The following is a 57207-nucleotide window of genomic DNA, read 5'->3' on the forward strand; positions in this document are numbered from 1 at the left end:
GCGGGACGTCGCCGTCGACGGGCCCAAGAAGGCGGTCGCCGTGGGCGGCGTCTACCACGACGGCGGGAAGATCACCCCGCTCGTCCTCACCTGGAACGGCAAGCGGTGGAGCCGCGCGTCGGTCCCCACCCGGTACGCCGAGCTGTACGGGGTCACCGGCGACGGCAAGGGGCACTTCTGGGCCTCCGGGTACGACCCCGAGCACGCCGGGCAGGCGTACCTGCTGCGCGGCGGCCCTACCGGCGGCTGGCGCGTCGTGCGAGGCAAGCCCGCGTCCGCGCCGCGCACCATGCGCCTGCAGGCCGTCACCCACGTCGCAGACCTCACGCTCGCCGTCGGGCACGTCGTGGACGCCGACGAGCGGTACACCGACGTGGTCGAGCGCTTCCAGCCGGGCACGCCGAAGACCGTGACCGTGACCGCGACGCCCGGGCCCGAGAGCAGCCCGCCCGCCCAGCGCTGACCCACCCGACCCGGGCCGGCCGGCGAGGTCAGACGACCGCGCCGTCGTCCCAGCCCGAGTCCGGGGGCGGGCCGTCGCCCATGCGCACGATCAGCGCGACGAAGCCGCCGATGAACGCGGCGATGGCGGCGAAGATGATCCAGCCGTCCATCGGCCACGACAGCAGCGCCGCCAGCAGCAGGTAGGCGGGGCCGCCGAACAGCGCCAGCCAGGCGATCTTCGTGCCGGAGTCCATCTTGGGGAGCGGTGGCGGGGGAGGCGGGACGTAGTGGTCGCCGTCGTCCTCCTCGGGCGCGGCGGGGCGGGCGTCCTCCTCGGCGGTCTCGGCGGGTATCTCCGCCTTCACCTGCTGGGGGGCGTCCTCGGTGGGGACGTTCTCGCGGTCCGGCCATGGCTGGCCGGCCGAAGTCGCTTCGGCGGTCTCGTTGAAGGAGGCGACGATCTGACGCCAGACCTCGTCCTCATCGCTCTGCGGCGTCACCGGTCACTTCGATTCGTCCAATGCTCGTGATCACGACTGCTGGATGGTGCTGATCGTGGTTCCCGGGCCGGCTCCCGCTGGCCGGGCGGCCGGCCGTACGGATTCCACCGCCGTGCCGCCTCGCCGCGGAGGCCGGTCAGTCTCTTTGCAAGGGTACCGAGGCGTGGGTCCTGATGAATTCGAGGCTGCCCTCGAAAATCGCGGGGGCATCGTTGTCGAGTGTCGCGACGTGGTAACTGTTGACGCATTCCCGCACCGTCAGGTTGTCACCGAGCGCCTGCCTCAGGAAGCGGACGCTGTCGGGCTTCACCACGTGGTCCTCCGGGCTGTGGTAGACGAGCACGGGCTGGGTGACCCGGCCGAGCTCCGACTGCACCAGCGACCACAGCCGCGGCAGCGTCGCCGCCGCCCTCACCGGCGTGCGCGTGTACCCCAGCTCGGCCACCCCCTCGCGCTTGATGTCCCCCGCGACGCCCGCCACCGAGGGGAGCACGAACTTCAGCACGGGCGCGAGCCTCAGCAGCGGGGTGTCGTTCACGATCGACGGGTTCACGGCCACGACCCCCCGCACCAGCGGGCCCTGGACCTCCGCCAGCCGCAGCGCCATGCACGCCCCGAGGGACAGGCCCATGACGAACACCTCCGCGCAGCGGGCCCTGAGCGCCTCGAAGGCCCGTTCCAGCTCGGCGAACCAGTCCTCCCATCGGGTGCGGTTCATCTCCTGCCAGGTCGTGCCGTGACCCGGAAGGCGGGGCAGCGAGACGGTCAGGCCGGCCGCCGCGAGATACTCCCCCCATGGGCGCAGCGACTGCGGCGTCCCGGTGAAACCATGACAGAGCAGGACGCCGACCTGTCCACCTTCGTGCTGGTACGGCTCGGAGCCGGGCATGAGCGGCATGGTTCCCCTCCTGATGCGGCTCGCCTGATCGTCGCACGTTCCAGGCTTACTCGCGAGATCCGTCGGCCCGGTGTCGTGGGTCCGCAGGCTCGGAAGTGTAGGTCCGGTGCGCCGGGCATGCGAAGATGACGCCACGCCGCGGCGCAGAGCCGTGAACGCCGACAAAGACCGCCGAAGCCGGATAAGCCAGAGAAGAGGTGCCCCGAGTGTTCTACTGGGTGGTGAAGGCCATTCTCGGCCCATTCCTCCATCTGGTGTTCCGCCCCTGGTCCGAGGGGAAGGAGAACGTCCCGAGGCAGGGCCCGGCCATCATGGCGGGCAACCACCTCTCGTTCGCCGACCACTTCTTCGGGCCACTGCCGCTGCCGCGCAAGGTCATCTCGCTCGGCAAGGCCGAATACTTCACCGGGCGGGGCGTCAAGGGATTCTTCACCCGGCTGTTCTTCACCGGGGTCGGCACCGTGCCGATCGACCGGTCCGGCGGCAAGGCCAGCGAGGCGTCCCTGCGCACCGGCCTGCGCGTGCTGCGCGAGGGCGAACTGCTCGGCATCTACCCCGAGGGCACCCGCTCGCCCGACGGGCGGCTCTACAAGGGCAAGACCGGCGTGGCCCGGCTGGCGCTGGAGTCACGGGTGCCGGTCATCCCCTGGGCGATGGTCAACACCTTCGAGATGATGCCCCCCGGCCGGCTGTTCCCCAAGCTCGGCATCCGCCCCGGCGTCCGGTACGGCAAGCCGCTGGACTTCTCCCGCTACTACGGCATGGAGGAGGACCGCCTGGTGCTGCGCGCCGTCACCGACGAGATCATGTACGCGCTGATGGAGTTGTCCGGCCAGGAGTACGTCGACAAGTACGCCGCGAGCGCCAAGGTCGAGATGGCCAGGGCCGCCCGGCAGGCCGGCAGGCCCTCCTCGTCCTGAACCGCCCCGCTCCCGTGGCGTACGCCGCCTCTTGTGTGGTTCGAGGCGGTATTGCTCCGGGCGGGCGGTGCGGGCGTCCGTCCGTCCCCACGCTGCGCCGCCGAGGACCGGCCGCCCGGCTCCGCGGACGGTGTGGCTTACTTGTAGGGGAGAGGGGGCCTGCGAGGTGAGCGACTCATGACCGAGCGGTACGCGATCTCGCCGGAGCGGTCGAAGATCGGCTTCGAGGCGAGCAGCAGCGTCCATCCCATCCACGGCGAGGCCGGCGGCGTGACCGGCTTCGTCGAGGCGGACGTCCTGGATGGGCGGTTCGACCTCACCTCCGCCGAGCCGCGCATGCGCCTCGACCTGCCCGCCGAGCGTCTGCGCTCGGGCAACCCGCTGTACGACGGCGAACTGCGGCGGCGGATCGACGTCCGCGCGCATCCCCGCGTCACCGGCGAGGCCACCGAGATCGAGGAACTGGCCGAGACCGGCCGCTACCGCGTCCGGGGCGACCTGACGTTCCACGGCGTCACCCGTCCCGTCCAGGGGGAGATCACGGTCTCCGTGCCGGACGACCGCACCCTGGTCATCGAGGGCGAGCAGGTGTTCGACGTCCGCGACTTCGGGCTCCAGCCGCCGAAGATGCTGATGCTCCGCGTCCATCCCCAGGTGCGGGTCCGCGTCCGGATCGTCGCCGAACGCGAACCCTGACCGCCGGGGCGCGATCTGCGGAAGATCGTTCGCCCCCGGGGCGTCGTGGACGTGCGAACGGCCTCCACCGCGCGGAAGGCGCCACGCGGAGGGTCTTCACCGTGTGGGGGTCCTTCACCGGGCGAGAGGGCCGGGGGCCGGACGGTCCTCGTGGAACCGGTCCCGGGCGGCGGCGACCGCCACCTGCCCCAGGCTGATGCCGCCGTCGTTGGGCGGGACGCGGGTGTGGGTCAGCACCGTGAACCCGCGCTCCTCCAGCCACGCGGCCGCCCTCTCCAGCAGGAGGGCGTTCTGGAACACCCCGCCGGACAGGGCCACGACCGAAAGGCCGGTGTGCTCCCGGACGCGGGCGCATCCCTCCACGATGATCCGGGCGACCCCGTTGTGGAAGCGCGCGGAGACCAGCGGCGCCTCTACGCCCGCCGCCAGATCGTCCAGGACCGCGCGAACGAGGTCGTGACCGGGGACGACGAACGCGGCGCCGCCCGCGTCCGCAGCGGCCATGGCGGTGATGGCAGCGGTGGTGGTGGCAGAGGTGGTGGCACTGCGCGCGCGTGGGAACTCGGGGGCGGAGTCGTTCGTCGCATCCGATATTTCGCGATTTATCCGGGTCGATGCGTGTGCGGTGCCGAGGATGGTGCTGTCGGCCAGGGGTGGCTCCGGCCCATCGAGGATGCGGCACGGGTACGCCCGGCGCTCGTCTGGGTCGGCGATCCGTTCCAGCTCGACGGCCGCCTGGCCCTCGTACGTCACCGTGTCGCGTCCCGTGGTCAGGGCCGCGACGGCGTCGAACAGGCGTCCGGCACTGGAGGTGAGCGGCGCGTTCACGCCCTTCGCCGCCATCGCCACGACGGCGTCCCACCGGGCGGCGTTCCGGTCCCGGACCCCGAGACCCCGCGCGGCCCCCGTACCGGCCAGGTAGGCGGCGGCCATGCGCCACGGCTGCCGGATCGCCGCCGCGCCGCCCGGCATGGGCACCGCCGCCAGGTGCCCGGCGCGCCGGAAACCGGTCAGGCCGGCGACCAGGAACTCGCCTCCCCACAGCGTGCCGTCCAGGCCGTACCCGAGCCCGTCGAACGCCACGCCGATCACCGGGCCCGCGGCGCCGTTGTCCGCCAGGCAGGAGGCGATGTGCGCGTGATGGTGCTGCACGCCCACCGGCTCGGCGTCCTCCCGTTCCCGCGCGTACTTCGTCGAGAGGTACTCGGGGTGCAGGTCGTGCGCCACGAGCTCAGGACGGATACCGAAAAGCCTCTCGAAGTGCCGCACGCCGCCCGTGAACGACCGAAGGGTCTCGTAGTTCTCCAGGTCGCCGATGTGGTGGGACACGAACGCGTGACGGCCCTCGGCCAGACAGAACGTGTGCTTCAGCTCGGCCCCGCAGCCGAGCACCGGCCGTCGTGCCTCCCGCGCGAGCCGGGACGGCCGGGGGACGTGCCCCCGGGAGCGGCGGACCGGCAGCTCGCGACCGCGCACCACGCGGACCACCGAGTCGTCGGCGCGGACGTGGATCGGCCGGTCGTGCAGCAGGAAGGCGTCGGCGATCCCGCTCAGACGCTCCAGCGCGGTCGCGTCCACGTACGCGATCGGCTCGTCGGAGACGTTCCCGCTGGTCAGCACAATGGGCTGCGGAAACCGTGCCAGCAGCAGGTGGTGCGCGGGCGAGTAGGGCAGCATGACCCCGAGATACCGATCACCGGGCGCGACCGCGTCCGCGATCCCAGGCCCCTCCGCGATCCCGGTCTCCGCGATCCGAGGCGTCTCCGCGATGTCCAGGCGCGAGCCGGCGTCGTGCGCGGGGATGCCGCCCGGGCGGCGGCGCAGGAGGACGATGGGGCGTCTCGCGTCGGTGAGCAGCCGCTCCTCGCGCGCGTCGATGTGGCAGAGCGCCCGCGCGGTCTCCAGATCCGGGACCATCACGGCGAACGGCCGCTCCTCGCGGCGCTTCCTCGCCCGCAGCGTTTGCACCGCGTCCTCGCTGTCGGCCCGCACGGCCAGGTGGTACCCGCCGATCCCTTTGACCGCCAGCACGGCCCCCCGCCGCAGAAGGTGTGCCGCCTGCTCGACGGGGTCACCGCCCGGTCCGCCGGAGCCGTCACGGCCCGCTCCGTCGGCTGCGTCACCGTCCGCGCCGCCGGGGGCGTGAGGCCCCGTTCCGGAGAAGGCGTCCGGGTGGGCTCCGCTGGGGGCCTCACGGTCCGCGTACACGAGGCGCAAGCGGGGGCCGCAGGCGGCGCAGCACACGGGCTGGGCGTGGAAGCGGCGGCTCGCCGGGTCGTGGTACTCGGACGCGCACGCCGCGCACATCGCGAAGGACGCCATCGTGGTGCGCGCCCGGTCGTACGGGGACTCCCGCACGATCGTGAACCGCGGCCCGCACGCCGTGCAGTTGATGAACGGGTACCCGTACCTGCGGTCGGCCGGGTCGAAGAGCTCCCGCAGGCAGTCGTCACAGGTCGCCACGTCGGGGGAGATGAGCGCGCGGCCGTGGCCCGTGCCGGTGCTGGGCGCGATGCGGAACCCGTGCTCGCCCGTGACCGGGATCCGCCGCGAGGTGACCCGGTCCACGGTCGCGAGCGGAGGCGGCCGGTGGCGCACGGTCTCGACGAACTCCGCGACGGCCGCGGACGCCCCCTCGACCTCGATCACCACGCCGCGCTCGTCGTTCCCGACGAGCCCGCGCAACCCGAGCCGCGTCGCCTCCCGATGCACGAACGGCCGGAACCCCACCCCTTGGACGATCCCGTCGACCCGCACTTCGGCCCGGATGAATCCACCCACCCACCCAGTCTCAACCACCCTCTGACCAGGAACAACGACTCTCGAGGCGTGTCCCTGGGGGTTACGGGGTTCGGGTGGATTCGCGGGGGATTAGTTCTGGTTGGAAGAGGATTTGGCGGTGGGCGTGGGTTTGGGGATTTTCGCATTCGTCGATCAGCAGTTCGGTGGCGAGGCGTCCGAGCTTGTGGGTGGGCTGACGGATCGAGCTGAGGGAGACGGCGGAGGCCGCGGAGAAGTCGATGTCGTCGTAACCGATGAGCGCGACGTCGCCCGGGACCCGGACGCCCGACTGGAGCAGGCCGCGCAGCAGGCCGAGGGCGAGCAGATCGTTGGCGCAGAAGATCGCGTCGGGCAGGCGGTGTCCGGAGACGAGCCTCTCGGCCGCCTGCTGGCCCGCCCGGGCGTTCATCGTGGGCACCTCGACGACCTCGATGGCCGATCCCGGGTCCAGCCCCGCCTCGCTCGCCGCGTGCGCGGCGCCGCTGCCCCGGTCGCGGCACTGCCGGATGGTGGACGGCCCGGTGACGTACGCCACGCGGGTGGCCCCGGTGGCGAGGAGGTGCTCGGCGGCCATGTGCCCGCCGGCGAAGTCGTTGACGGCGACCGAGCACTGGTCGGGACGGTGGGGCCGGTGGTCGACCAGCACCACCCGGATGCCGCGCTCGCGCACGACGTCCAGCCGCCGGGGGTCGTCGCCGGAGGGGGTGATGAGCAGGCCGCGCACGCGCTGCTCGGCGAAGACGCGCAGGTTGCGGTCCTCCTTGGCGTGGTCTCCCGCGGAGTTGCCGAGGAGCACGGCGTACCCCAGCTCGCCGGCCATGTCCTCGACGCCGGCGGCGACGTCGGTGAAGAACGGGTTGGCGATGTCGATCAGCGACAGCCCGATCGTGCGGCTGTGGCCCGCGCGGAGCGTGGAGGCCGAGCCGTGCCGGACGAAGCCGAGCTCTCTGATCACCTGCTCGACGCGGGAGCGGGTCTCGTCCGCGACCTTGTGCGGACGGTTGAGCACGTTCGACACCGTGCCGGGGGAGACTCCGGCCCGCGCGGCGACCTCCTTGATGCTCACCGGCCCGGCGGTACTCCCCGTGGTCATCCGGACTCCTTCCGTGGCGGGCGTTCATTAAAACGTGGCAGCGCGGGCCCGCGCCAGACCTCCCGGGAAAATGCCCACCCGCCGCCCGGCGCCGCCCCCGCGCCCGCCCTCGGACGGAACGAAGCTCTGGAAAAGACCCTTCCGATCGCCCGCGTCCACTTCGGCGGCGACCGCCCCATCGTCCGCCGATTCGTTAAAACGTTCGTGAACCGACCTGTCCTGAATCGGCCAGGTACGCGGTGTCCGTCCGTAGGACCCGGGCTTCTCGGGTTATGAATGCGTCTGTATCGTCATGCGAGTCCGTGATCGTGATTCGGAGGGCCCTACGTGAGCGCATCACCCACGGCCGCGGGGCCCGCCGCGCCCGCCGGGAAATCCGGCCCGGTGGTGGCCGTGCTGGCGCTGTGCGGCATCGTCGTCTCGCTGATGCAGACGCTCGTGGTGCCGCTCATCCCGGACCTGCCACGCCTGCTCCACACCTCGGCCGCGGACGCCTCCTGGGTGATCACCTCCACGCTGCTGGCCGCCGCCGTCTGCAACCCGGTCAGCGGCCGGCTCGGCGACCTGTACGGCAAGCGGCGCGTGATGCTCGCCAGCCTCGGTCTGATGGCGCTCGGGTCGGTCATCTGCGCCCTGTCGGACGGCCTCGTCCCGGTCGTCGCCGGACGCGTGCTGCAGGGGTGCGCGATCGGCGTGATCCCCCTCGGCATCAGCATCATGCGCGACGAGCTGCCGCCCGAGCGGCTGGGTTCGGCGATGGCGCTGATGAGCGCGACGCTCGGCGTCGGCGGCGCGATCGGCCTGCCGCTGGCCGCGTTCGTCGCCGAGCGCGCGAGCTGGCACGCCCTGTTCTGGATGTCGGCCGCGATCAGCGTGCTGGACCTGCTGCTGGTGGCGTTCGTGGTCCCCGAGTCGCCGCTGCGCGCACGCGGCCGCTTCGACGTGCCCGGCGCGATCGGGCTCACCGCGGGCCTGCTGTGCCTGCTGCTGGCGATCAGCAAAGGCGGCGACTGGGGCTGGGGCAGCGGCCTGACGCTGGGACTGTTCGCCGCCGCCGTGGTGATCCTGCTCGCCTGGGGCTTCATGGAACTGCGCGTCCGCGACCCGCTGGTGGACCTGCGGATGACCGCCCGGCGCCAGGTGCTGCTGACCAACCTCGCCTCGATCGTCGTCGGCTTCGCGATGTTCGGCATGTCGCTGGTGCTGCCGACGCTGCTGCAGAGCCCCCGCGCGTCCGGCTACGGGCTCGAACTGTCGCTGTTCCAGGCGGGACTGTGCCTGGCGCCGGGCGGGCTGGTCATGATGCTGCTGTCCCCGCTGTCGGCGCGCGTGTCGCGCCTGTGGGGCCCGAAGATCGCGCTGATGCTCGGCGCCATGGTCATCGCCGCCGGGTACGCCGCCGCGCTCGGCCTGATGGGCTCGGCCTGGAAGGTCGTGCTGGCCTCCTCGATCATCGCGGCCGGGGTCGGCCTGGCGTACTCGGCCATGCCCGCCCTGATCATGACGGCCGTCCCGCCGTCGGAGACCGCCGCCGCCAACGGGCTCAACGCGCTGATGCGGTCCATCGGCACCTCGACCGCCAGCGCGGTGACCAGCGTGGTGCTGGCCCACATGACCGTCTCGCTGGGCGCATTCACGCTGCCGTCGCTGCGCGGCCTGCAGGTCGCCATCATCATCGCCGCGTGCGTGGCCGCGCTCGGCGTGCTGATCGTGAACTTCATCCCCGGGCGGGAACGGACGGCGGGTACGGCGGGCGGCACGCTCGCGGGCGACCTCGCCGCGCCGACCGGCACGCGCGGCGCGTAACACCCCCCGTCCGGGTGTCCGGATCCGATCAGCGCCGTCAGCCCAGTTGGGCGCGGATCTGACGGATGTGCTCGGGGGTCGTGCGGCAGCAGCCGCCGATGTACGCCGCTCCCGCGTCCCGCCACTCCCGGGCGGCGGCACCGAACTCCACCGGGTCGGCCAGCCCCTCCCAGCGGTGCCGCGCGGCGTTCCAGGTCTCGCCGGAGTTGGGGTAGACGATGATCGGCGAGTCGCCGAGGCAGCCGATGAGGCTCTTGACGTGGCTCGGCGCCGTGCAGTTGACGCCGACCGCGACGACCCGCGGGTTGCCCGCGAACAGGGCGGCGCACCGTTCCAGGGGCGTGCCGTCGCTGATGTGCTCGCCGTCACGGCAGGAGAAGCTCACCCAAGCGTTGACGTTGGGCGTCTCCTCCAGGAGCCGGGCGATGGCCCGCGCCTCGGCGTAGGACGGGATCGTCTCGCAGGCGAGCAGGTCCGCGTGGGTGCCGGCCAGCACCTCCCAGCGGGGCCGGTGCCAGGCGACCAGGCCGTCCTCGTCGAGGTCGTAGTCCCCGGTGTACTCCGCGCCGTTGGCCAGGTACGCGCCGTACGGCCCCACGCTGGCCGCCACCATGCCGCCGCCCGACTCGTCCCTGGCCTGCGCCGCCAGCTCCACCGAGAGCTGGATCAGCGCCTCGGCCTCGTACCGGACGTGCCCGCGCCGCATCAGCCCTTGGATGCCGGCCTGGTAGCTCGCCGTGATCGCCACGTCGGCGCCCGCGGCGAAGTAGTCGCGGTGGGCGCGCAGGATCATCTCCGGGTCCTCCAGGAGGAGCCTCGCCGACCACAGATCGTCCCGGAGGTCGCACCCCAGCGCCTCCAGATGTGTGGCGAGGCCACCGTCAAGGATCAGGACGCCGGTCTCATCGGGCTCGGAACTCACGCATATACCCTATTTGGGTGACAAGTCGGGGTTAGCCGGAGGGCACCCCTGTGACGCCCGCACCGCCCGGACGGACGGGCCGATGTTCGCCTCTACCAGGGCAAACGTCCTTTACCTTCCTAATCCCGGTCCGGCGGGAATACCGGCGGGGCGCGCGGGCGCTGGTCAAGTGCGCCGCTCCGGCGGCCGTCCCCGGCGGGACCCGGACGGCGGTACGGTGCGGTGGCCGGAATGGACGCGTAACGCGGGGGCGCCGGCGGCCGATCCCGGAACTGCCGGGGCGGACCCGGCGGGTGGGGGTGGTCGAGTGCTGGTCGTCCACGGGGCGTGGATCGGCGGCGTGCCCGCGCTGTGGGCCGAGGACACCTCCGCGCACGCGGCCACGACGGGCCGATCCCGCGCCCGGCACCACCCGCACCCCTTCGCCGCGCCCGCCGAAGTCCTCGCCGCCGCGCTCGGCGAGCTCGCCGCCCGCGCCACGCCCCTCCAGGCCACGCTCCTGCTGCCCGGCTCGGCCAGGGCCCCGCTGCCCTCGCCGGAATCCGGGCTGGACGGCGCCGCCCGCGCGCCCCGCATCGCCCCGTGGCGCGTCCCGGCCCTGGCCCTGCCCCCCGGCGACGCGCTCGTCCTGCTCGAGAACCTCTCGTCACCGGCACCCGGCGAACCGGGCGCGCCCGAATGGGGGCCGGGAGCCTCACTGCGCTACCTCGCCGTCGTCGCCGAGCACGCGACCGCGCTCGTCCGGCGCGGACGCGTCCTGCCCCAGCTCGCCGCCGAGGACGGCGTCCACGCCGCCCGCTGGGTCCCGGTCATCACCGGCGCCGACGCCACCGCCTTCCGCGAACTGGCCGCCGCCATGCCCCCGGTCTGCCGCTCCGCCGCCGAGCCTCCCCCGGCCGACGAGAAGCGCTCCGCCGCCGAGGAACGTCCCACGGCCGCCGGCGGCGCCGTCCAGGAGCGCCCCGCCTCGCACGTGCTCCGTGAGGCGCTGACCGCCCTGGCCGACGCCGCCACCCGCCGTTCGCTGCCCGACCGCCTGCTGCGCGGAAACCGTCCCGGCCCGAGAAGCCCCCTCGCCGAACGGTGGCTGTTCGCCCTCACCGGCGAGGACACCGCGCTGCCCGGCGCCCCCGCGGACGAGGCCGAGACGCTCGGCGGGGCGCTGCGCGACTGGCTGCACGCCGCCCACCAGCTCGAAGGCCCCATCCGCGTCTGCTTCCGCCTCGGCGAGCCCGAGGGCGACGCCGACACCTGGGAGCTGGAGTTCGCCCTCCAGTCGGTGGACGACCCGAGCCTGTACGTCCCCGCGTCGCTGCTGTGGGACGGCGAGCGCGTCCCCGGCCTGCCCCGCCGCCCCGACGAGACGCTGCTGGCCGGGCTCGGCCGCGCCGTGCGGCTCTGCCCCGAACTGCACACGGCCCTGCGCTCCCCGCGCCCGTCCGGCATGGTGGTGGACACGGCCTGGGCGTTCGGCTTCCTGCGCCGCTCCGCGCCCCTGCTCCAGGCCGCCGGGTACGGCGTGCGCCTGCCCGCCTGGGCCGGGCGCAAGGCCCTCGGCCTCAAGCTCACCACCCGCTCCCGCACGTCCACGCGGACGCGCGCGGTGGCCGGCCAGGGGTTCGGCCTGGACGAGCTGGTGGACTTCCGGGTCGACCTGGCCGTCGGCGACCACACGATCGGCGAGGAGGAGCTGGAAGAGCTCGCCCGGCTGAAGGTGCCCCTCGTGCGCGTGCGCGGCCAGTGGGTCGAGCTGGACGACCGCCAGCTCAAGGCCGCGCTGTCGGTGATGGAGCGGCGCCGCGCGGGCGAGATGACCGTCGCCGAGGTGATCCAGGAGGTCGTCACCGGTGGCGACGAGGAACTGCCGCTGGTCGGCGTGGACGCGGACGGCCCCCTGGGCGATCTGCTCAGCGGCGAGGCCGACCGCCGCCTCACCACGGTCGAGACCCCCGCGACGTTCAACGGAGCCCTGCGCCCGTACCAGCAACGCGGCCTGTCCTGGCTGAGCTTCCTCTCCCGAATAGGCATCGGCGGCATCCTCGCCGACGACATGGGCTTGGGCAAAACCGCCCAAACCCTGTCACTTCTGCTGGATGAGCGGGACGGTGGGGCGGTGGCGCCCACGTTGTTGGTCTGCCCGATGTCGTTGCTGGGCAACTGGCAGAAGGAGGCGGCGCGGTTCGCACCCTCGCTGCGGGTGTACGTGCACCACGGCGGGACGCGCAAGCGGGAGGACGAGCTGGAGGCGGCCGTGCGGGAGGCCGACCTGGTGGTCACGACGTACGGGACCGCCCTGCGGGACGCCGAGGTGCTCAGGGGGTTCGCGTGGGGACGGGTCGTGTGCGACGAGGCGCAGGCGATCAAGAACAGCGGGGCGCGGCAGGCGCAGGCCGTCCGGTCGATTCCGGCACGCACGCGGCTGGCGCTGACCGGCACCCCGGTCGAGAACCACCTCGCCGAGCTGTGGTCGATCATGGAGTTCTGCAACCCCGGGCTGCTCGGGCCGGCCAAGCGCTTCCGCGACCGCTACCAGGAGCCGATCGAGGCGCGCGGCGACGAGCAGGCCGCGCGGGCGCTGAAGCGGGCCACGCAGCCGTTCGTCCTGCGCCGCCTGAAGACGGACAAGACGATCATCTCCGACCTTCCCGACAAGCTTGAGATGAAGGTGTGGTGCACGCTCACGCCGGAGCAGGCCAGCCTCTACCAGGCCGTCGTGAACGACATGATGACCAAGATCGACCAGAGCGATGGCATCGAGCGGCGCGGCAACGTCCTCGCGACCATGACCAGGCTGAAGCAGGTCTGCAACCACCCCGTCCACCTGCTCAAGGACGGCTCGCGGCTGGCCGGCCGCTCGGGGAAGCTCGCCCGGCTGGAGGAACTGGCCGAGGAGATCGTCGAGGAGGGGGACAAGGCGCTGGTCTTCACCCAGTACGCCGAGTTCGGCTCCCTGCTCCAGCCCTACCTCGCCGCGCACCTCGACCGTCCCGTGCTGTGGCTGCACGGCGGGCTGCCCAAGAAGAAGCGGGACGAGCTCGTCGAGCGCTTCCAGGACGACGACGAGCCGATGATCTTCCTGCTGTCGCTCAAGGCGGCGGGCACCGGCCTCAACCTCACCGCCGCCAACCACGTCGTCCACGTGGACCGCTGGTGGAACCCGGCCGTGGAGGACCAGGCCACCGACCGGGCGTTCCGCATCGGCCAGACCAGGAACGTCCAGGTCAGGAAGTTCATCTGCGCCGGGACGCTGGAGGAGCGCATCGACGAGATGATCGAGCGCAAGAAGGCGCTGGCCGAGAGCGTCGTCGGGGCCGGTGAGGACTGGATCGCCGACCTGACGACCGAGCAGTTGCGCGAGCTGTTCCGCCTCGGCCCCGAGGCGGTGAGCTGACATGCGCTCCCGATGCGAGGAGGTGGGCTGAGATGCCGGTCGGCAAGGGCGGATGGTTCGAGGCGTCGGCGCCGATCCGCGTCGAGGGCGGCATCCAGGCGCGGGCCAAGCGGGGGTCCATCGGCGAGCAGTGGTGGTCGCGCAGGTTCGTGGACATCCTGGAGCGCGTCTGCGACTCCGGCCGTCTCGCCCGGGGACGTTCGTACGCCAGGAAGGGGCAGGTCCTGGAGATCGGCCTCGCGCCGGGTGTGGTGACGGCCACCGTGCAGGGGTCGCGGGCCGCACCGTACCACCTGTCCGTCAGGATCGCCGCGTACGGCGAGGGGGACTGGGCGGGAATCCAGGACGCGCTCGCCGGGGAGGCGATCTACCGCGCCAAGCTGCTCGCCGGGGAGATGCCGCCCGAGATCGTCGAGGTCTTCGACGGCCTCGGCCTGCCGCTGTTCCCGTCCGAGCTGGACATGGAGTGCTCCTGCCCCGACTGGGGCCTGCCGTGCAAGCACGTCTCGGCCGTGCTGTACCTGCTGGCCGAGTCCTTCGACCAGGACCCGTTCCTGGTGCTGGCCTGGCGCGGGCGTGCCAAGGAGGACCTGCTGGACGCCCTGCGCGGCACCGCCGCCGATGATGACGAGCCCGCCGACCCGCTGCACGTGGACGACGTGCCCTTCGCCGACCGGCTGGCCGACTTCTACGAGCCCTCCGCCCCGCCCGCCCGCCTGCGTCCCCGGCCCGCGCCGTCGTCCGCGCCCCCGGAGTTGCTGCTGCGCGCGCTGGAGCCGCCGCCGATCAAAGTGCGCCACATCCCCTTGGCGGACATCCTGCGCCCCGCCTACCGCGAACTGAGCGCCTCCCCTGAGGACCGCCCGTAGAAGGGCCGCTCCTCAGGGGAGGCGTGGGCCTAGGAGCGCTTCCAGAAGGAGGGGCGTGAGGCGCGTCCGTGTCCGCCCGGCTCACCAGGTGCGGCGGCGTCGCCGGTCAGTTCGGTGAGGACGGTGATGGCGCGCCGCCACAGCTCGTCCACGTCCGCGCCGGGCGTCGTCTCGGCGGCCGTGAGGTCGGCGGCCAGGGACGCGAGGCGCTCCTCGCCGCCCAGGTAGGTCACCAGCGCCGACAGGCGGCTGCCGAGGTCGGCCAGGTAGCGCAGGCGCTCGGGCGCGGGCAGCGGCGACGCCGCGCGCAGCCGGGCGAGCTCCTCGGCGAGTTGCGGCCGCACGGTGTCCGGCGAGAGCCGGATCGGCGGAGGCGGGGCCATCTTGGGGCTCGGCGCCCGGAAGAACGAGCGCCCGCGCCCGGCGGCCGGCCGCGGGGCCGCCTTCGGCGCCGGGGGAGCTCCGGCGACCACGTCCGGCGCCGCGCCGCCGAATGCCGGGGCGGCGCCCGGCGGCGTCAGGGTCTCGGACTCGGCGTTGAAGATCGCCGGGGCAGCGGCGGTGAACGCCACCGGCATCGACGCCGACATCGGCATGGCCGGGGCCGGCATGTCCCAGCCGCTCGGCATCTCCACCGGCTGGACGACGCGGTGCCGTGGCCCGCCGTCCGCGACCACCCGCGTGTCGACGGCGACGAACGCCGTGAACCTGCACAGAACGCCGTGACGCAGCGAGGTGGCGACGATCTCGCGCTCCAGTTCGTGCTCGCCGGTCGCGTACCGGTCCTCCAGGCGGCGCAGGTGCGCGCGGGCCCAGATCGCCCGCGGGGCCGCGCCCTCGGCGGGCGTCCCGGTCAGGCGCCGCTCCCAGGGGCTGCCGTCGACGGCCGTCCCGTGGACGGTGATCGCGCCGCTGGCGGGGCCGCGGAAACGCCCGGAGACGGTGAGCGGCACCCCGGAGTAGAGCGAACCGAGGTGGGTCACCGTGCCGGGGAGCACGTCGAGGCCGTCCGGCTTGAGCGAAAGGCCGGTGACCAGCGGGGAGCCGATCCTGCGGTGGATGTGCTCCATCGCCTCGTCCAGCCGGTCCTCCGACTCCACGAGCTCGCAGCGGCCCGCGCCGAGCCCGGCCAGCCTGCCGAGGAACCCGGCGTTGACGGCCCGGTCGACGCCGACGGTGTGGACCCGTACGGCTGAGAGCCGCGCGCCGAGGCGTTCGAGGATCTGGTCCTCGTTGCCGACCTGCCCGTCGGTGACCAGCACGAGGACGCGCTCGCGCGAGGAGTCCCCCAGCAGGCCGAGCCCCTGCTCCAGCGGCTCCAGGATCTCGGTGCCGCCGCGGGCCTCCAGCCGCGCGAGGTGCTCGACGGCGCGGTAGCGGTTGCGGTCGGACGCCGGGACGAGCCCCGCGTCCAGCCGGTCGGGGCGCTCCACGACCGAGTCGAACGACAGGACGGCGAACCGGTCGGCGGAGGTCAGCGTGTCGACGATGCGCGCGGCCGCGCGCCGGGCGGCGACCATCTTCCACCCGGCCATGCTGCCCGAGCGGTCCAGCAGCAGCACCACGTCCCTCGGCCGGCGCGCGTCCCGGCCGTCGTCGTCCGGGGGCAGGACGGTGAGGGTGAAGGTGCCGTCGCCGTCGGTCGTGTCCCGCTCGCCGTCGCCGGTGGCCCGGTCGGGGACGAGGGCCAGCGCGCTGGAGGCGTCGAACTCCAGTCGCAGCACGAAGTCCCGGTCCAGGCGCTCTCCGGGCTGGAGGCTCACGGTGTCGTCGTCGCGGGTCACCACATGAAGGCTGGAACGCATCTCGCGCAGGTCCAGCCCGGCGGGGTCCACGCGTGCCGTCAGCGACAGGTGCACGGGGTTCGGGAAGCCGGGCAGCAGCACCGGGGGGCTGATCCGCGAGGCGTCCGGGACGGCGTCGGTGTCGGGCGCCACGCCGTCGCCCGCCGCGCGCTCGTCCAGCGGCGTGCCCGGGATGTACCGGGGGGCGACCACGAGGGGGAAGCGGAACGTCGCGGCGCCGTCCTCGTACGGCAGCGGCTGGCTGAGCGCCAGGCGCACGGTCACGTGCTCGCCCGGCAGGATGTTGCCCACCCGGATGGTGAAGACGTCGGGACGGTCCTCCTCGGCGATGGCGGCCCTGCGGCCCTCGGCCAGGGCGCGGTCGTAGTCCTGACGGGCCTCGCCGCGCTCCTTGAGCACGCCCTCGACCACGCGGCCGTCGGCCTCCATGCGGAAGGACGTCACCGCGGCGCGGTCGGGCAGCGGGAAGACGTACGTCGCCTCCAGCGGCACGTCGAAGGGGTTGCGGAACACCTGGGCCACGCCGACGCCGGAGGTCAGGCCGGTGATCAGCGCCTCCACCTCGACGCTCTCCAGCGGCAGGTTGCCCCGTTCGGTGCGCAGCGCGCCCAGCCCCGCGTCGGGCGTCGGCGCGTACTCACCGGGCTTCAACGAGGTGATCTGAACAGTCATGGGTGCATCCCTTCGGACGGGCCGGACAGGTGGCGCTCATTGAGGACGGACAGCAGGGGGGCGGCGGCCTCGCGCAGCGCGGCGATGTCGCCGGGGGAGGGCGCGCGGCCGTCGAGCAGCAGCGTGATCCCGGGGGCCAGTCGCACGCCGTGCACGAGCCCGTCGGCGTGCGGGAGGACCCCGTCTGCGGGGGCCGCGGCGGCGGACGGGACCGGGAACGGCGGCGCGGACGGCGCGGACGGCGCGGAGGGGGCCGTGAACGGATCGGCCTCGGACGGTGTGACGACGGACGGTGTGACGACGGACGGTGTGACGACGGGCGGGGCCGTGACGGGTGGGGCGGTGACGGGGGCGGGGGCGGGGGAGGGTGCGGCGGGCGGGGCCGGATGCTGAGCCCAGAAGCGCGGCCGGGGCGGTGCGGGTGGCGCTGTGGGATCGGTCACAGCGGCGCCGTCCGTGTGATCGGGGTGGTCGGGCGCATCGGGGGCGGGGAGCCGGGCGATCGCCTCCAGGGCGCCGTCGGTCGCGCCGGTCAGCTCGGCCTGGATGTCGGCGATGGACAGCCCATCGGCCTGGCGGCGCTTGACGGCGACGAGTTGGAGCAGGTGACGCCTGCCGTACAGGGCGACCCTGCCCCTGCGGGTCAGCGGCGGGTCGAGCAGGCCGATGGTCGTGTACCAGCGGATGAGCCGTTCGTTGGGCACGTCGCGGACCCGGCCGTTGGGGCGCGGCGCGGCGGGGCCCAGCGTGTCCGCCGCCCGCTCCGCCAGCTCTCCGATGGTCCAGGTGTCACTCATACCTTCATAGTGACACTGCAATCATTACAGTGTCAACGTTTAGCCCGGGCCGGATCGGTTATGGCGGAAAGAGACACGAGGCCCCGAAACCGGTTATCTCTGAGGAGGAGAACCTCCATGGCCCACATCACCAGCCCGCTTCCCGCCGACAAGCAGAAGATCGTGGGTGAGGCCCTCCACGGCGCGCTCATCGATCTCCTCGACCTCTCGCTCGTGGGCAAGCAGGCCCACTGGAACCTGATAGGCCGCAACTTCCGGTCGCTGCACCTCCAGCTCGACGAGATCGTCGCCCTGGCCCGCAAGGGCGCCGACGACGCGGCGGAGCGCGCGGTGGCCGTCGGCGTGAACCCGGACGGGCGCGCTACGACGATCGCCCGCGACACGCACGTCCAGCAGCTCGACTTCGGCTACATAGAGGACGCCAAGGTCGTCACGGTCTTCACCGAGATACTCGCGGGGATCATCGCCCGCATGCGCGAGCGCATCGAGGTGACCGGGGACGCCGACCTCGTCACCCAGGACCTGCTCATCGAGGTCACCGAGGACCTGGAGAAGCAGCACTGGATGATCCAGGCGCAGCGCTGACCCCGCGGGCGGCGTTCACAGCAGGTCGCGCGCGAGGCAGGCGACCGAGGGCGGGGCGGACAGCAGGACGCGCAGCGCGTCCCAGCGGGCCGCCCCGCCCTTGCCGTTCCTGAGCAGCCCCGCCTCGGCCAGCGCGCGGGCCCATTCACGCCGCCCGGGGACGGCCGCGGCCCGTTCGAGCCGTTCCAGGACGGTACGCCCCTCGCCGGGGGGCTCGGAGTCCTCGCGTTCGTTCGGCTCCCCGTCCGGGGCCTCCGCGTCGCGGGCGAACAGCGACAGCAGGTGCGGCCACCGCACCGTGAGCACCGCCAGCTTGGCCACCTCGTCGTCGCTCGCGCGCGGCGCCCCGGCCAGCGCCCGCCGGTAGGTGACGAACGAGTAGAACCGGAACACGTTCACGTACCGCTTCAGCTCGCGCGGATTGCTCAGCGTCAGCGCCGGGAGCACCCGCTCGATCGCCGCGTACGCGTTCTCGTCGCTGTAGATGTCGTCGTAGACGCGGTCGGCCGCCAGCCGCGCCGCCGCGCCGAGCCCGCCGATCGCGTCGTGCGGCGCTCGCGGGGACGTGCGGGCCGCCCGGCCGCGCGGTGCCCCCATGCCCACGGCTCCCGTCCTGGTCGGGCCCGTCCTGGTCAGGAAGGTGATCGACGTTCGCCGCGAGAACAGGCCGGGCCCGGGCGTTCCCGGGACGGTGGTGGCCCCGACGGCGTCCTGGACGCGGCGGGCGACCGCGTCGAGGTCCTCGGCCGTCGGGCGCAGGGCCCTGATCGCGGACTCCATGCGGTCGACCAGTTCCGGATCCGGCTGCGCGGCCCGCCCGCCCGCGCCGGCCGTGTCCCGTGCCTCCGCGACGGGCCCTTCGCGCGCGGGCGGCACGTCCAGCAGGGTGCGCAGGTACGCGGGGATCCGCTCGCCGTCGTCCAGCAGCGGCACGCTCAGCGGAAGCTGGATGATCTTCTCCAGGAACCGCCACCCCAGCCCCGAACGCTCCTCGGCGCTCGACGGCAGCGTGCGCGCGAGGTCCTGGTAGGCGACCTCGACGTGCGCCGCCACGACCTCCGGCTCCATCGCCAGCACGAACACGCAGTTGGGGAACTCCCCGGCCAGGAACAGGTTCACGGCCTCGATGACCTGCGCGACCGTGCCCGGCGAGCACCGGTCGAGGTCGTCCACGAACACCACCAGCGGCCGCTCCTCGGTCGCCACCATGCCGAGCACGCGCCGCATGTCCGTCTGCACCAGGTGCAGGAAGCCCGTCCGGGACCGGTATCCGGGATCGGGCGCCAGCTCCTGGGCCTGCGCCGGCGACCCGAGCAGGTCAGGCTGGCGCACCAGCTTGCGGAAGGCCGTGTCCGCCGACTCGCCGAGGAAGCGCGTCAGCCGTACGGCCGCGGCGGCCATGAGCAGCAGCGACCCGCCGGACCCGACGGCGGCGGCCGTGCCGCGCAGCAGCGACCCCACCGCGGGGAACAACGCGCCCGCGGCGAGCGACGCGCCCGTGAACAGCAGCGTCCCGCACAGCGCCAGGGCGACCGGCAGCAGGCGCGTGGCCGCCAGCCCGTAGCCGCGCCGGCGCACGGCCTCCCGGTCGACCCGGGACAGGTTCAGCGTCAGCCAGAAGCGCTCGCGATCGCCGCGCGGCAGGCGGCCGGTGACCTGGCTGATGATCTCGTGGGCCAGGCCCGCCCACACCTGCTCGCCGTTCTGGTACATCCACGGGTTGAACCAGACGGTCGGCCGCCAGTGGCCGGGCCGCAGGGGCAGCTCGCCGGGCGTCGCCCGGTCGGTGTCCTCCTCCTCGGGCCGTTTGGCGCGGGCCAGCACCTCGGCGTTGGTCACCCGGCCCCGCCGCCTCCGGGCGCGGCGCGCGGCGTCGGGCCCGCCGAGGTGGATCTCGGCGGCGCGATCCTCGGCCGCGCCGGGGTCGAGCAGGTCCTGGATCATCCGCATCAGCGAGGTCTTCCCCGCCCCCCACGGGCCCTTGACGCCGATCGTGAGCGGCGGGCGGGTGTCGGGGTGGCGGATGAACGCGGCGACGGCCTCGGCGTGGACGCGGTGGCCGAGCCGGTCCTGGAGCGTCCACCGGTCGCCGGTGAGCCGCGCGCGGGGCCGTACGGGACGGGCGGCGGCGCGGCGGCGGCGCAGCAGGGCCGACACGTGCGCCGGCTCGCCCGCCTCCAGCCTGCCCGCGACGCCGTGCCGGATCGCCGGGGCGGCAAGCGGGGCGTCGTGCCCGAGCAGCCCCCAGGCGCGCAGCTCGCGCAGGGCCTCCTCCGGCGGCCCGCCCTCGGCGAGCAGCCGGGCCACCTCCGGGGTGAGCGGCTCGTCCTCCTCCAGCAGCGCGGCCCGGCGCAGCAACTGCCGGGCGTCCGGGCCGAGGTGCACCTCGTAGATCCGGTTCACCAGCTCGGCGGCCGACATCGGCGGCACGGCGTCGCCGAGGACGGCCAGGCGGGCGAGCGCGGCCCCGAACTCCTCGCCGAGATCGTGGACGGCGCGGCGCGGCGACGCGACGCCGATCAGCTCCCCCTCGCCGTAGGTCAGCAGGAACGGCGCGCGGTCCGCGCCGAGGCCGGCGCAGCGCTCCTGCGCGTAGCGGAACAGGTCGCCGACGGAGACGGTACCGTCGCGGTCGAGGTCGGCCTCACCCGACAGGATGCCGTCGGCGAGGATCCCGGTGAGCGACACCGGGCGGCCGTGCCGCGCGGGCACGAGCGCGCTGGTGGTGAGGGCGGCGGCCGCCACCACGGGCTCGCCGCGGACCGGCAGGCGGCCGGTGGCCTCGTGCGGCGGTCCCGGGCTCGCGCTCACCAGCCAGCCGAAGTCCACGATCAGCAGCAGCGCCGCGCCGTCGGAGCGCTCGACGCGGCCGGCGAACTCGTCCATCAGCGCGCCGAACTCCCGCCGCCCCCATCCCGACTCGGTGGACCAGCGCACGAGCAGCAGGTCGCCGGGCTCGACCGTGTCCAGGAAGGCGCCGACCCGCCCGTGGTCGGCCGCGTCGCCCTCGGCCGTCTCGACGGCGTACCCCTCGGCGGTGAGCGCGTGCACCAGCCTGCGGTCGGCCCCGGCGGCCCTGGGAACGCCCTCGCGGTCGAGGAAGACCAGCGCCTTGCGCGTCCTGATCGCCGGAGCGGGCGGGGCTGAGATGATCAACGAGGTCAACGGCGGCTCCCCTGGCCGGGCGGCGGGCTCGGACGTCCCCGGATCCGGCGACGCGGCGCCCGCACGATGATCGCAGCCCGCCGGCCCCGGTCCGGGTGCGGCGCGGGAGGCGAGACAGAGGCCTTGCCCGGCGTTTGCCGAGGCTTGCCGATCTTCGCCGACCCCTTTCCCGAGTCCCTTCCCGAGCCTTTCCTTTCGAGCCGCCGAGAGCCGCCGAGAGCCGCCGAGGGCCGTTCAGAGCCGCTGCGCGCGGGGCCCGGATCAGAGGTCCCGCGACCAGCTCTGGACGGTGACGTCCGCGCCGTAGGAGCGCTCGTCGTGCTGCTCGTCGAGCGTGAAGCCCGCCCGCTCGTAGATGCGCCGCGCGGCGGCAAGCGCGTCGACGGTCATCAGGACGATGCGCGCGTACCCGGCGCGCCGGGCGAAGGCCAGGCACTCCTCGACCAGGCGCCCGCCGAGGCCCATGCCCCGGGCGGAGGGCTCGACCAGCAGGACCCGCAGCCGCGCCGTCCGGTCGTCCTCCCTGACGCACATGATCGAGCCCGCGGGCTCGCCGTCCACCTCGGCGATCCAGCACGCCTCCCGCTTGGGGTCGTGGTGCTGGACGTAGTCGGCGACGATGCGCGCGGTCATCGCCTCGAACGTCTCGTCCCAGCCGTACTCCTCGGCGTACACCACGCCGTGCCGGTGGACGATCCAGCCGAGGTCGCCGGGGCGGGGCGGGCGGATGACGCACGGCCCGCCGCCGTCGCCGTCGCCGAGGACGCGCCGGATGGCGGCCATGCTGGAGGTCAGCCGCCGCCGGTCCTCCCCGGCGAGGGGCGTCAGCAGGTTCCGCACGTCCGACGCCGACGCCGCGTCCAGCGTCCGCCACACCTCGTGGCCGCAGGGGCTGAGCCGCAGGACCTGCCGCCGGGCGTCGGCGGCCGAGCGCGCCCGCGTGACCAGCCCGCCGGACTCGAACCGCGCCAGCATACGGCTGAGGTAGCCGGCGTCCAGGTCGAGCAGCCGCCGCAGCTCGCCGGTCTCCATCTCCTCGTGCGCGCGCAGCTCGAACAGGACCCTCGCCTCGGTCAGGGAGTACGGCGTGTCGTGCATTCTGGCGCCGAGGACGCCGATCACGCGCGTGTAGAAGCGGTTGAAGGCGCGGACTTCGGTGACGAGCTCATCCATCGCTTGCTCCAATCAGCGGATTCGTTGACCGAGTCAAGCATGTTGGGGTGCCGAAGATCCAGACCCCGGCGCTGCGGAAACGCCGGGTTCCGTGCGGGAAAAGCGGAATCCGATGCGGGACGGGGACGCACCGGACGATCCATGTGGCCACAACGAGGATCAAGGAGAGGGCGGAGCGCTATCGTCGGTGGCATGACTTCGGGGACTTCGGAGACTTCAGGCAACGGCACGCGCGCCGCGGGCCACGAGGTGGTCTACATCGGCGGATACACCCCGGAGACCGGCGGCACCGGCCTCGGGCTCACGGTCGCCCGGCGGGAGGGCGGCGCGCTCACCGCGATCGCCGAGACCTCCGCGCCCGGCCCGTCCTTCCTGGCCATGCACCCGCGCCTGCCCGTCCTGTACGCCGTCCTGGAGCGCGAGGAGGGCGGCGTCGCCGCCTACTCGGCCGACCCCGAGGGCCCCAAGCTGCTCGCCGACGGCAACAGCGGCGGGTCCTACCCCTGCCACCTGGCCGTCGACCCGACCGGCACGTGGCTCGCCGTCGCCAACTACGGCGACGGCACCGTCGCGATGTACCGGCTCGGCAGCTCCGGCCTGTTCGACGGCCGCCCGAGGCTCTTCCCCAACGAGGGCCACGGCCCCGACCCCGTGCGCCAGGCCGAGCCGCACGCCCACCAGGCCGTGTTCGGCCCGGGCCGCACACTGCACGTCACCGACCTCGGCACCGACGAGGTCCGCCGCTGGCTGATCGGCGCCGGGCCCGAGCCCCACCCGGAGGGGCCCGTGCGCCTGCCGTCCGGCTCCGGCCCGCGGCACATGGCGCGCCACGGCGACCGCTGGTACGTCGCGGGCGAGCTCGACGGCATGATCACCGTCCTGGACTCCGCGTGGCGCGAGATCGGGCGCACGCCCGCCAGCCGGTCCTCCGTCCGCAACCACGTCTCGCACATCGAGATCGCCCCCGACGGCCGCCACCTCTACGTCGCCAACCGCGGACCCGACACCATCTCGGTCTTCGCCCTCGCCGGCGGCGACGGCCCGGGGCTCACGCCGGTCGCCGAGGTCGGGTCCGGCGGGCTGTGGCCCCGGCACTTCGCCCTGGACGGCGACCGCATGTACGTCGCCAACCAGCGTTCCGACGAGGTCGCCACGCTCGCGCTGAGGGACGGCGTCCCCCAGGTCACGGGCGAGGGCTTCAAGGTCGGCAGCCCGTCGTGTGTCCTCGTGGTGCCCGCCTGAGCGGCCCGTTTCACGCCGCCGCGCCGCGTACGGTACGGTCTAACCGCTTGGTCTAGACCAATGTTGGCGCCTGCGGCACAATGCCATGCGGCGGCGGCCACATCGGCGACCTCGACGACATCGGGCGCTCCGGCGGCGGAAGGCGAGTCGATGGCCGCGGAGCTCAACATAGTCTGACTGTGAACCCCATCGGGAGGAACCAGCCATGCGCATCGGAGTACTGACCGGGGGCGGCGACTGCCCCGGGCTCAACGCGGTCATCCGCGCCGTCGTCCGCAAGGGCATCGGCGTCTACGGCCACGAGTTCGTCGGCTTCCGCGACGGCTGGCGCGGCCCGCTCGAAGGCGACACCATGCCGCTGGAGATCCAGTCCGTCCGCGGCATCCTCCCGCGCGGCGGCACCATCCTCGGCTCCTCGCGCACCAACCCCATCAAGATCGAGGGCGGTGTCGACCGCATCAAGGCCAACCTGGCCGAGGGCGGCATCGACGCGCTCATCGCGATCGGCGGCGAGGACACCCTGGGCGTCGCCAAGCAGCTCTACGACCGCGGCGTCAACGTCATCGGCGTGCCGAAGACGATCGACAACGACCTCAACGCCACCGACTACACCTTCGGCTTCGACACGGCCGTCAACATCGCCACCGAGGCGATCGACCGCCTGCACACCACGGCCGAGTCCCACCACCGCGCGCTGATCTGCGAGGTCATGGGCCGCCACGCGGGCTGGATCGCCCTGCACGCGGGCATGGCGGCCGGCGCCAACGTCATCCTCATCCCCGAGAAGCCGTTCGACATCGACAAGGTCTGCGCCTACGTCGAGAGCCGCTTCAAGATCCGCTACTCGCCCATCATCGTCGTCGCCGAGGGCGCCCACCCGATCGAGGGCCAGATGACCCTGCAGGGCGGCGAGCTCGACTCGTTCGGCCACGTCCGCCTCGGCGGCATCGGCGAGATGCTCGCCCACGAGATCGAGAAGCGCACCGGCAAGGAGGCCCGCACCACCGTGCTCGGCCACGTCCAGCGCGGCGGCACCCCGAGCGCCTACGACCGCGTACTGGCCACCCGCTTCGGCCTGCAGGCGATCGACGCCGCCCACGAGGGCGACTTCGGCAAGATGGTCGCGCTGCGCGGCACCGACATCGTCCGCGTCGGCCTGGACGCGGCGACCTCCGAGCTGAAGACCGTCCCGGTGTCCCGGTACGAGGAGGCCGAGGTCTTCTTCGGCTGATCGCCGGCGCCCGCCCGGCGGGCGCGCCGCGACCGTACGCCTCCGGCCGCCCGTCAGGGGCCGGAGGCGTTCTCGTTCTCGTTCCCGGGTGTGGCCGAGGCCGGGTCTGTCACCTCCAGGTGAGGGGGCCGGCGGGAGGTCCGGGGGACCGGCAGGTCGTCATCCGGGATAAATTGAGTGGTGCCGCACGCCGGAACGGTCGTCACCCGGCGCGCGCCCGATCCCGACCCTCATGCCCGGAGGCCTCCGTATGTCCGTCGTGCCCCCCTCAGCTCTGGGCGAGCCCTGCGTCCTGCTGAAGCTGGGCGAGGTCGTCCTGAAGGGCAAGAACCGCGAGCTGTTCGAGCGGAGGCTTCAGGCGAACATCAAGTCGGCGCTGAAGAGCTCCGGCGTGCGCGCCGACGTCCGCCAGCGGCACGGCGTCATCGCGATCCTGCTGCCCGAGGGCACGAGCGTGGACGTCGCCGACGCCGTCGCCGAGCGCCTCGCCGACGTCATGGGCCTGGTGTGGATCCACCGCGCCTGGCGCGTCGCCAAGGACCCCGACGCCGTCACGGCCGCGGCCCTGGAGCTGGTCGCCGGGCGCACCGAGCTGATCGAGCGGCGGGCGACGTTCGCGGTCCGCTCGCGCCGCCGCGACAAGCGGTTCCCGCTGCGCTCCAACGAGCTCGACCGCGTGGTCGGCGGCGAGATCAACGACAAGTACGGCCTGCCGGTGCGGCTGAAGAACCCCGAGCTCACCGTCCACATCGAGGTCGACAGGGACGAGGTGTTCGTCTTCACCGACGGCCTGCCGGGCCAGGGCGGCCTGCCCGTCGGCATCAGCGGGCGCGGCCTGGTGCTCATGTCCGGCGGCATCGACTCGCCGGTGGCGGCCTACCGCATGCTCCGCCGCGGTCTCAGCGTCGACTTCCTGCACTTCTCCGGCATCCCGTTCACCACGTCGGAGTCGATCTACAAGGCGTACGCGCTGGTGCGGGCGCTGGCCAAGTTCCAGGACCGCGCGCGGCTGTTCGTGGTGCCGTTCGGCAAGGCACAGCAGTCCCTGCGCTCCTCCGGCGCCGACCGGCTGCAGGTCGTCGCCCAGCGCCGCCTGATGCTCAAGACCGCCGAAGAGGTCGCCCACCGCCTGCGGCGCGACGTGCTGATCACCGGAGACTCCCTCGGCCAGGTCTCCTCCCAGACCCTGCAGAACCTCACCGCGCTGGACGACGCGGTCGCGATGCCGATCCTGCGCCCGCTCATCGGCATGGACAAGACCGAGATCATGGCCGAGGCCCGCCGCATCGGCACCCTGGCGATCAGCGAACTCCCCGACGAGGACTGCTGCACGCTGCTGGCCCCCCGCCGCGCCGAGACCCGCGCCAAGATCGCCGACCTCCGCCAGATAGAGAAGCGCCTGGACGCCGAAGAACTCGCCGTCCAACTCGCCGCCTCGATCCAGGAGTACAAACTCGACACCCCGCCTGACCCCGGCGTCCCGCGCGAGCGCTCATCGATCTGACGCACCCTCTTCCAGCCAGGTCGCGAACGCCCAGGCGTCGACCCGCGAACGCACCGGGACCTCTGGCCACAGCCACAACACGAAAATCCCCCTGAAAACGGAATCAGACCGGTGAACAGCCCGATACCCAGCACCGCGCGGGCTTCTCCGGTACGGCCCTCCTGGATCGCGAGCCTGTGGCGACGTCCGGGGTCACCCGGATGTCCGGCCCTTCTCATCGGAGGGCGTGGGTGACCCAGACATTCGGCTCGACGTACACCGCGTGGTCGTGGGCGGTGTCGCAGTGGACGGGGACGAGGGCCCCGGGCACCTCGACGTCGCCGGTCGCGTCGAACGGGAGCCCGGTCCAGGCGCGCCACTCCCGCAGCGTGCCCGCGATGGTCATCGACCGGGACGCGACCTCCCCGACGACCCCACCGGCCCGTGCGTGGACGCGCAGCCACGGATCGGCGGGCAGGCCGTCCTGCCGGCGCTCGGCCGCGTACTCGACCATGGGTGTGCGCAGGCGCAGGTGCTTGCCGCTGGGCCGCACCGGCGCGACGAGACGGGCGAACCCGAGGCGGGCGGCCTGGTCGCGCAGGGCCGCCGGCATCACCGCCGACAGCCCCTTGCCCTGCACGTCCGGCCGGACCGTGATCTCCAGCGCCGAGACGGTGTCCGGGACGTCGCCCCGCCGCCGCGTCCTGGCGGCCCGCCACAACACGCCGTCCCACCCGTTCCCGGGCAGCTCGTCTCCACCGAGCAGGAACGGCACCGACAGCGCCCGCGCCACCAACCGGCCGTCGCCGTCCACCGCGGCCAGCGTGAACTCGGCCCACTCGGTGGCCGCGACCGGGTAGACCAGGTCGGCCGCCGGGTCCTCCTTCATGAAGGCGGGCCAGGTGTCGGCCATCTCCCACAGCAGGGATGCCAACTCAGGCCGCTCGGCCAGCGTGACGACGCACAGATCCATGCCCCCGAGGGTCGCCATCGGCCACCGGCACGGTCAACTCGATTTCGGACCGCCCTGCGCCAGGGGAGGGTCGTACCCATCCGCCGGCCGCGGCGTGGTCCGGCTCCCCGAGGGCGCGAGGACGATCCTGCCGAACACCTCGCCGGCTTCCATCTTCCGGTGAGCCAGCACGGCCTGCTCCAGGGACAGCCGCTCGCACACCACCGAGTGCAGCTCGCCGCGACCCGCGGCGGCGAACAGCTCGGCGGTCACGGCGCGCCGGTCGGGCTCGGCCACGGTGGCCGCGCTGAAGGTCGCGAACGACATCGATTTCTGGAACGCCGCGAACATCTCCATGCCGAAGTCCGCCGGCGGGTGGCCCGCGACCGCGCCGACGGCCACCATTCGGCCGTTCGGGTTGAGCCTGGCGAAGAACGAGGGCATGCGCGCGCCGGCGACGATGTCGATGATGACGTCGTAGCCCGCCGGAGCGTCCTCGCCTCCCCCGCCGGAGCGGTCCAGCACGTGGGTCGCGCCGAGCTTGCGCAGCCGATCGCCGCGCTCGGCCGACGACGTCGTGACCGCCACCGTGCCGGCACCACCGCGAGCCGCGAGCTGGACCGTCATGATCCCGATGCCACCGGCCGCGCCACGCACCAGCACCGACTCGCCGGAAGCGAAGCGGGCATGGCGAAGGCCGAAGTGGGCCACCACTCCGGAGCTCCCGAGCGTCACCGCGTCGGCGGCCGAAATGCCCGCCGGGAGGGGGAGGAGTCTCTCGGCCGGGACGATCGCCAGCTCGGCGTAGCCGCCCATGCCGGTGAACGCCCAGACGCGCCGGCCGGCCCATGATGTGTCGACGCCATCGCCGACCGCGGTCACGGTGCCCGCTATCTCGCTGCCGAGGACGTGACCTTCCCTGAAGCCGTAGGCGGCGAGCGCACCGCTTCGGATCATGGTGTCGACGCCGCCGACGCCGATCGCCTCGGTGGCGATCAGTACCTGCCCGGCAGCGGGACTCGGGTCAGGGAGGTCGACGACCGCGAGGCCCTCGGGACTTCCGAACGCCTGGATCGCAACTGCCTTCAATGTCGTCTCCGTGTTCTGGAATCGATGTTCTGGAATCGATCGGGACAGGTCCGGGCACCGCCCGGACGCCGCGGACGCCAGAGGTCCGTGGAGAGTCGCGAAGCTCTCATGCACGCGGACGCTACCGGACGCCATCGTCCGTTTAGCTAAAGTGAGAGCGGTGACCAGCCGTTTGCCTCACACCCTGCGCTCCGACGCCCGGGACAACCGCGAACTCATCCTCGACGCGGCCCGCGCGGTGTTCGCCGCCGAAGGCCTGAACGTGCCGATGCGGGAGATCGCCCGGCGCGCAGGTGTCGGCCCCGCCACCCTGTACCGCCGCTTCCCGACCAAGGAGACGCTGGTCACCGAGGCCCTCGCGGGTCAGATGCGCGCGTGCCGCGCCATCGTGGACGAGGGGCTCGCCGACCCCGATGCGTGGCACGGCTTCTGCCGTGTGATCGAGAGAATCTGTGAGCTGCACGCCCACGACCGGGGCTTCACCGCGGCCTTCATGTCGGCCTTCCCCAAAGCGATGGATTTCGCCGCGGATCGCGAATACGCGCTGCGCTCGATGGCCCGACTGGCCCGCCGCGCCATGGACGCCGGCCGCCTGCGCCCCGACTTCGTCCTGGACGACCTGGTCCTCATGATCATGGCCAACGGCGGTATCCGCGCCGCCTCACCGGCCGCCGCGGTCGCCGCCTCCCGGCGTTTCGCCGCTCTCGCGATACAGGCCTTTCAGGCCTCTCCGAAGGCCTCCCCGCTACCGCCGGCGGCACGGCTGGCGCCGGTGACTTTAATCCCCTGACACACCCCCGTCACGTGAACCGGACCGATGATCGAGGACTACCTGTTCCCGATCTCGGAGGGCGCGTTGGCGCCGGCCATTGTGCTCGGCAGGGCGAAGGACCGGCGGTTGACGCGTTGAGCGCTCCGGCCCGTGCTCAGCTTCAACAGCGTCGCGGGCGTACCTGGCAGATCATGGACTTCTTCGGCGGATGGATCGCATCCGGCGTCACTCCTGGTCGGCTCGTGCAAAGCAACTTGGTATCCGCAACGTTCTGGGTGCCGACACCCTGGCTGAACGCGCGGCGCGGCTGGATGAGCAGGCGCAGGCTGAGGCACGGCGTAAGGGTCGGCTTGTACCGGGCACGACTTCGACGGAGGGTAAGGGCGGACCGCTGCGTCGTCGTAGTGCCCGGCATGCGTTTGTCGCCTCGGCGAGGCCACGACCTGCGGCGGGCCACGCTGGGCCGCTCGTAAGGCCCCTGAGGTCGGGTGAAGTCATCGATGGACGCAACCTGGTGGATCGGGCATGCTGGTACCACCTACGCGGAGGATCAAATGGCGGGGATCGGGCTCACCGAGATCGTGTTGGTGTTGGTGTTGTGGGGCGTTCCAGCCGTGTTGTTGTTCTTCTTTATCTACTGGGCGATCCGCCTGGCGATCCGCCATGAGAAGCGGCGGGTGCCAACTCTACGAGAGATCGCGGATCAGGAACGGCGGGAACGCGTGGCGGCGGAGCATGACGCTCAGCGTCGTACCAGTCAACGCCGGTCCGAATGACCAGCGAAAGGGCACACGCCGGAGTCATTTGGTCGGACGGCATCCATGCTCTTTCCGGCCGATGCCCCGGCCACGCCTCCGAGGGACTTAACGGGCTGTGAACCCGCCGTCCACCGTGAAGATGGCGCCAGTCACCCAGTTGGCCTGCTCCGAGGCGAGGAATGCGACTGAGTTCGCGATGTCGCCGGCGACACCCAGGTTCGGCCAGGGGGACTGCGCGTGAAGGAGCTCGCTCGTGGCCGGGTCATCGAGATAGGGGCGGCCCATCGCGGTGGCGACGAAGCCGGGGCATATCGCGGAGACGTTGATCCGCTTCGGGGCGAAGTCGACCGCGAGCTGACGGGTCAGGTTGACCACGCCGCCCTTGGATGCGCAGTAAGCCGGCTCCTGTTCGAGCCCGATCAGGCCGCCGATCGAGGCGATGTTGATGATCTTGCCGCGGCAGCCGCGAACGACCTCTTGCTTGAGGAACTGAGCGATCGCGAACTTCGAGCCAAGCCAGACCCCCTTGAGGTTGACCGCGATCGTGCGGTCGAAGTCAGCCTCGGTCTCCTCGACGATCGTGCCGATGCTTGCGGTGATGCCCGCGTTGTTGACCATCACGTCGAGCCGCCCATAGTTCAAAACGGTGCGGGCGACCAGATCCGCGACCTGCTCGGCCTGGGTCACGTCCGACTGAACGAAGGTCGCTCGACCGCCTTGCCGGTGGATGACCTCGTGCGTCGGCACTTCCGGCTCGTCTTCATAGCCACCGGGAAGTGGCTCTGGACGGAGGTCGGTGCAAACAACCGAGTACCCATCGCCGGCGAACCGCAGTGCGATCGCGCGGCCGTTTCCAGAACTCGCTCCGGTGACGATCACGGTTCTTCCGGAAATGAACACTGTCGCCTCTCTCGTGGTTGGACCTGTCCGGCGGTCGCTGGACTCGGCAAGTCAGCCACGGTACGGGCCGTGGGAAGGCGCGGGCATCGGCACTATGTACTGCCTCGCGCCCTACTTTGTGAGGAGTTCAGGGCAACGACCCGGCAAATCGACGTCAGCGCCCTGCGTAAACTCCGGCACCGATATTGGGGCTCGACACTACGCACCTGGCGCTTCAAGCACTAAAATCGCACGGCATGGCGCGTGCTCACGACACATCCATTGTGGATGTCTCCAACCAACTGAGTGAGGAGTGCACCGAGCTTGGGGATGCCGCCGCCGACTCAATCTTCGCCGACCTGCCCAGCTACGCCGGCGTCGATCGAGGGTCGGTGCGTCTGTCGGTGGCCCGGAACATTCGCCGCGCGATCGAGACGCTCCAGGCAGGATCTGCGCCGTCCCCGGAAACCGCCGGAGAAGCCGCGACGACCACCGTCGAACGCGCCGGACAAGGCGTACCCATTGAAGACATCATCCGCGGGTACCGGATCTCGCTACGGGTCATCCACGACCGATTTCTCGAGATCGCCGACGAGCACGGGCTGGACGCTCAACAGATCCTCCGCAGCTCGAACTTGCTGTGGAACCTTGGAGACTGGTTCGTCGCAAGTGCGGCGGTCGCCTACAGAGGTTTCGCAGTTGACGAGGCCGTCCGAGAATCCGTGCGACGTGCGGACTGGATGAACGCGCTCCTCGCCGGCGACCTTACCGCGAGCCAGGCCGCGTCAACGGTCCGAGCGCTGGGCCTGGACCCGGATCTGCGGCTTCGTGTCTTCTACGTCGTACCCGCTGGGAACGTGACGCCGGACCAGGTTCGTCGATCCGTTGAGGCGATGGCCGACACGACCACCACAGTTGTCGAAGGAAACCGGCACTGGCGCGGCCTGACGACCGCCCCGGGGCCTTTGGTGATCACTGACGCGGTCGCTGCCCTCGGCCCCGAGGTCGCCTTTCTTGAACTCCCAGAATCGGATCGGCTTGCAGCCCGAGTCCTCAAGGTCATGCCACGTACCGAGCCTGGATGCTTCCGGTTCGAGGACCTCAGTTGGCGCCTGGCCATCGATGCGGAACCCGCCCTCACCGCGCATCTTCGACGCAAATACATCGAGTCGGTCGAACCACTCGGGCAGTTTGGAGCCCAATTGCTGGAGAGCGTGCATGCCTACCTCGTCAACCACCTCAACGTGACCCGAGCCGCCCGCGCGCTCTTCGTCCACCCGAACACGCAGCGCTACCGCATGGACAAGTACGAGCGCCATGTCGGAGTCTCCCTTGCCTCGGTGTCCACGATCGCCGAACTCGCCTGGGTGCTCGATCTCCCTATCGAGCACACGACCACACCGACCGACTGATTGTTCATTTCCACTATCTGCGCGCTCGTCCGTTGGCCTCGCAGCCGTGGTATGCGTCACCTTCGGCTTGCCAGAATGGGCTTTCGCCCAATGCCGCGTACCCGCGATGGTCCAGCGGGAGAGTAGATGGAGGATCCATGCCGACGCCGCACGGCACCCCGGACGCCGACCTCACGCGAGGTCCCGCTGAGATTGCCGCCACCTTCGGGGAGCTCTGGACCCGCCGGGTGGCCGCCAGCCCGGCCGCCACGTTCTTGGTGTTCCAGGAGCTGGACCACAGCACGCGGACCTGGACCTATGAAGAGTTCGACAAGGCCGTTGCCGCCATGGCCGGCTACCTGACGGCCTGCGGCGTGCTCCGAGGCGACGCCGTCCATGTCGCGCTTCGCAACTGCCCTGGCTTCCTCGCGGCATGGCTCGCGTGCGCGCGCCTCGGAGCCTGGATCGTGCCCGTCGACCCCGCGTCCGGTGAACGCGAGTTGGCGACCCAGATGGAGCGGGTCAAGCCCCGTCTCGGGCTCTACGGGGCGACCCGAAGCGGGGCGTACAGGGCGGCCGCGAGCCAGCGAGGCCTCGAAGCGCTCGAACTGCCCGAGTCAGCCGAGGACATCCTCCATGTCCTCGCCGCAGGAGGCGGTGACAGCACCGCCGTGTCCGCGGACACCACGACACTGGCGCCGACCGACCGTCTCGCCGTGATGTTCACCTCGGGGACCACCTCGAGACCCAAGGGCGTCGTACTGACTCAAGCCAACTACCTCAACGTCGCGGTGACCATGTCTGCTGCGGTCGATCTCGGCCCCGACGACCGATGGCTGGTGACCTTGCCGCTCTTCCATGCGAACGCCCAGTACTACTGTTTCGCGCCGGCGATCGCGGCGGGGGCCAGCGTCGCGCTCACGGCTAGGTTCAGCGCCAGCCGCTGGACCCAGAGCGCACGTGAACTGCGGGCGACGCACGCCAGCCTGTTCGCAGCCCCGATCCGGATGATCCTCGCGAAGAATCCGGCGGGCTCCCGCGCCAACCTCAAGCACGTGTGGTTCGCGCAAAGCCTCGGCGCCGACCACTACGACGAGTTCGCCGACCTGGCCGGAGTCCGCGCCCGCCAGCTGTATGGGATGACCGAGACGGTCGCCATCGTCTCCGCCGACGATCCACTCAACCTGTCACACGATGTGATCGGCAAGCCGCTGAACGGACGCAGGGTCCGGCTCATCGACCCCACGACCTGCGCCGAAGCGGCACCTGGAGAGAACGGTGTCATCCAGGTCGCCGGCGAACGCGGTGTCGACCTCTTCGTCGAATATCTCGACGACCCCGACACGACGAACAACTCGTTCACGCAGAGCAACGGGGTCACCTGGTTCTCCACCGGCGACCTCGCCGCCGCCGGCGCCGACGGGACCATGCGTTTCGTCGGACGCGTCGACGACGTCATCAAGGTATCGGGCGAGAACGTCAGCCTGACCGAGGTCGAATCGACCATCGCTCAAGCGCCTGGTGTGCTCGAGGCAGCAGTGGTCGCCAAGCCGGACCCCATCCGCGACCAGGTGCCCGTTGCATATGTTGTGCCACGAGACCCCGCCACGCCGCCAGATGTCGACGCCCTCGCACGATGGGCCGAGCGTGAGCTCGCACCCGCAGCACGTCCCCGGGAATGGCACGTGATCGCCGAGCTTCCCAGGACCAGCGTCGGCAAGGTCCGGCGCTTCGCCATGGCGCAGTTCGGGCCGGCGCCGGCGCGATGACAGGGGATGAACGAGCAGGCCCGGGCAGTCGCGTTGCTGCCGTGGCCTGCTCGGGACCTGTTCAGGCTCGAACCATCCCACCGTCGACGTGCATGCAGGTTCCAGTCACGTAGGACGAATCGTCACCCGCTAGGTAGGAGACGGCCCCGGCGACTTCGAAGGGCTGTCCCAGGCGTGGGATCGGCATCTCGGAGATGGGATAGCTCGCGTCGGCTGCCATCGGAGATTCGATGGGACCAGGGGCAACGGTGTTCGCGGTGATGCCCCAGGCACCGACCTGCCTGGCGATCCAGCGTGTCAAGTTGATCGTCCCGGCCTTGGCTGAAGCGTAGGCCGCTCCGGAGCGTCCGCCGGAGCCATCGACGTCGACGGGGCCGACTCCGCCGACTTTGCCCGAGACTGACGCGATATTGATGAGTCGGCCGAATGCCTGTGCCTTCATGTGCGGAAACACCGCGGCTTGGCAGGCAAAGGCTGTCGCCTTCAGGTTGGTATCGATGTCTCTGCGCCAGGTCTCTTCGGTCAGATCCTCGAACGACTCGCGGCCGCAGGTTCCGGCGCAGTTCACCAGGGTGTCCAGCCGACCGGCGGCATCTGCGGCACCGACGATGGCTTCGCGGAGTGCGGAGGTGTCGGTGACGTCGACCTGGGCATAGCCAACGGCGTTCAGGGTCCTGGCCGCTTCTGCCACGCTGTCCTGGACATCAAGCAGGTAGACCTGATGGCCGTCGGCTACCAAACGCTGGGCGATGGCGAATCCGATCCCGCGAGCTGAGCCGGTGACGATCGACAGCGGTATCCCTGCAGGCCGAGCGCTGAGTTGAGTCGGGTCATTCTTGGGCATCGCGTTCACCTTCTGCTTGACCGCGCCGCCCCCAGCTTCGAGGCCAGACCGGCGCGCTGTTGGACTAGTGCTCGTCGACCGCGTCCGAAGGTGGCCCGGCGTCGTCCGGCCCGGGCCGTGCGTGCCTCGCCAAGAGCTCACGGAGGAGGCCGACCGTCGCGTCGGTCTCCTCGGTTCGCTGGTAGACGAGTTGCTGGATGACGATGCCGTCCAGAGCGGCCATGACGAGGCGGGCGACTTCTGGTCGGTCGGAGATTCCCGAGCGTGCCAGGTCGTCGTAGATCAGACTGATGTAGGAGTCGTACATCTCCTGCGCCGAGGGTGACAGAGTCGAATCGCGTCGTGCCTCGAGGATCAACTCGAACTGGAAGGCCTGGAGACCTTCGGTCTTGGAGATCAGTCCGCTCAGATCGTTGGCGAAGTCCGCGAACTCGCGCCCGGCGAAGTGAATCGTGTCCGCGCCGAGAGTGACAGCGTAATCAAGCGTCGCTCGTATCAGCTCCTGGCGTGTTCCAAAATGGTGCGCGACCAAGCCATGGGTCACGCCGGCCACCCGGGCCACCTCACGGTAGGTCAGCCCGCGGAGACCCTTTTCGCCGACGACCTCGATCGCGGCAGCCAGGAGCGCGACCCGTCCCTCGCCATAGCCGGGACGCGTGCGGCTTCGCTTGTCGCTCATAGCACCTGCGACGCCATCAGGGCGGCCTCCAGGCGGGACTCGGCACCCAACTTGGCGAGGATGCTGCTCACGTGGCCCTTCACCGTTGTCTCAGAGATGGCGAGTCTTGTAGATATCGCCCGGTTTGAACAACCCTCGGACAGCAGGGACAAGACCTCGTACTCGCGGCGGGTGAGGTGGTACGCGACCTGCTGCGACCTCTGGATCGCAGGCTCGGTCGCGTTCCTCAAGGCAACGCGCGGGTCGAGGAAGCGTTGACCGCGATGCACCATCTCCAGTGCGGTGACGATGGCGAGGTCGTCGGAGTCTGGACACACCCACGCCAGGACGCCGGAGTTGAAGCACGAACGAAACACGTCTGTGTCCGCGGGTGCGGCGATCACGATGACCTTACTTTGAGGGGCGGCGCGGAGCAGATCCCTGCAGGTGCGCGAGAGACTCTGGGACGCACTTGCGCCACCGTCGAGGGCGATCATCAACGGCCCTGTACCGGCCGCAACGGCGAGGGCCTCGGCCGCGGACGCGACCGCTTGCACGTTGACAAAGAGTCCTCTTTCGGAAAGCAGAGCCTGAAGGCCACGCCTGACCAGCACATTCGAACTCACCACCAAGAGGACATCGGCCAGGGAACCCTCTGTTTCGTGCCGAGCTCGAGCCGGAGTGACGTGGCTGGTGGTCCGCGCGATAGCGGCATCGGGTCGAGGGGTCGCGCGGATCGGCGTCACCGTCATTGCTGTACCTCCACCTACCGAATCCGCATGAAGTACGGCTCAAGTGCGGATCGCTCAAAGGTAGATATCGAACAAAAACTTGTCAAGTGGATAGTTTGATGTCACAAGCCCGCAAGAGGGTGGTTGTTCGATCGGCCAATCCCACCGTGGCTGCCCTCAAAAGGTAGGTGTCGAAGGGCTACCAACGGCCGGTGTCGGGGCCCGCACAGCGCACCTACGTTGATGAGCCACGTCACATCCGGCCGTGACAGTTCCCGGCCGTGAGCAACTCGACAGGGAGACGAAATGTCGACCCACCCACTGGATCCGCTGACCCCGGAGGAGATCCAGAAGGCAGTCAAGATCCTGGCCGACGCGTACGGGCTTGGCGACGACCACTGGTTCGCCGAGGTTCGGCTCGTTGAGCCGGAGAAGGTGGTGATCGCGGGCTTTCAGCCGGGGGACACCATTCGCCGCGACGTGTTCTTCGTCATCATCCACCGCTCTGAGAACCGGACCTACGAGGCGACGGTCTCGCTGGACGAGGGGACGGTGACGTCGTGGCAGGAGATCGTCGGTGTGCAGCCGGCCATCATCCTTGAGGAGTTCTACCAGGCCGAAGAGCTGGTGAAAACCTCGGCCGAGTTCGTCGAGGCGATGAAGAACCGGGGCATCACCGACCTCGACATGATCTCGATCGACCCGTGGTCGGCCGGCAGCTACGGGTCGGACGAGCGCGGCAAGCGCCGCATCAACGCCCTCATGTGGCTGCGCGTCGGGGACCGGTCGGACAACCAGTACGCGCATCCGATCGACGGCGTTGTCGCGCACGTCAACCTGACCGACGGAACCGTGGACGTCGTCGACATGAAGAAGGTGACGATTCCCGACCAACCTGGCAACTACGCGCCCGAGCTCATCGACATCCCGGCCCGGACCGACGTTCGACCGCTTGAGATCACCCAGCCTGCGGGCCCGAGCTTCACGATGGACGACCGCGAACTCACCTGGCAGAACTGGTCAATGCGCATCGGCTTCACCCAGCGTGAGGGCCTGGTCCTTCACGATGTGAAGTTCAACGATCGCGGAGTCGACCGGTCGGTCCTCTACCGCGGCTCGCTGTCGTCGATGATCGTCCCCTACGGCGACCCGAGCCCGACGCAGTACCGCAAGAACGCGTTCGACACCGGTGAGTACCACATCGGCTACCTGACGAACTCTCTCAAGCTCGGCTGCGACTGTCTCGGTGAGATCCATTACCTGGACGCGACCCTTGCCAACGGTCGCGGTGAGCCGTACGTCATCGAGAACGCGATCTGCATCCATGAAGAGGACAACGGCATCCTCTGGAAGCACTACGACATGGGCACCGGCAAGGCCGAAGTGCGCCGCCGCCGGCGGCTCGTCCTCTCGTTCATCGCAACCTTCGCGAACTACGAGTACGGGTTCTATTGGCACCTGTACCAGGACGGCACCATTGAGCACGAGGTCAAGCTCCTCGGGATCGTCACCACCGCCGCGGTCGAGCCCGGCGAGATGACCAAGTTCGGGCAGCTCCTGAACGACAGGGGTCTCTACGCACCGATCCACCAGCACTTCTTCAGCTTCCGGCTTGACATGGACGTCGACGGGGTGGCGAACGAGGTCTATGAGGTGAACACACGGCCGGCAGACCCGGAGGAGAACACCTACGGCAACGCGTTCTTCGGTGAGTTCACCCGTTTCGACAGTGAGTTGGCGACAGGTCGTCTGGCGGAGCTTTCCACGCACCGCTTCTGGATGGTCACCAACCCCGAGATGAAGAACGCCGTCGGTGAGCCCGTGGCCTATCGAGTCATGACCGCCTCCACGGCAGTGCCGCAGTGGAGCCCACAGGCGCATATCGCTCCTCGCGGCGAGTTCGCCGCCAAGGTGTTCTGGGCAACCCGGTTCGACAGGCGCGAACTCTACGGCGCGGGGGACTACCCCTACGGAAATCCCGAGAACGGTGGCCTGCCCCAGTACATCCAGGCTGACCGGTCGCTGGTCGGGGAGGATGTCGTGATCTGGCTGACGCTGGGCGTGACACACCTGGTCCGGCTCGAGGACTGGCCGATCATGCCGGTCCAGCACGTCACCTTCAAGTTGGAGCCCCACGGGTTCTTCGACCACAACCCCACTCTCGATCAGCCGCGTCCTGGCGGCGTGGGTCACTGCGAAACGCATTGTTCGTGAGCACATTCGGCGGAGCCAACTCACCTATAGGAGAGCAAGACCAATGACAACCACCGACCCGACGGATCTTGTCGCTTCTCAGGACTTCAAGCTGCTGATCAACGGTGAACTGGTCGCCGGAGCATCTACGGTCGACGTGGTGGACCCGTCCCGTGGCGTTGCCATCACGCAGAGCCCTGTCGCGGACAGGAACCAGGTCGAGCAGGCGATCGAGGCCGCTCGCGCCGCCTTCCCTGGCTGGCGGGACACCCCCATTGAGGAGAGGGCGTCCGTCGTCCGCAAGATGGCTGACGCCATCGAGAAGGCTGCCGACGGCATCGCCCGAGTCGTCGTCCTCGAGCAGGGCAAGCCGCTGTCCGGTGCTCGTGACGACGTCGACTGGGCCGTGCTCTGGGCGCGGTACTTCGCCGGCCTTCGGCTCGACCCCGAGACCGTACGTGACGACGACGAGACACTCGTGCAGATTCACCGCCGCCCGCTGGGTGTCGTTGCGGCGATCACGCCGTGGAACTTCCCCTTCTTCCAGGCCGTGTACAAGATCGCCCCAGCCATCCTGGCGGGCAACACCGTGGTGCTCAAGCCGTCGCCGTCGACTCCGCTCAACGCTCTCATGCTCGCGCGGATCCTCGCCGACATCGTCCCGGCGGGCGTGGTCAACGTCGTGGCCGACGACGGCTCGGTCGGCCCGATCCTGACCGCGCACCCCGGCGTCGACAAGGTCTCCTTCACCGGTTCGACCCTGGTCGGCAAGTCAGTCATGCGCAACGCCGCCGACACGCTCAAGCACATCACCCTCGAGCTCGGCGGGAACGACGCCGCCGTCATCCTGGACGACGCCGACCTCGGCAAGACCCTCCCCGAGGTCTTCAAGTGGGCCTTCAGCAACAACGGCCAGGTCTGCATCTCGGTCAAGCGAATCTTCGCGCACTCCTCGATCTACGACCACGTCTGTGACGAGTTCGCCCGCATGGCGGGCGATGTCAAGCTCGGCAACGGCCTGGACGCCGACACCGACCTCGGTCCGATACAGAACGCCAAGCAGTACGAGACCGCCAAGCGCCTGCTCGAGGTCGCGGGAAAGGACGGGAAGATCATCGCCGGTGGCGTCGTCGACGACACGCCCGGATACTACGTCCGTCCGACCGTCGTCCGTGACGTTGCCGAGAACAGCGTCCTGATCACCGAGGAGACCTTCGCTCCGATCCGGTCGATCATGTCCTTCGACGACGACGACGAGGTGGTCGCCCGCGTGAACGACACGCCCTACGGCCTCGGCAACTCTGTGTGGGGCAGCGACCTGGAGCGCGCAACAAAGATCGCGAACCGGCTCGAGAGCGGCACGACCTGGGTCAACACACACTTCGCGCTCGCCCCCGACGTCCCCTTCGGCGGTCGCAAGCAGTCCGGCTCAGGCTTCGAGTTCAGCCGCGAGGGCCTGCTGCAGTTCACCGACGTTCAGGTCGTGCACGTCAACAAGGCCTGACAGGACGAGCGAGCAGGATCTGATGATGCGGCGGCAGCATACCTCGCTTGCGCCGTCCCCGGAGGTTCGGCGGCCGGCGCCGAACCTCCGGGGGCTCGGGCGATTCTCGGCAGGGCTTGGCGTCCTGTCGGCACTCGCACACGTGGCAGAACACCTGACGGGCGGGCACAGCGATCCCTCGACCGCCCTGTCGCTGGTCATGATGGTGATGTCACTCGCGTGCCTGGTGTGCGCGTACCACCTCTGGACCGCACCCACGCGGTCCACCTGGGTCACCTCCGGCCTGATGTACGGTGCCATGATCGTGACGCACCTCGCCCTCGCACTGGTTGGCGGCGGGCACCACACGATGCACATGCACGGCATGGCCATGGAGCACGAGCAAGCGGGCCCGCACTGGATGGCGATCCCGCTCACCGCGATCGCGGCCGCCCAGATCTTCCTGGCGGTGTGGGCACTGCGGCGCCGGACAGGATACGAGGACGATTCCCCAGGTAACGCGAGGGCGACCGCATGAGCGGCGACTCCGGGCGCGACCGACCGGTCGTCATCGTCACGGGAGGGACCAAGGGGATCGGCCTCGCGACTGTCGAGGCGTTCGTCCGTGGCGGGTATGACGCTCTGCTCTGCTCGCGGAACGCGGCTGAAGCGGCGGCGGTCGCCGACTCGCTAGGCCGCGAGGGCGCTCGCGTCATCGGCGTGGCCGCCGACATGGCTGACCCGGACGTCGGCGAACAGCTCGTTGGCGCCTGCATGGGGGAGTTCGGCCGGGTCGACTGCGTGGTCAACAACGCCGGAGTCTTCGCCCGAACGCCGCTCACCGAGATGACGGCCGAAGCCTGGGACCGGACCCTCCACGCGAACCTGCGCGGACCCGTTCTCCTCGCCAGTGCCGCGGCACGGGCTATGCGCCAAGGTGCCGGGACGAGCATCGTCAACGTCGCTTCGATCAATGCGCTGGCCGCCGAGGCCGATTTTGCCGCCTACAACGCCTCCAAGGCCGGGATGGTCTCGCTGACCCAGACGATGGCCGTGGAGTGGGCAGCCCGGGGAATCCGCGTGAACTGCGTGGCGCCCGGCTGGGTGCGCACCCCCCTGAGCGAGCCATGGATCGGCGGCCTGAGTGACTCGGACATCGCGCGCATGGTGCCGGTCGAGCGGCTCGGCGAACCGGGCGAGATCGCGGACGTCATCTCCTTCCTCGCGTCGCCGGCGGCGGCGTACATCACCGGACAGACCATCACCGTCGACGGCGGAATGCTGGCTCGGCAGCCGACTCTATAGATTCGCTACTGCACCAACGAAGGAGTGCCGATGGCCACTCGAATGATGGATGAAGGACAGCGTCGCGGTGGTCTGCGCGCCGGCGCACTCGGAGCGCCGGCGCTGCTGTTCCTGGTCATGGCCTTCCAGGCACCGCTGACCTCGGCCGCCGGGAACGTGCCTCTCCTGGTGGGCCTGGGGAACGGGGTCGGCGCTCCGGCTGCCTTTGTTCTCTGCGGCATCGTACTCACCTTCTTCGCTGTCCCGTTCGCTGCCATGAGCCGTCGCATCACGAACGCTGGAGCGTTCTACTCCTACGTATCCGCCGGCATCGGCAAGCCCGCAGGAGCCGCGGCCGGCTGGGTGGCGCTGTTCACGTACAACGTTCTCCTCCTCGTCCCCGTCGCCTACACCGGCATCTTCGGCGCCTCGATCTTCAAGGCCGAGATCGGCATCGACCTGCCCTGGCAGGTCTACAGCCTCGGGATCCTCGTCGTCGTTTGGCTCATCGGCATGCGCGGGATCGAGCTCAATACCGTACTGCTCTCGATCTTCCTCGTGCTCGAGGTCGCCATCCTCATCTCCACCGTCGTCGCGATCCTGTTCAAGGACGGCCTGACCGGCGCGGCGTTCGCCCCGAACAACGTCTTCTCCGGCAACTTCGGCCTCGGGTTCATGTTCGCGATTCTCTCCTTCATCGGGTTTGAAGCAACCGCTGTCTTCGGCGAAGAAACACGCGACCCAAAGAAAACGGTCGCCCGTGCCACGTTCGCCGCTGTATGGGCGATCGTGGGGATCTACGGTCTAAGCACTTGGGCCTCGGTCTCGATCCACCCCGCAGACAAGGTCAGTGAGTACGCCCTCGAACACGCGGACACCTACATGGGTGACGCTGTCATCCATGGCCTTGGCGGCTGGTCGAGTCATGCCTTCAACTGGCTGTTGCTGGTCAGTCTCTTGGCCTGCTGTATGGCTGTGCACAACATGGCCTCGCGTTACCTGTACGCGTTCGGCAGGGACGGCATGCTCCCGGCATCTCTGAGCCGTACGCACCCCAAGTTCGCCACCCCCTACGTGGCGAGCAGTGTCCAGGCCCTCCTGATGATCATCATCGTTGTGATCTGCTCGTTGAGTGGCGCCGACCCCTACACCACGCTGGCAGCGCTTGCAGGTGGGTTCGCAACGGTAGGCGTCCTAGTCTTGATGCTCACCACTTTGGTAGCCGCCGTCTTCTTCCTCCGGTCCACCGAGGAGGCTCTCTGGGTCCGGATCGTGGCACCCGTCCTCGCCTTCGCCGGCCTCGGGACCGTCCTCGTCATCATCCTGCGAAACTTTGACACCCTTGCCGGAGCTTCGACCTTCAGTTCGCTCCTGCCTTGGGCATTCCCCGCGATCGGCGTACTCGGCTACATACACGGTCGAGTGGTCGGCCGCGAAGTCAACCTCGCCACCTGACCAAGGACGGTCCTGCTGGATTTCGTCCCGGGAGGCGTGGGTCCAACGAGAATCCCCGCCCCGGGGCGGACCTCCTTCGATCGGTCGGGGGGCCCAGCATTGGGAGTCGGTATCTCCGCGCGTGCACATCGAACCGGTGACCCCTCGCTTGTAAGGCGAGGGGTCACCGGCTCATGGGGACGATGGACGTCGGCGTCTGCGAACGACGGGCGGGTCTCCTAGGCGACCAGGCTCGGTTCCGCGGGGGTGGCCGGGGTGCGGTTCATCAGGGGGGCGAAGGCGCGGATCACTCGGGACAGTTCCTCCAGGTCGTCGCGGATCAGGGCCTGGGGGCCGTCGCACAGGGCCTGCTCGGGGTGGGGGTGGACGTCGATGATCACGCCGTCGGCGCCGACGGCGACCGCCGCGCGGGTGAGCGGCAGCACCAGGTCGCGCCGCCCGCCCGAGTGGGACGGGTCGACGATGACCGGCAGGTGGGACAGCCGCTGCGCCACCGGCACCGCCGAGACGTCCAGGGTGTTGCGGGTTGCGGTCTCGAACGTGCGGATGCCCCGCTCGCACAGCACGATGTCGAGGTTGCCGCGCTGCGCGATGTACTCGGCCGCCATGAGCCACTCTTCGATGGTGGCGTTCATGCCGCGCTTGAGCATGACCGGCTTCCCGGCCGCGCCCACGGCCTGCAGCAGCGCGAAGTTCTGCGCGTTGCGCGTGCCGACCTGCAGCATGTCGGCGTAGGAGGCGACCAGTTCGACGTCGTGGGCGTCGACGACCTCGGTGACGATCGGCAGCCCGGTCTCGGCGCGCACGTCGGCGAGGATGCGCAGGCCCGCCTCGCCGAGGCCCTGGAAGGCGTACGGCGAGGTGCGCGGCTTGTACGCGCCACCGCGCAGCAGCGTCGCCCCCGCCGCCTGTGCCATGAGCGCGGCCTCGAGGGTCTGCTCGGGTGTCTCCACCGCGCAGGGCCCGGCGATCAGGGTGACGGTGTCGGGCCCGATCGGCACCCCGGCCACCCGCACGGTAGATCGTTCGGGGTGGTTCTCCCGGCTGACGAGCTTGTACGGCGTCGAGATGCGCACGACGTCCGCCACGCCGGGCATGCTCTTGAGGTTCAGCGTCTCGAAGTGGGTGACGTCCCCGACGAGCCCGATGATCGTGCGGCTGACGCCGCGGCTGACGAACGCCTCGCCGCCCGCCGCGGCGATCAGCGCGACGATGGCGTCCGCGTCGTCGCGGGTGGCGTCCGGATTCATGACGATGACCATGGTGGGTGCCCCTTCTGGCGTTGTACCCGCTTGTCGTGCTGGTCCGTTGTGATCTCGGCGGCCGGTGCCCGCGCGGGCCCGGGAACGGCGAAGGCCCCGGATCCCTGCGGACCCGGGGCCTTCGACCGACGTCTACCTGTCAGCGCGGCGTCTGACGGCGAACGGTCACCTCCACGGGTCCGTCGCCATACCAAAACCACTGCGCTGCGTGCATGCCGAGGAGTCTAGCGCATGCCCAAGACCGCCCCGGCCCCTCCCCGCCCCTCCGGCATTCCCGGGGCGTGGACACCCGGTTCCGGGTTCACCTCTATCAGAAGCCGGCTATCAGAAGCCGGCTGAAGGGGGCGGTTGCCGCGAGATGGTGTCCACCTGACGCGAAGGCACGCGTGACGTCCTCGTTCATGGCTGAAGGGGTGCCGATGACGCGCGGTTACCGGCGCGATGGCAGGATTGCTGCGTGCCGGATCCTAGCGAGGAGTCCCGACTGCCCCCGGGGCAGTACGTCCCACGTGGCCGCCCGGTGATCCACTACGGCCGGGTCCCGCAGTTCCGGCCCGAGCGGTGGAGCTTCATGGTCTTCGGGGCGACCGCCTCCGGCGACGAGACCCGCTTCAGCTGGCCCGAGTTCTCGGCCCTGCCGCGGATGACGGTTCTGGCCGACTTCCACTGCGTCACGAAGTTCTCGCTCATGGGGAACGAGTGGCGCGGCGTCTCGGCCGGCACCCTGATGAGCGCGGTCCCGCCCGACGCGGGCGTCAGGCACGTCATGGTCTGGGGCGAGTACGGCTACAGCGCGAACCTCCGCATGTCGGACTTCGCCTGCGATTCCACGCTCTTCGCCATGGAACTGGACGACAAGCCGCTCACTCCCGAGCGCGGCCACCCGGTCCGCATCGTCGTGCCACACCTGTACGCATGGAAGAGCGTGAAATGGGTGCGCGCGGTGGAATATCTTGTCGAGGACCGGCGCGGGTTCTGGGAGGAACGCGGGTACCACAATGTGGGCGATCCCTGGCGCGAGCAGCGGTACTCCTACCAGGAGGATGCCGGGGACGGTCCTTCGTAGTTCGGGCACGATCACGTTACGTGACCGATTACGGTTGCCCGCATGCTCGATACCGGCTGGGTACTGTTATGCGTCCTGAGCGGGCTCGTGGCCTACGGCCTGGGCCGCCGCGGCGCCGCCGCCCGCGGAGGCGCCCCCCGGGAGGACGCGACCTTCGCCACCCTGCACCTCGCCGCCATGACGGCCCCCTACCTGCGCGCCGGGCTGGCGCGTGACTCCGCCCGCAGGGCCGTACGCCACCTGCGCTCCCTGGTCGGGTCCTCCGCGCTGGCGGTGACGTCCCTGGACCAGGTGCTGGCCTGGGACGGCGCCCGCGAGCCCCCCACCGAGGCGCACACCCGCGACCTGCTCGGCCACGTCCACGGTGTCCTGGCGGGCGGGCGGCCCTACCTGGTGGCGGGCGACGAGCTGTTCTGCGAGGCCGAGGACTGCGCGGTCCGCAGCGCCGTCGTCGTCCCGCTGACCGTGGACGGGCGGGTCATCGGCGCACTCGCCGTCTACGACCCCGACGTGGACGCCGCGCTCGTCCGGGCCGCGACCGAGGTCGGGCAGTGGGCGTCGGGCCAGCTCGAACTGGCCGAGCTGGACGCCACGCGGCGGCGGGCCCTGTCCGCCGAGACGCGGGCCCTGCGGGCGCAGATCTCCCCGCACTTCGTCTGCAACTCCCTGGCCACGATCGCCTCGTTCACCCGAACCGAGCCCGACCACGCCCGCGAGCTGCTGCTCGACTTCGCCGACTTCGCCCGGCACGCCCTGCGCCGCGCCGGCGACTTCACCACGCTGTCGGACGAGCTGACCTGCGTCGACCGCTACCTGCTACTGGAGCGGGCGCGGTTCGGCGAGAAGCTGCGCTACGCCGTGGACGTCGTCCCCGAGGTGCTCCCGGTGCCCGTGCCGTTCCTGTGCCTGCAACCCCTCGTCGAGAACGCCATCACCCACGGCATCCGCCGCAGGGGAGGCACGGGCGAGGTGAACGTCGTCGTGCGCGACGCGGGCTGCGAGGTGCACATCACCGTCGAGGACGACGGCGCCGGCATGGAGCCGGACCGGGTGCGCGAGATGCTCGACGGCGAGCCGCCGAGCGGGGACAGCGGCGGCATCGGCCTGGCCAACGTGGACGTGCGGCTGCGCCAGATCTACGGCCAGGAATACGGGCTGACGATCGACACCGCGCCCGGCGAGGGGACGACGGTGCGCATGCGCGTGCCGAAAATGCGCCCAAGTCATGACTAACCGCAGTCGATCAACCGCACAAAGTGAAGAGGGGTCTTGCCCGCGAGCCCGTCCGGGCGGCAGCGTAAGGGCCATGCTCCGTGTCTTGGCGGTCGACGACGAGGTGCACGCGCTGTCGGAGCTCGCCTACCTTCTCCGGCAGGACAGCCGTGTCGAGGAGGTGCTGACGGCCCCGGACGGGGTCGCGGCGCTTCAGGACATGGTCGCGATGATCGGCGCCGGCGAGCGGCTCGACGGCGTCTTCCTCGACATCCGCATGCCCGGCCTGGACGGGCTGGACCTCGCGCGGCTCGTCGGCGCGTTCCCGAGCCCGCCCCGGCTGGTGTTCGTGACCGCGCACGACGACCGCGCGGTGCAGGCCTTCGAGCTGGAGGCCGTCGACTACCTGCTCAAGCCGCTGCGCCCCGACCGCGTCGCCGAGGCCGTGCGGCGCCTGGAGTCGGCGGTGTACGGCCCGCAGGTGGTCGAGGCGCCCATGGACGACGTGATCCCGGTCGAGCTCAGCGGGCGCACCAGTTTCGTCCCGCAGCACGCCGTCGCCTACGCCGAGGCCAGCGGCGACTACGTGCGCCTGCACACCGCCGAGGGGACGCACCTGGTGCGCATGTCCCTGGCGGCCCTGGAGCGGCGCTGGGCCGCCTCCGGGTTCATCCGGGTGCACCGCAGCACGCTGGTGTCGGCGCGGCACGTGACCGAGATGCGCTTCGACGAGGGACGCATCGTTCTGCGGGTGGGTGCCACGACGCTGCCCGTGAGCCGGCGGCACACGCGCCGCGTCCGCGAGCAACTCGTCCGGCAGTTCCGCACCCCGCCGCCCGGCCCGCAGGACCCCCGGCAGGCGCCCCCGCCCGGCAGCGTGCCCCGGCAGGTTTCTCCGCCGGGCCCCGAAACCGGGTCGCACCGGCCGTGAGCGCGCGCCGCGAGCCCCCGTACCGCCGCTCGGCGACGCCGGGACACCGTTCGTCGTGGTCTGGCGGTCCGCATGGCGCGGGCCAGTGACCGCTCGGCGAGACGGCCGCCAAGTGGCCGCACGGCGCCGATGACCCAACGTAATGTCGTCCGCAGCGAAAGACCACAGTGCGTGACCGGGGGAGATGTCCGGCCCGAGGGGGCCGGACCCACCCCGGACACGCGAACCCGACGGCGCCCGCCTGGTTTCCGCACCTGCGCGTGAAACAGGCGGCCGCCGCCCTGGGCCGCCGGGCCCTCACCGGGGGGTAGGGCCCGTCGGTCTCGGCGGGGCGGGGTGTTCGCCATCCGGCGTCCAGGACGACGCGGTGATCCGGCCCAAGGGGGGCGGCCGGATCACGCCGGCGAACACCCCGCCACACCCCGCCGCACCCCGGGCGGACGGCACGCGCCGCCGGCTCCCTGGGGCGTTCGGCTCAGGCGTGCCCGTCGCGCAGGCCCTTCAGCAGCCGGATGTCGCTCCTGTGGCCTTCGACCTTGCCGGGGGTCTCGATGCACAGCGGGACCTCGGCCGCGGCCGGGTGGCCCAGCAGCTCGCCGAACGCCGCCGCGCCGATCAGCCCCTTGCCGATGTTCTCGTGCCGGTCGCGCCCCGAGCCGCAGGGATCCTTGGAGTCGTTGGCGTGCAGCAGCTTCAGCCGCCCCGGCGCGATCGCGTGGAGCGCGTCCATCATGGCCGTCACCCCGCCCGGCGCCGCCAGGTCGTGGCCGGCGGCGAAGGCGTGGCAGGTGTCCAGGCAGACGTTCGCGCGCGGGTGGAACTCCAGCGTCTCCAGGTAGGGCCCGAGGTCCTGCACGGTGGCGCACAGCATGTTGGCCTGGCCGGCCATCGGCTCAAGCAGCAGGTCGGGGCCGTCGTCGGGGATCTCCTCCAGGACGGGCAGCAGCTGGTCGTGGATCTGCCGCAGCGCGTCCTCGCGGGACTGGGTGACGGACGACCCGGTGTGCACGACGACGCCGAGGGCACCGACCTCCGCGCCGCGCCGCAGCGCGTGCCGGATCGACTGGAGCGACTTCTGCAGCACCTCGGCGTTCGGCGACCCCACGTTGACGAGGTAGGGCGTGTGGACGAACACCGGCAGCGGCGACTCGCGCAGCGCGGTGTCCTCCGAGGGCTTGCCGTCGTTGAGCGCCCAGCCGCGCGGGTTGGTCACGAACACCTGGACGACCTCGGCCTCGATGTCGGCCGCGTACTTCAGCCCGCCCGTGGCGAGGCCGCCCGCGACCAGGACGTGGCCGCCGATCAGAGGGCTGGTAGAGGGGTTCGAGGGTGGGAAAGGTGCGGTCATGATGGCCACAGCCTAGGGGAGACGGCGTGGTGACCTGCCCGTACGCGGGCCTCTCGCCGATGACTTGGAGCATGACACGAAAACTCGTGGCGAGGCGTTGGCCCGCTTGGGAGCTCCTGCCGCTGGACCCGCGCCGCCGTCGAAGGTCTACTTGCTCCCATGCCGAACGTGACACCCGCCGAGGGCCTCGCGGGCTTCAACGCGCTGACCCCGCCCGAGGCCGAGCGCGAACTGCTCGCCTGCTGCGCCTCGCGTGCCTTCGCCCGCGCGGTCGTCGCCGGGCGGCCGTACGACGACGAGGCCGCGCTCACCGCCGCGGCCGTCGGCGCGGTGCGCGCGCTGGCCTGGCCGGACGTCCGGGAGGCGCTGGAGGCCCACCCGCGCGTCGGCGAGCGGGCGGGCGGGCCGGGGCGCGAGGCGTCCTGGTCGCGCCAGGAGCAGGCGGGCACGGCCGGGGCCGGCCGCAAGGTGCTCGCGGGGCTGGCGGCGGGCAACGCGCGGTACGAGGAGCGGTTCGGTCACGTCTACCTCGTCTGCGCCACCGGCCTGACGGCCGCGGAGATGCTGGACCGCCTGGAGGGACGGCTGGGCAACGACGAGACCGCCGAGCGGGCGGTCGTCCGGGAGGAGCTGGCCGCGATCACGAGGCTGCGGGTCGCCAAGCTGCTCGCCGGGCAGGGGGAGGGCCGATGAGCCTGTCCACCCACGTCCTGGACGCGAGCGTCGGCCGGCCCGCAGCGGGGGTCGCCGTGGCCCTTCACCGCGGAGACCGCCTGATCGCCGAGGGCGTCACCGACGCGGACGGCCGGCTGCGCGACTGGCTGCCCGCCGGCGAGCCGGGCGCAGGCGTCCACCGGCTGGTGTTCGGCACGGGCGCCTACTTCGCCGCGCGGGGCGTGAAGGCGTTCTACCCGGAGGTGGTCGTCACCTTCGCTGTCGAGGACCCCGGCGAGCACCACCACGTGCCGTTGCTGCTCAGCCCGTACGCCTACTCGACCTACCGTGGGAGCTAGCGATGACCGCCGTGCTCGGACCGAACCGCTACGGCAAGGCGGAGACCCGCGTCGTCCGCGTCACCCGTGACGGCGAGGTCCACCGCCTGAAGGACTGCAACGTGGGCGTCGCGCTGTCCGGCGACATGCGCGACGTCCACCTGACCGGCGACAACGCCGCCGTCCTGCCGACCGACTCCCAGAAGAACACCGTCTACGCCTTCGCCAAGAAGCATGGGATCACCCAGATCGAGGAGTTCGCCGCGCTGCTGGCCCGCCACTTCGTCGGCTCCCAGCCGGCGATCCACCACGCGCGGGTGTCGGTCGAGGAGTACGGCTGGGAGCGGCGCGGCCCGCACTCGTTCGCGCGGTCCTCCGGCGAGGTCCGCACCTGCGTGGTGCACCACGACCGGGACGGCACGACCACGGTGGTCTCCGGCCTGGAGGGGCTGGTGCTGCTGAACACGACGGGCTCGGAGTTCCACGGTTTCGCCCGCGACGAGTACACCACCCTGCCCCCGGCCGCCGACCGTGTCCTCGCCACCGCCGTGACCGCCCGCTGGCGCCACACCGCGCCGCCGGACGGCCGGACTTCTCCGGATACGCTCGGAAACTACGACTTCGGGGAGTCCCACGAGGAGGTGCGGCGATGTCTGATCGAGGCCTTCGTCGGCACCCACAGCCTGTCGCTCCAGCAGACGCTGTACGCCATGGGGGCACGGGTGGTGGAGACCCGCCCGGAGGTCTGCGAGATCCGGCTCTCCCTCCCCAACAAGCACCACTTCCTCGTCGACCTCTCGCCTTTCGGGCTGGACAACGACAACGAGGTCTACTACGCCGCCGACCGCCCGTACGGGCTGATCGAGGGGACCGTGCTGGACGACGCCGCGCCGGACGCCGGCCCGGCCTGGGACTAGCGGGGGAGCGCTGATGGACTTCCTGCGACCCGCGACCTGGGCCGAGGCCCTCGCCGCCCGGGCGGACCGGCCGGACGCGGTGCCCATCCAGGGCGGCACCGACGTCATGGTGGAGATCAACTTCGACGTGCGGCGCCCAGGGGCGCTGCTGGACCTCACCGCGATCCCCGAGCTCGCCACCTGGGAACGGGCGGCGGACGGACGGCTGCGCGTCGGCGCGGGCGTGCCGTACGCGCGGGTCGTCGCCGAGCTCGGGGACGCCCTGCCGGGCCTGGCCCAGGCCTCCCGCACGGTCGGCTCGCCGCAGATCCGCAACCGGGGCACGGTCGGCGGCAACCTCGGCGCCGCCTCCCCTGCCGGGGACGCCCACCCGCCGCTGCTGGCCGGGGACGCCGTCGTCGAGGCCGAGTCGGCGGCGCGCGGCACCCGGCTGATCCCCGCCGCCGAGTTCTACCTCGGCGTCAAGCGCAACGCCCTCGCCCCCGACGAGCTGATCCGCGCCTTCTGGATGGCCCCGGCCGCCGGCCCGCAGTACTTCTCCAAGGTCGGCACCCGCAACGCGATGGTCATCGCCGTGTGCTCCTTCGCCCTCGCCCTGCACCCGGAGGAGCGGCGCGCGGGCACCGGCATCGGCTCGGCCGCCCCGACCCCGCGCCGCGCCCACGCCGCCGAGGAGTTCCTCGCCGCCGAGCTCGACTGGACGGGCGGCGCGGCCCTCGACCCCCGGGCGCGGGCGCGGTTCGGCGAGCTGGCGGCCGGGGCGGCCTCGCCGATCGACGACGTGCGCGGCACGGCCGCCTACCGGCGTCACGCCGTCGCCGTGATGGCCCGCCGCACGCTCACCTGGGCGTGGAACGACTACCGGAAGCAGGTGGAGGCATGCGCGTGAACCTGACCGTCAACGGCCGCGCCGAGGCCGTCGACGGGGTCTGGGAGGGCGAGAGCCTGCTGTACGTGCTGCGCGAGCGCGTCGGCCTGCCGGGCTCCAAGAACGCCTGTGAGCAGGGCGAGTGCGGCTCCTGCACGGTCTACCTCGACGGCGTGCCGGTCTGCGCGTGCCTGGTCGCGGCCGGGCAGGCCGAGGGCCGCGAGGTGCGCACGGTCGAGGGCCTCGCCGACGGCGACCGGCTGGACCCGCTCCAGGAGGCGTTCCTGGAGTGCGGGGCGGTGCAGTGCGGCTTCTGCACGCCGGGCCTGCTCGTCCAGGCCCACGACCTGCTCGCCCGGGTCCCGGAGCCCGGCGACGCCGAGATCCGCGAGGCGCTGGCCGGGAACCTGTGCCGCTGCACCGGGTACGAGAAGATCCTGGACGCCGTCCGCCTGGCCGCCGCGCGGAAGGCGGGCCGCAGGTGACCCCTCCGGCGGACGTCCTGATCGAGAACGTCGCCGTCGCGCCCGTCGTCGGCCCGGACATCGCCCATGGCCACATCCACGTCCGCGACGGCCGCGTCGCCTCGCTGGGCCCCGGCCCGGCCCCGGACGTCCCCGGCGCGACGCGGATCGACGGCTCCGGCTGCCTGGCCACCCCCGGCCTGGTCAACACCCACCACCACCTCTACCAGTGGGCCTCCCAGGGCGTGGCCCAGGACGCCACGCTGTTCGAGTGGCTGACCGCGCTCTACCAGGTGTGGGCGGCGATGGACGCCGGGATCGTCGCGGGCGCGGCCACCGCCGGGCTCGGCTGGCTCGCCCTGTCCGGCTGCACCACGACCACCGACCACCACTACATCTTCCCCAAGGGCCGCGGCGACCTGTTCGCCGCCGAGATCGAGGCCGCCCGCGACGTCGGCCTGCGCTTCCACCCGTGCCGGGGCTCCATGGACCGGGGCGTCTCCCAGGGCGGGCTGCCGCCCGACGAGGTCGTCGAGAGCCTGGACGAGATCCTCGCCGCCACCGCCGAGGCCGTGGACGCCTACCACGACCCCTCGCCCGGCTCCATGCTGCGCGTCGCCGTCGCGCCCTGCTCGCCGTTCTCGGTGAGCGCCGACCTGATGACCGAGTCCGCCGCGCTGGCCCGCGCCAAGGGGGTGCGCCTGCACACCCACCTCTGCGAGACCGCGGAGGAGGAAGAGCACTGCCTGGCGCAGATGGGCTGCACACCCGTCGACTACATGGAGAAGCTCGGCTGGCTCGGCCCCGACGTCTGGGTGGCCCACGCCGTCCACCTGCACGACCGCGACATCCGCCGCTTCGCCGCCACCGGCACCGGCTCGGCGCACTGCCCGAGCTCCAACGGCCGCCTCGGGGCTGGCATCGCCCGCGTGTCGGAGATGCTGCGCGCCGGGGCCACCGTCGGGCTCGGCGTGGACGGCAGCGCCTCCAGCGAGCTCACACCGCTCGCGGGCGAGATGCGCCAGGCCCTGCTCTTCCAGCGCGCCCGGTACGGCCCGACGGCGCTCACCGCACGCCAGGCCCTGGAGATCGGCACGCTCGGCGGCGCCCGCTGCCTCGGCCGCGAGGACGAGATCGGCTCCCTGGAGCCGGGCAAGCTGGCCGACATCGTCCTGTGGCGGGTGGACGGCTTCGCGGCGGCGGTCGCCGACCCGCTGTGCGCGCTGGTCTTCGGAGGCTCCCCCCGGGTCGCCCGGGTCCTGGTGGGCGGTGAGACCATCGTCCAGGACGGCGAGCTGCGCACCGTACCCCATGATGTGGCCGGCCGCGCGGGCGCCGAAGCACACCGCCGCCTCACCCGGCTGGCCGCCGAAAGGGGATTCACCGTGAGCAAGCAGGTCCACTCGTGACGGGACACGTGCTCGTCGCCCCCGACAAGTTCAAGGGCTCGCTCAGCGCGGTCGAGGTCGCCTCGCGCGTCGCCGCGGGGCTGCGCGCCGCCCGCCCGGAGGTCGCGGTCGTGAGCGTGCCCGTGGCAGACGGCGGGGACGGCACCGTCGAGGCCGCCGTCGCCTCCGGGTTCGCGCGCGTCGAGGCCGAGGCCGCCGGGCCGACCGGCGAGCCCGTCACCGCGTCCTACGCCTTCAGGGAGGGCGTCGCGGTGGTCGAGCTGGCCGAGGCCTCCGGCCTGCACCGTCTGCCCGGCGGGCGCCTCGAACCGCTCACGGCCACCAGCCACGGCACCGGGGACCTCATCGCGGCGGCCGTCCGGCACGGCGCACGCCGGGTGGTGCTCGGCATCGGCGGCAGCGCCTGCACCGACGGCGGCTCCGGCATGATGCGCGCCCTCGGCGTACGGGCGCTGGACGCGCGGGGCCGCGAACTGCCCCCCGGCGGCGGCGCCCTCACCGGGCTGCGCGCCCTGGACCTGTCGGGCTTCGAGCGCCCCGGGGGCGTCGAGTTCGTCGTCGCCGGCGACGTGGACAACCCCCTGCTCGGCCCGGAGGGCGCGGCGGCCGTGTACGGGCCGCAGAAGGGCGCGGATCCCGCCGGCGTGGCCCTCCTGGAGGAGGGCCTGGCCCGCTGGGCGGACGTCGCCGAGGCCGAGCTGGGCGTGCGTGTCCGCGACGAGCCGGGCGCGGGGGCGGCGGGAGGGGTGGGCTTCGCGGCCCTGGCCTTCCTCGGCGCCCGCTTCAGGCCCGGCATCGACCTGCTGCTGGACCTGCTCGGGTTCTCCGAGCGCCTGTCCGGCGCGCGGCTCGTGATCACCGGCGAGGGCTCACTGGACGGCCAGACCCTGCGCGGCAAGGCCCCGATGGGCGTCGCCGCGGCCGCCGCCCAGGCCGGGGTGCCGGTGGTCGCCGTCTGCGGCCGGCGCGCCCTCACGGCCGAGGAGCTGAGCCGCGCCGGCATCCGGTCCGCCTTCGCCCTGACCGACATCGAGCAGGACGTCTCCCGCTGCATCGCGCAGGCCGGGCCGCTTCTGCAGAGCCTCGCCGCCACCGTGGCCGCCGACTGGCTCCCCGAGCCGTCCCCCGGCCCCCTGGGGGACCCCTGTACATGATCACAGGCGGGAGCGCGCGATGACCATGTCCGGCTGGAGCGGAGACGGGACGCCCGAGGACGAGCCGTTCGACCTGATCGTGCGCTCGCGGCGGGTGGTGTTCCCCGGCGGGGAGCGGCCCGCGGCGGTGGCCGTCCGCGCGGGCCGGATCGCCGCGGTGCTCGCGTACGACGACCCGGCCGCCGCCGGCGAGCACACCGACCATGCCGATCTCGGGGACGTGTGCCTGCTGCCCGGCCTGGTGGACACCCATGTGCACGTCAACGAGCCCGGCCGCACCGAGTGGGAGGGATTCACCACCGCCACCAGGGCCGCCGCGGCGGGCGGGGTGACGACGATCGTCGACATGCCGCTCAACTCGCTGCCCCCGACGGTCGACCCCGAGGCGCTCGCCGTCAAGCGGGCGGCGGCCCGGGGGCGGTGCGCCGTGGACGTGGGCTTCTGGGGCGGGGCCGTCCCCGGGAGCGTTCATGAGTTACTGCCGCTGCACGAGGCCGGGGTGTACGGGTTCAAGTGCTTCCTGTCGCCCTCCGGGGTGGAGGAGTTCCCGCCGCTGGACGCCGCCGGGCTCGCCGAGGCCATGCGCGAGATCGCGTCGTTCGACGGGCTGCTCATCGTGCACGCCGAGGATCCCGTGCTGCTCACCGACCCCGTCGGCCCGACATATCCGGAATTCCTCGCCTCGCGCCCCGGCGAGGCGGAACGCCGGGCCGTCGAACGGGTCATCGCCGGCGCCCGCGAGACCGGCGCCCGCGTCCACATCCTGCACGTCTCCTCGGCCGACTGCCTCGAACCCCTGGAAGCGGCGCGGCGCGACGGCGTCCGCATCACCGCCGAGACCTGCCCCCACTACCTCACGCTCACCGCCGAGCAGGTGCGCGGCCCGGAGTTCAAGTGCTGCCCGCCGATCCGGGACGCCGGCAACCGCGAGCGCCTCTGGGAGGGCCTCGCCGCCGGGGTCCTGAGCTGCGTGGTGTCCGACCACTCGCCGTCCACCCCGGACCTGAAGGTCCCCGACTTCGCCGCGGCCTGGGGCGGCATCTCGTCCCTGCAGGTCGGCCTGCCCGCGATCTGGACCGAGGCCCGCGAGCGCGGGCACACCCTCGCGGACGTCACCCGCTGGATGGCCTCCGGCCCCGCCCGCCTGGCCGGTCTCGCCGCCAAGGGCGCCATCGCGGCCGGCAACGACGCCGACCTGTGCGCCTTCGACGACACCGCGACCTTCACCGTCGAGGCCGGGCGCCTGCGCCACCGCAACCCGGTGACCCCCTACCACGGACGCACCCTGACCGGCGTGGTCCGCGCCACCTGGCTGCGCGGCCGCCCCGTGACCGACGCCACCCCGCCGTTCGGAGAGCTCATATGACCACACCCACCCCGCCGTCCCCGGGCCCGGCCTCCGCGTCCCGGCCCCCGCGCCTGGTGGCGCTCGCGCGCCTGCCCGACCTCGCGCTGCGCACGTACGGCGGGTCGGTGGTGGCGGCCAGCGACGAGTCGTTCGCCGAGCGGCAGGCGCTGATCCGCCCCGGCCGCCCGGTGTTCCAGCCCGAGACCTTCGGCCCGCGCGGCCAGGTCTACGACGGCTGGGAGACCCGGCGGCGGCGGGACGAGGGCCACGACTGGGCGATCGTCCGCCTCGGCATGCCCGGCAAGGTCCGCCGCGTGGTGGTCGACACGGCGTGGTTCACCGGCAACCACCCGCCCTACGCCTCGGTGGAGGCGTGCGCGGCCGGCGGGCACCCGTCCGTCCAGGAGGTGCGCGACGCCGAGTGGACCGAGATCGTGCCGAGGAGCCCCCTGACCGGCGACGCGCTGCACGAGTTCCCCGTCGCCTGCGACCACGTCTTCACGCACGTGCGGCTGAACATCTTCCCCGACGGGGGCGTGTCGCGCCTGCGCGTCCACGGCGAGGTCGTGCCCGACCTGGCGATGTTCGCGGGGATGACGATCGACCTGGCCGCACTGGAGAACGGCGCCGTGATCACCGGCTGCTCGGACGACTTCTACTCCTCGCCGGCCAACGTCATCGCCCCCGGGCTCGCCCGGCACCAGGGCGAGGGCTGGGAGACCGCCCGTCGCCGCGACGGCGGCAACGACTGGCTGACCGTGCGCCTGGCCGTCCCGGGCGTCATCCAGGTCGCCGAGCTGGACACCGCCAATCTCGTCTACAACGCCCCCGGCGCGGCCTCGCTGCGGGGAGCCGACCTGACGGGCGGCGGGCCCCACGACGACGCGGACTGGTTCGAGCTCCTGCCCCGCACCCGCCTTCAGCCCGACACCCTCCACCGCTTCCGCCTCGAAGCCGGCCGCGTGGCCTCGCACGTCCGCCTCGACATTTACCCCGACGGCGGCATGGCCCGCCTGCGCCTCCACGGCGTCCCGGCGACCTGACCCCGGCCCGCGTCTCCCAGGAGGAGACGCTCAGTGCCAGATCGTTATGCGGGTGCCCGCCGGGGCCTGCCCGAGGGGGTTCTCGGCGACCACGGCCCCGGAGCCCGCGATCTTGCGGACGCGGACCTTGAAACCGGCCGTGCGCAGTTCCTCCGCCGCCTCGCCGACCTTCTTGAAGCGGACGTCCGGGATCGGGACGAGCGCCTGGCCGGGCTGCTCGTTCTGATCCTCCGGGTTCTCCCAGGGCCAGTGGAAGCCGGTGTCGGGGCCCTTGGAGCAGGTGAGCTGCACGCCCTGACCGGCGGTGACCTCGGCGCGCGCGGCGGGGGACTGGGCGATGATCGTGCCGGGCTGGGCGTCGTCGGTCTGCTGGACGACCGTCGGGACGAAGCCCTTCCCGCGCAGGAACGCGTCGGCCTGGTCGCACTGCATCTCGCTCACGTCGGGCATGAGCTGACCGGC

General features: G+C 71.6%; 49 protein-coding genes (2 of these 49 cut by a window edge). 31 read left to right on the plus strand and 18 right to left on the minus strand.

Translation table 11 applies throughout. The annotated features are described in order from the left end of the window. Window positions 1–463: the end of a hypothetical protein gene (locus AB0H21_RS08290; RefSeq protein ID WP_358513416.1), read on the plus strand. The gene continues 746 nt to the left of window position 1, outside the view; only the last 463 of its 1209 coding nucleotides appear in the window; its start codon lies off the left edge, out of view; its stop codon occupies window positions 461–463. A gap of 28 nt (window positions 464–491) precedes the next feature. Here AB0H21_RS08290 and AB0H21_RS08295 read toward each other — a convergent pair whose 3' ends face one another. Both AB0H21_RS08295 and AB0H21_RS08300 read right to left on the minus strand, forming a co-directional pair. Next, window positions 492–944, minus strand: coding sequence for a hypothetical protein (locus tag AB0H21_RS08295; RefSeq protein WP_358513418.1), 453 nt, complete (start codon window positions 942–944; stop codon window positions 492–494). Between the two features lie 136 nt (window positions 945–1080). Further along, window positions 1081–1842, minus strand: coding sequence for an alpha/beta fold hydrolase (locus AB0H21_RS08300; protein WP_358513420.1), 762 nt, complete (start codon window positions 1840–1842; stop codon window positions 1081–1083). Window positions 1843–2048: 206 nt separating this feature from the next. Here AB0H21_RS08300 and AB0H21_RS08305 point away from each other — a divergent pair, with 206 nt between their 5' ends. Together AB0H21_RS08305 and AB0H21_RS08310 are read left to right on the plus strand one after the other, a co-directional pair. Next, window positions 2049–2762 (plus strand): lysophospholipid acyltransferase family protein, encoded by a 714-nt coding sequence (locus AB0H21_RS08305; protein WP_358513422.1) that lies wholly within the window; start codon window positions 2049–2051, stop codon window positions 2760–2762. 177 nt (window positions 2763–2939) lie between these two features. Then, window positions 2940–3458 (plus strand): YceI family protein, encoded by a 519-nt coding sequence (locus AB0H21_RS08310; protein WP_358513424.1) that lies wholly within the window; start codon window positions 2940–2942, stop codon window positions 3456–3458. 114 nt (window positions 3459–3572) lie between these two features. Here AB0H21_RS08310 and AB0H21_RS08315 read toward each other — a convergent pair whose 3' ends face one another. After that, the gene (locus AB0H21_RS08315; protein WP_358513426.1) at window positions 3573–6239 is read right to left on the minus strand and encodes a carbamoyltransferase HypF; all 2667 of its coding nucleotides are present in this window, start codon (window positions 6237–6239) and stop codon (window positions 3573–3575) included. Between the two features lie 61 nt (window positions 6240–6300). After that, on the minus strand, window positions 6301–7332 hold the full coding sequence (locus AB0H21_RS08320; RefSeq protein ID WP_358513428.1) for a substrate-binding domain-containing protein: 1032 nt from the start codon (window positions 7330–7332) through the stop codon (window positions 6301–6303). Between the two features lie 327 nt (window positions 7333–7659). Between AB0H21_RS08320 and AB0H21_RS08325 the strand changes: the two genes are divergently transcribed. Then, window positions 7660–9138, plus strand: coding sequence for an MFS transporter (locus AB0H21_RS08325; protein ID WP_358513430.1), 1479 nt, complete (start codon window positions 7660–7662; stop codon window positions 9136–9138). Between the two features lie 37 nt (window positions 9139–9175). On the opposite strand, the gene mmuM is transcribed toward AB0H21_RS08325, so the two are convergent. Beyond that, a complete protein-coding gene (gene mmuM, locus AB0H21_RS08330; protein ID WP_358513432.1) occupies window positions 9176–10060 on the minus strand; it encodes a homocysteine S-methyltransferase in 885 nt (294 codons plus the stop codon). Window positions 10061–10367: 307 nt separating this feature from the next. Here mmuM and AB0H21_RS08335 point away from each other — a divergent pair, with 307 nt between their 5' ends. After that, the gene (locus AB0H21_RS08335) at window positions 10368–13451 is read left to right on the plus strand and encodes a DEAD/DEAH box helicase (protein WP_358513434.1); all 3084 of its coding nucleotides are present in this window, start codon (window positions 10368–10370) and stop codon (window positions 13449–13451) included. A 32-nt stretch (window positions 13452–13483) separates the two neighbouring features. Next, window positions 13484–14320, plus strand: coding sequence for an SWIM zinc finger family protein (locus AB0H21_RS08340; protein ID WP_358513436.1), 837 nt, complete (start codon window positions 13484–13486; stop codon window positions 14318–14320). A gap of 29 nt (window positions 14321–14349) precedes the next feature. Here the strand turns inward: AB0H21_RS08340 and AB0H21_RS08345 are convergent, their stop codons facing one another. Together AB0H21_RS08345 and AB0H21_RS08350 are read right to left on the minus strand one after the other, a co-directional pair. Next, window positions 14350–16797: a VIT domain-containing protein gene (locus AB0H21_RS08345; protein ID WP_358513438.1), complete on the minus strand. Its 2448-nt coding sequence runs from the start codon at window positions 16795–16797 to the stop codon at window positions 14350–14352. Further along, window positions 16794–17594: a helix-turn-helix domain-containing protein gene (locus tag AB0H21_RS08350; RefSeq protein ID WP_358513440.1), complete on the minus strand. Its 801-nt coding sequence runs from the start codon at window positions 17592–17594 to the stop codon at window positions 16794–16796. The genes AB0H21_RS08345 and AB0H21_RS08350 overlap by 4 nt, the downstream gene beginning before the upstream one ends. Window positions 17595–17711: 117 nt before the next feature. On the opposite strand from AB0H21_RS08350, the gene AB0H21_RS08355 reads away from it, so the two are divergent. Then, window positions 17712–18179: a DNA starvation/stationary phase protection protein gene (locus AB0H21_RS08355; protein ID WP_358513442.1), complete on the plus strand. Its 468-nt coding sequence runs from the start codon at window positions 17712–17714 to the stop codon at window positions 18177–18179. A gap of 15 nt (window positions 18180–18194) precedes the next feature. Here the strand turns inward: AB0H21_RS08355 and AB0H21_RS08360 are convergent, their stop codons facing one another. Together AB0H21_RS08360 and AB0H21_RS08365 are read right to left on the minus strand one after the other, a co-directional pair. Continuing rightward, window positions 18195–21344, minus strand: a complete 3150-nt coding sequence (locus AB0H21_RS08360) for a P-loop NTPase fold protein (protein ID WP_358513444.1) — start codon at window positions 21342–21344, stop codon at window positions 18195–18197. Window positions 21345–21605: 261 nt separating this feature from the next. Continuing rightward, complete coding sequence (locus AB0H21_RS08365) at window positions 21606–22517, minus strand: helix-turn-helix domain-containing GNAT family N-acetyltransferase (protein WP_358513446.1); 912 nt, start codon at window positions 22515–22517, stop codon at window positions 21606–21608. Between the two features lie 192 nt (window positions 22518–22709). Here AB0H21_RS08365 and AB0H21_RS08370 point away from each other — a divergent pair, with 192 nt between their 5' ends. The 3 genes from AB0H21_RS08370 to thiI all read left to right on the plus strand — a co-directional run bounded on the left by AB0H21_RS08370 (window position 22710) and on the right by thiI (window position 26494). Beyond that, window positions 22710–23759: a lactonase family protein gene (locus AB0H21_RS08370; protein WP_358513448.1), complete on the plus strand. Its 1050-nt coding sequence runs from the start codon at window positions 22710–22712 to the stop codon at window positions 23757–23759. Between the two features lie 205 nt (window positions 23760–23964). Then, window positions 23965–24990, plus strand: a complete 1026-nt coding sequence (locus AB0H21_RS08375) for a 6-phosphofructokinase (RefSeq protein ID WP_358513450.1) — start codon at window positions 23965–23967, stop codon at window positions 24988–24990. Between the two features lie 250 nt (window positions 24991–25240). Next, window positions 25241–26494: a tRNA uracil 4-sulfurtransferase ThiI gene (thiI, locus tag AB0H21_RS08380; protein ID WP_358513452.1), complete on the plus strand. Its 1254-nt coding sequence runs from the start codon at window positions 25241–25243 to the stop codon at window positions 26492–26494. A 214-nt stretch (window positions 26495–26708) separates the two neighbouring features. Here thiI and AB0H21_RS08385 read toward each other — a convergent pair whose 3' ends face one another. Together AB0H21_RS08385 and AB0H21_RS08390 are read right to left on the minus strand one after the other, a co-directional pair. Then, complete coding sequence (locus AB0H21_RS08385) at window positions 26709–27446, minus strand: N-acetyltransferase (RefSeq protein ID WP_358513454.1); 738 nt, start codon at window positions 27444–27446, stop codon at window positions 26709–26711. A gap of 33 nt (window positions 27447–27479) precedes the next feature. Next, a complete protein-coding gene (locus AB0H21_RS08390) occupies window positions 27480–28514 on the minus strand; it encodes a zinc-dependent alcohol dehydrogenase family protein (RefSeq protein ID WP_358513456.1) in 1035 nt (344 codons plus the stop codon). Window positions 28515–28674: 160 nt separating this feature from the next. Here AB0H21_RS08390 and AB0H21_RS08395 point away from each other — a divergent pair, with 160 nt between their 5' ends. Together AB0H21_RS08395 and AB0H21_RS08400 are read left to right on the plus strand one after the other, a co-directional pair. Beyond that, window positions 28675–29304: a helix-turn-helix domain-containing protein gene (locus tag AB0H21_RS08395; protein WP_358513458.1), complete on the plus strand. Its 630-nt coding sequence runs from the start codon at window positions 28675–28677 to the stop codon at window positions 29302–29304. A gap of 482 nt (window positions 29305–29786) precedes the next feature. Then, on the plus strand, window positions 29787–30062 hold the full coding sequence (locus AB0H21_RS08400; RefSeq protein WP_358513460.1) for a hypothetical protein: 276 nt from the start codon (window positions 29787–29789) through the stop codon (window positions 30060–30062). Window positions 30063–30149: 87 nt separating this feature from the next. Here AB0H21_RS08400 and AB0H21_RS08405 read toward each other — a convergent pair whose 3' ends face one another. Further along, window positions 30150–30923 carry an SDR family oxidoreductase gene (locus tag AB0H21_RS08405; protein WP_358513462.1) on the minus strand — a complete coding sequence of 258 codons (774 nt, stop codon included), beginning with the start codon at window positions 30921–30923 and terminating at the stop codon, window positions 30150–30152. A 257-nt stretch (window positions 30924–31180) separates the two neighbouring features. Here AB0H21_RS08405 and AB0H21_RS08410 point away from each other — a divergent pair, with 257 nt between their 5' ends. Both AB0H21_RS08410 and AB0H21_RS08415 read left to right on the plus strand, forming a co-directional pair. Next, window positions 31181–32335 (plus strand): helix-turn-helix domain-containing protein, encoded by a 1155-nt coding sequence (locus tag AB0H21_RS08410; RefSeq protein ID WP_358513464.1) that lies wholly within the window; start codon window positions 31181–31183, stop codon window positions 32333–32335. Window positions 32336–32367: 32 nt separating this feature from the next. Next, complete coding sequence (locus tag AB0H21_RS08415) at window positions 32368–34083, plus strand: class I adenylate-forming enzyme family protein (protein ID WP_358513466.1); 1716 nt, start codon at window positions 32368–32370, stop codon at window positions 34081–34083. Between the two features lie 61 nt (window positions 34084–34144). Here the strand turns inward: AB0H21_RS08415 and AB0H21_RS08420 are convergent, their stop codons facing one another. The 3 genes from AB0H21_RS08420 to AB0H21_RS08430 form a co-directional block, all read right to left on the minus strand. Further along, window positions 34145–34927: an SDR family NAD(P)-dependent oxidoreductase gene (locus tag AB0H21_RS08420; protein ID WP_358513468.1), complete on the minus strand. Its 783-nt coding sequence runs from the start codon at window positions 34925–34927 to the stop codon at window positions 34145–34147. 64 nt (window positions 34928–34991) lie between these two features. Further along, complete coding sequence (locus tag AB0H21_RS08425; RefSeq protein ID WP_358513470.1) at window positions 34992–35606, minus strand: TetR family transcriptional regulator; 615 nt, start codon at window positions 35604–35606, stop codon at window positions 34992–34994. Continuing rightward, window positions 35603–36337 (minus strand): response regulator transcription factor, encoded by a 735-nt coding sequence (locus AB0H21_RS08430; protein ID WP_358513472.1) that lies wholly within the window; start codon window positions 36335–36337, stop codon window positions 35603–35605. The genes AB0H21_RS08425 and AB0H21_RS08430 overlap by 4 nt, the downstream gene beginning before the upstream one ends. Window positions 36338–36622: 285 nt before the next feature. Here AB0H21_RS08430 and AB0H21_RS08435 point away from each other — a divergent pair, with 285 nt between their 5' ends. The 5 genes from AB0H21_RS08435 (at window position 36623) to AB0H21_RS08455 (ending at window position 42731) form a co-directional block, all read left to right on the plus strand. Continuing rightward, window positions 36623–38530 carry a primary-amine oxidase gene (locus tag AB0H21_RS08435; protein WP_358513474.1) on the plus strand — a complete coding sequence of 636 codons (1908 nt, stop codon included), beginning with the start codon at window positions 36623–36625 and terminating at the stop codon, window positions 38528–38530. A gap of 43 nt (window positions 38531–38573) precedes the next feature. Continuing rightward, complete coding sequence (locus AB0H21_RS08440) at window positions 38574–40013, plus strand: aldehyde dehydrogenase family protein (RefSeq protein ID WP_358513476.1); 1440 nt, start codon at window positions 38574–38576, stop codon at window positions 40011–40013. 142 nt (window positions 40014–40155) lie between these two features. Further along, on the plus strand, window positions 40156–40530 hold the full coding sequence (locus AB0H21_RS08445) for a hypothetical protein (protein WP_358513478.1): 375 nt from the start codon (window positions 40156–40158) through the stop codon (window positions 40528–40530). Continuing rightward, entirely contained in the window at window positions 40527–41297 is a 771-nt protein-coding gene (locus AB0H21_RS08450) for an SDR family oxidoreductase (protein WP_358513480.1), read from the plus strand. The genes AB0H21_RS08445 and AB0H21_RS08450 overlap by 4 nt, the downstream gene beginning before the upstream one ends. Window positions 41298–41327: 30 nt before the next feature. Continuing rightward, window positions 41328–42731 carry an APC family permease gene (locus AB0H21_RS08455; RefSeq protein ID WP_358513482.1) on the plus strand — a complete coding sequence of 468 codons (1404 nt, stop codon included), beginning with the start codon at window positions 41328–41330 and terminating at the stop codon, window positions 42729–42731. Window positions 42732–42949: 218 nt separating this feature from the next. On the opposite strand, the gene aroF is transcribed toward AB0H21_RS08455, so the two are convergent. Beyond that, window positions 42950–43993 (minus strand): 3-deoxy-7-phosphoheptulonate synthase, encoded by a 1044-nt coding sequence (aroF, locus tag AB0H21_RS08460; RefSeq protein ID WP_358513484.1) that lies wholly within the window; start codon window positions 43991–43993, stop codon window positions 42950–42952. A 457-nt stretch (window positions 43994–44450) separates the two neighbouring features. Here aroF and AB0H21_RS08465 point away from each other — a divergent pair, with 457 nt between their 5' ends. From AB0H21_RS08465 to AB0H21_RS08475, 3 genes are all read left to right on the plus strand, one after another. Beyond that, window positions 44451–45059 (plus strand): molybdopterin-dependent oxidoreductase, encoded by a 609-nt coding sequence (locus tag AB0H21_RS08465; protein WP_358513486.1) that lies wholly within the window; start codon window positions 44451–44453, stop codon window positions 45057–45059. A gap of 42 nt (window positions 45060–45101) precedes the next feature. Then, window positions 45102–46292, plus strand: coding sequence for a histidine kinase (locus AB0H21_RS08470; RefSeq protein ID WP_358513488.1), 1191 nt, complete (start codon window positions 45102–45104; stop codon window positions 46290–46292). A 73-nt stretch (window positions 46293–46365) separates the two neighbouring features. Further along, window positions 46366–47202 (plus strand): LytTR family DNA-binding domain-containing protein, encoded by an 837-nt coding sequence (locus AB0H21_RS08475; protein ID WP_358513490.1) that lies wholly within the window; start codon window positions 46366–46368, stop codon window positions 47200–47202. Between the two features lie 475 nt (window positions 47203–47677). On the opposite strand, the gene AB0H21_RS08480 is transcribed toward AB0H21_RS08475, so the two are convergent. Then, window positions 47678–48550, minus strand: a complete 873-nt coding sequence (locus AB0H21_RS08480; RefSeq protein WP_358513492.1) for a deoxyribonuclease IV — start codon at window positions 48548–48550, stop codon at window positions 47678–47680. 159 nt (window positions 48551–48709) lie between these two features. On the opposite strand from AB0H21_RS08480, the gene uraD reads away from it, so the two are divergent. Genes uraD through alc form a run of 9 tightly spaced genes read left to right on the plus strand, consistent with a single transcriptional unit; the run spans window position 48710 to window position 56745 of the window. Next, the gene (uraD, locus tag AB0H21_RS08485; protein WP_358513494.1) at window positions 48710–49243 is read left to right on the plus strand and encodes a 2-oxo-4-hydroxy-4-carboxy-5-ureidoimidazoline decarboxylase; all 534 of its coding nucleotides are present in this window, start codon (window positions 48710–48712) and stop codon (window positions 49241–49243) included. After that, a complete protein-coding gene (gene uraH, locus AB0H21_RS08490) occupies window positions 49240–49563 on the plus strand; it encodes a hydroxyisourate hydrolase (protein ID WP_358513496.1) in 324 nt (107 codons plus the stop codon). The genes uraD and uraH overlap by 4 nt, the downstream gene beginning before the upstream one ends. A 2-nt stretch (window positions 49564–49565) precedes the next feature. Further along, window positions 49566–50459, plus strand: a complete 894-nt coding sequence (gene pucL / locus AB0H21_RS08495; RefSeq protein ID WP_358513498.1) for a factor-independent urate hydroxylase — start codon at window positions 49566–49568, stop codon at window positions 50457–50459. Between the two features lie 13 nt (window positions 50460–50472). Continuing rightward, a complete protein-coding gene (locus AB0H21_RS08500; protein WP_358513500.1) occupies window positions 50473–51348 on the plus strand; it encodes an FAD binding domain-containing protein in 876 nt (291 codons plus the stop codon). Beyond that, the gene (locus AB0H21_RS08505) at window positions 51339–51812 is read left to right on the plus strand and encodes a (2Fe-2S)-binding protein (protein ID WP_358513502.1); all 474 of its coding nucleotides are present in this window, start codon (window positions 51339–51341) and stop codon (window positions 51810–51812) included. The genes AB0H21_RS08500 and AB0H21_RS08505 overlap by 10 nt, the downstream gene beginning before the upstream one ends. Further along, window positions 51809–53200, plus strand: a complete 1392-nt coding sequence (locus AB0H21_RS08510) for an 8-oxoguanine deaminase (protein ID WP_358513504.1) — start codon at window positions 51809–51811, stop codon at window positions 53198–53200. The genes AB0H21_RS08505 and AB0H21_RS08510 overlap by 4 nt, the downstream gene beginning before the upstream one ends. Further along, window positions 53197–54354, plus strand: coding sequence for a glycerate kinase (locus AB0H21_RS08515; RefSeq protein ID WP_358513506.1), 1158 nt, complete (start codon window positions 53197–53199; stop codon window positions 54352–54354). Before AB0H21_RS08510 ends, AB0H21_RS08515 begins: the two co-directional genes overlap by 4 nt. Window positions 54355–54373: 19 nt before the next feature. After that, complete coding sequence (gene allB / locus AB0H21_RS08520) at window positions 54374–55720, plus strand: allantoinase AllB (protein ID WP_358513508.1); 1347 nt, start codon at window positions 54374–54376, stop codon at window positions 55718–55720. Continuing rightward, window positions 55717–56745: an allantoicase gene (gene alc / locus AB0H21_RS08525; RefSeq protein ID WP_358513510.1), complete on the plus strand. Its 1029-nt coding sequence runs from the start codon at window positions 55717–55719 to the stop codon at window positions 56743–56745. Before allB ends, alc begins: the two co-directional genes overlap by 4 nt. Before the next feature lie 30 nt (window positions 56746–56775). On the opposite strand, the gene pknB is transcribed toward alc, so the two are convergent. After that, a protein-coding gene (gene pknB / locus AB0H21_RS08530; RefSeq protein ID WP_358513512.1) for a Stk1 family PASTA domain-containing Ser/Thr kinase crosses the window boundary here: on the minus strand, window positions 56776–57207 show its final stretch. It continues 1482 nt past the right edge of the window; 432 of the gene's 1914 nt are visible here — the last part of the coding sequence; the start codon falls outside the window, past its right edge; its stop codon occupies window positions 56776–56778.

It is taken from the genome of Sphaerisporangium sp. NPDC051011, from assembly GCF_040653595.1.
Lineage (GTDB): Bacteria > Actinomycetota > Actinomycetes > Streptosporangiales > Streptosporangiaceae > Sphaerisporangium.

Bases quoted from the DNA above. Each gene is read 5' to 3' on its own strand.
- AB0H21_RS08300 (WP_358513420.1), bottom strand. From the start codon at position 1,842: ATGCCGCTCATGCCCGGCTCCGAGCCGTACCAGCACGAAGGTGGACAG.
- AB0H21_RS08310 (WP_358513424.1), top strand. From the start codon at position 2,940: ATGACCGAGCGGTACGCGATCTCGCCGGAGCGGTCGAAGATCGGCTTC.
- AB0H21_RS08320 (WP_358513428.1), bottom strand. From the start codon at position 7,332: ATGACCACGGGGAGTACCGCCGGGCCGGTGAGCATCAAGGAGGTCGCC.
- AB0H21_RS08340 (WP_358513436.1), top strand. From the start codon at position 13,484: ATGCCGGTCGGCAAGGGCGGATGGTTCGAGGCGTCGGCGCCGATCCGC.
- AB0H21_RS08345 (WP_358513438.1), bottom strand. From the start codon at position 16,797: ATGACTGTTCAGATCACCTCGTTGAAGCCCGGTGAGTACGCGCCGACG.
- AB0H21_RS08350 (WP_358513440.1), bottom strand. From the start codon at position 17,594: ATGAGTGACACCTGGACCATCGGAGAGCTGGCGGAGCGGGCGGCGGAC.
- AB0H21_RS08355 (WP_358513442.1), top strand. From the start codon at position 17,712: ATGGCCCACATCACCAGCCCGCTTCCCGCCGACAAGCAGAAGATCGTG.
- AB0H21_RS08365 (WP_358513446.1), bottom strand. From the start codon at position 22,517: ATGGATGAGCTCGTCACCGAAGTCCGCGCCTTCAACCGCTTCTACACG.
- AB0H21_RS08370 (WP_358513448.1), top strand. From the start codon at position 22,710: ATGACTTCGGGGACTTCGGAGACTTCAGGCAACGGCACGCGCGCCGCG.
- AB0H21_RS08375 (WP_358513450.1), top strand. From the start codon at position 23,965: ATGCGCATCGGAGTACTGACCGGGGGCGGCGACTGCCCCGGGCTCAAC.
- thiI (WP_358513452.1), top strand. From the start codon at position 25,241: ATGTCCGTCGTGCCCCCCTCAGCTCTGGGCGAGCCCTGCGTCCTGCTG.
- AB0H21_RS08385 (WP_358513454.1), bottom strand. From the start codon at position 27,446: ATGGATCTGTGCGTCGTCACGCTGGCCGAGCGGCCTGAGTTGGCATCC.
- AB0H21_RS08400 (WP_358513460.1), top strand. From the start codon at position 29,787: ATGGACGCAACCTGGTGGATCGGGCATGCTGGTACCACCTACGCGGAG.
- AB0H21_RS08410 (WP_358513464.1), top strand. From the start codon at position 31,181: ATGGCGCGTGCTCACGACACATCCATTGTGGATGTCTCCAACCAACTG.
- AB0H21_RS08420 (WP_358513468.1), bottom strand. From the start codon at position 34,927: ATGCCCAAGAATGACCCGACTCAACTCAGCGCTCGGCCTGCAGGGATA.
- AB0H21_RS08425 (WP_358513470.1), bottom strand. From the start codon at position 35,606: ATGAGCGACAAGCGAAGCCGCACGCGTCCCGGCTATGGCGAGGGACGG.
- AB0H21_RS08430 (WP_358513472.1), bottom strand. From the start codon at position 36,337: ATGACGGTGACGCCGATCCGCGCGACCCCTCGACCCGATGCCGCTATC.
- AB0H21_RS08435 (WP_358513474.1), top strand. From the start codon at position 36,623: ATGTCGACCCACCCACTGGATCCGCTGACCCCGGAGGAGATCCAGAAG.
- AB0H21_RS08440 (WP_358513476.1), top strand. From the start codon at position 38,574: ATGACAACCACCGACCCGACGGATCTTGTCGCTTCTCAGGACTTCAAG.
- AB0H21_RS08450 (WP_358513480.1), top strand. From the start codon at position 40,527: ATGAGCGGCGACTCCGGGCGCGACCGACCGGTCGTCATCGTCACGGGA.
- AB0H21_RS08455 (WP_358513482.1), top strand. From the start codon at position 41,328: ATGGCCACTCGAATGATGGATGAAGGACAGCGTCGCGGTGGTCTGCGC.
- aroF (WP_358513484.1), bottom strand. From the start codon at position 43,993: ATGGTCATCGTCATGAATCCGGACGCCACCCGCGACGACGCGGACGCC.
- AB0H21_RS08470 (WP_358513488.1), top strand. From the start codon at position 45,102: ATGCTCGATACCGGCTGGGTACTGTTATGCGTCCTGAGCGGGCTCGTG.
- AB0H21_RS08475 (WP_358513490.1), top strand. From the start codon at position 46,366: ATGCTCCGTGTCTTGGCGGTCGACGACGAGGTGCACGCGCTGTCGGAG.
- AB0H21_RS08480 (WP_358513492.1), bottom strand. From the start codon at position 48,550: ATGACCGCACCTTTCCCACCCTCGAACCCCTCTACCAGCCCTCTGATC.
- uraD (WP_358513494.1), top strand. From the start codon at position 48,710: ATGCCGAACGTGACACCCGCCGAGGGCCTCGCGGGCTTCAACGCGCTG.
- uraH (WP_358513496.1), top strand. From the start codon at position 49,240: ATGAGCCTGTCCACCCACGTCCTGGACGCGAGCGTCGGCCGGCCCGCA.
- pucL (WP_358513498.1), top strand. From the start codon at position 49,566: ATGACCGCCGTGCTCGGACCGAACCGCTACGGCAAGGCGGAGACCCGC.
- AB0H21_RS08500 (WP_358513500.1), top strand. From the start codon at position 50,473: ATGGACTTCCTGCGACCCGCGACCTGGGCCGAGGCCCTCGCCGCCCGG.
- AB0H21_RS08505 (WP_358513502.1), top strand. From the start codon at position 51,339: ATGCGCGTGAACCTGACCGTCAACGGCCGCGCCGAGGCCGTCGACGGG.
- allB (WP_358513508.1), top strand. From the start codon at position 54,374: ATGACCATGTCCGGCTGGAGCGGAGACGGGACGCCCGAGGACGAGCCG.
- alc (WP_358513510.1), top strand. From the start codon at position 55,717: ATGACCACACCCACCCCGCCGTCCCCGGGCCCGGCCTCCGCGTCCCGG.